Annotated in this window: 64 protein-coding genes; 50 read left to right on the top strand and 14 right to left on the bottom strand. The window is 67.6% G+C overall.

Annotated elements, in window-relative coordinates:
- Positions 1–231: 231 nt before the first annotated feature.
- The 4 genes from OG241_RS08430 (at position 232) to OG241_RS08415 (ending at position 1,780) form a co-directional block, all read left to right on the top strand.
- Positions 232–414 carry a hypothetical protein gene (locus OG241_RS08430; protein ID WP_405775931.1) on the top strand — a complete coding sequence of 61 codons (183 nt, stop codon included), beginning with the start codon at positions 232–234 and terminating at the stop codon, positions 412–414.
- A gap of 170 nt (positions 415–584) precedes the next feature.
- Positions 585–893 carry a hypothetical protein gene (locus tag OG241_RS08425; RefSeq protein ID WP_405775933.1) on the top strand — a complete coding sequence of 103 codons (309 nt, stop codon included), beginning with the start codon at positions 585–587 and terminating at the stop codon, positions 891–893.
- 138 nt (positions 894–1,031) lie between these two features.
- On the top strand, positions 1,032–1,592 hold the full coding sequence (locus tag OG241_RS08420; protein ID WP_405775935.1) for a hypothetical protein: 561 nt from the start codon (positions 1,032–1,034) through the stop codon (positions 1,590–1,592).
- Positions 1,589–1,780 (top strand): hypothetical protein, encoded by a 192-nt coding sequence (locus OG241_RS08415; RefSeq protein ID WP_405814603.1) that lies wholly within the window; start codon positions 1,589–1,591, stop codon positions 1,778–1,780. Before OG241_RS08420 ends, OG241_RS08415 begins: the two co-directional genes overlap by 4 nt.
- 105 nt (positions 1,781–1,885) lie before the next feature.
- On the opposite strand, the gene OG241_RS08410 is transcribed toward OG241_RS08415, so the two are convergent.
- Together OG241_RS08410 and OG241_RS08405 are read right to left on the bottom strand one after the other, a co-directional pair.
- Positions 1,886–2,281 (bottom strand): hypothetical protein, encoded by a 396-nt coding sequence (locus tag OG241_RS08410; protein WP_405775939.1) that lies wholly within the window; start codon positions 2,279–2,281, stop codon positions 1,886–1,888.
- 125 nt (positions 2,282–2,406) lie between these two features.
- Positions 2,407–2,868, bottom strand: coding sequence for a hypothetical protein (locus OG241_RS08405; protein ID WP_405814601.1), 462 nt, complete (start codon positions 2,866–2,868; stop codon positions 2,407–2,409).
- A 41-nt stretch (positions 2,869–2,909) separates the two neighbouring features.
- Here OG241_RS08405 and OG241_RS08400 point away from each other — a divergent pair, with 41 nt between their 5' ends.
- From OG241_RS08400 to OG241_RS08305, 20 genes are all read left to right on the top strand, one after another.
- The gene (locus OG241_RS08400) at positions 2,910–4,187 is read left to right on the top strand and encodes a transposase (protein WP_405777771.1); all 1,278 of its coding nucleotides are present in this window, start codon (positions 2,910–2,912) and stop codon (positions 4,185–4,187) included.
- Positions 4,188–4,469: 282 nt separating this feature from the next.
- Positions 4,470–4,787 carry a hypothetical protein gene (locus tag OG241_RS08395; protein WP_006378976.1) on the top strand — a complete coding sequence of 106 codons (318 nt, stop codon included), beginning with the start codon at positions 4,470–4,472 and terminating at the stop codon, positions 4,785–4,787.
- Between the two features lie 474 nt (positions 4,788–5,261).
- Positions 5,262–5,762, top strand: coding sequence for a single-stranded DNA-binding protein (locus tag OG241_RS08390; protein WP_006379105.1), 501 nt, complete (start codon positions 5,262–5,264; stop codon positions 5,760–5,762).
- A gap of 200 nt (positions 5,763–5,962) precedes the next feature.
- On the top strand, positions 5,963–6,421 hold the full coding sequence (locus tag OG241_RS08385) for a hypothetical protein (RefSeq protein WP_405814600.1): 459 nt from the start codon (positions 5,963–5,965) through the stop codon (positions 6,419–6,421).
- Positions 6,422–6,726: 305 nt separating this feature from the next.
- Positions 6,727–7,137 (top strand): SsgA family sporulation/cell division regulator, encoded by a 411-nt coding sequence (locus tag OG241_RS08380; RefSeq protein ID WP_405814599.1) that lies wholly within the window; start codon positions 6,727–6,729, stop codon positions 7,135–7,137.
- 797 nt (positions 7,138–7,934) lie between these two features.
- Positions 7,935–8,393 carry a hypothetical protein gene (locus tag OG241_RS08375; protein ID WP_405814598.1) on the top strand — a complete coding sequence of 153 codons (459 nt, stop codon included), beginning with the start codon at positions 7,935–7,937 and terminating at the stop codon, positions 8,391–8,393.
- 319 nt (positions 8,394–8,712) lie between these two features.
- A complete protein-coding gene (locus OG241_RS08370; protein ID WP_328689859.1) occupies positions 8,713–8,919 on the top strand; it encodes a hypothetical protein in 207 nt (68 codons plus the stop codon).
- A 5-nt stretch (positions 8,920–8,924) separates the two neighbouring features.
- Positions 8,925–9,455: a hypothetical protein gene (locus OG241_RS08365; RefSeq protein WP_405814597.1), complete on the top strand. Its 531-nt coding sequence runs from the start codon at positions 8,925–8,927 to the stop codon at positions 9,453–9,455.
- Between the two features lie 304 nt (positions 9,456–9,759).
- A complete protein-coding gene (locus OG241_RS08360; protein ID WP_405814596.1) occupies positions 9,760–10,023 on the top strand; it encodes a hypothetical protein in 264 nt (87 codons plus the stop codon).
- Positions 10,024–10,078: 55 nt separating this feature from the next.
- Positions 10,079–10,603, top strand: a complete 525-nt coding sequence (locus OG241_RS08355; RefSeq protein ID WP_405814595.1) for a hypothetical protein — start codon at positions 10,079–10,081, stop codon at positions 10,601–10,603.
- Positions 10,604–10,712: 109 nt separating this feature from the next.
- Complete coding sequence (locus OG241_RS08350) at positions 10,713–10,925, top strand: Panacea domain-containing protein (RefSeq protein ID WP_405814594.1); 213 nt, start codon at positions 10,713–10,715, stop codon at positions 10,923–10,925.
- Positions 10,926–10,954: 29 nt separating this feature from the next.
- Positions 10,955–11,575, top strand: a complete 621-nt coding sequence (locus OG241_RS08345; RefSeq protein ID WP_405814593.1) for a hypothetical protein — start codon at positions 10,955–10,957, stop codon at positions 11,573–11,575.
- Positions 11,576–11,720: 145 nt separating this feature from the next.
- Positions 11,721–11,984, top strand: coding sequence for a hypothetical protein (locus OG241_RS08340; protein WP_328689853.1), 264 nt, complete (start codon positions 11,721–11,723; stop codon positions 11,982–11,984).
- A gap of 171 nt (positions 11,985–12,155) precedes the next feature.
- Positions 12,156–12,746, top strand: coding sequence for a hypothetical protein (locus OG241_RS08335; protein ID WP_405814592.1), 591 nt, complete (start codon positions 12,156–12,158; stop codon positions 12,744–12,746).
- Between the two features lie 69 nt (positions 12,747–12,815).
- On the top strand, positions 12,816–13,346 hold the full coding sequence (locus tag OG241_RS08330; protein WP_405814591.1) for a hypothetical protein: 531 nt from the start codon (positions 12,816–12,818) through the stop codon (positions 13,344–13,346).
- Between the two features lie 122 nt (positions 13,347–13,468).
- Complete coding sequence (locus tag OG241_RS08325) at positions 13,469–14,611, top strand: hypothetical protein (protein ID WP_405814590.1); 1,143 nt, start codon at positions 13,469–13,471, stop codon at positions 14,609–14,611.
- A 190-nt stretch (positions 14,612–14,801) separates the two neighbouring features.
- Positions 14,802–15,353, top strand: coding sequence for a hypothetical protein (locus OG241_RS08320; protein ID WP_405814589.1), 552 nt, complete (start codon positions 14,802–14,804; stop codon positions 15,351–15,353).
- A 314-nt stretch (positions 15,354–15,667) separates the two neighbouring features.
- Positions 15,668–16,012 carry a hypothetical protein gene (locus OG241_RS08315; RefSeq protein WP_405814588.1) on the top strand — a complete coding sequence of 115 codons (345 nt, stop codon included), beginning with the start codon at positions 15,668–15,670 and terminating at the stop codon, positions 16,010–16,012.
- Positions 16,013–16,470: 458 nt separating this feature from the next.
- The gene (locus OG241_RS08310) at positions 16,471–16,653 is read left to right on the top strand and encodes a hypothetical protein (protein ID WP_006378617.1); all 183 of its coding nucleotides are present in this window, start codon (positions 16,471–16,473) and stop codon (positions 16,651–16,653) included.
- Positions 16,654–16,765: 112 nt separating this feature from the next.
- Positions 16,766–17,194 (top strand): hypothetical protein, encoded by a 429-nt coding sequence (locus OG241_RS08305; RefSeq protein ID WP_405814586.1) that lies wholly within the window; start codon positions 16,766–16,768, stop codon positions 17,192–17,194.
- Between the two features lie 34 nt (positions 17,195–17,228).
- Here the strand turns inward: OG241_RS08305 and OG241_RS08300 are convergent, their stop codons facing one another.
- Both OG241_RS08300 and OG241_RS08295 read right to left on the bottom strand, forming a co-directional pair.
- The gene (locus tag OG241_RS08300; protein WP_100247666.1) at positions 17,229–17,420 is read right to left on the bottom strand and encodes a hypothetical protein; all 192 of its coding nucleotides are present in this window, start codon (positions 17,418–17,420) and stop codon (positions 17,229–17,231) included.
- 58 nt (positions 17,421–17,478) lie between these two features.
- Positions 17,479–17,625: a GntR family transcriptional regulator gene (locus OG241_RS08295; RefSeq protein ID WP_078507307.1), complete on the bottom strand. Its 147-nt coding sequence runs from the start codon at positions 17,623–17,625 to the stop codon at positions 17,479–17,481.
- 61 nt (positions 17,626–17,686) lie between these two features.
- Here OG241_RS08295 and OG241_RS08290 point away from each other — a divergent pair, with 61 nt between their 5' ends.
- From OG241_RS08290 to OG241_RS08230, 13 genes are all read left to right on the top strand, one after another.
- Positions 17,687–18,589, top strand: coding sequence for a hypothetical protein (locus tag OG241_RS08290; RefSeq protein WP_405814583.1), 903 nt, complete (start codon positions 17,687–17,689; stop codon positions 18,587–18,589).
- A gap of 183 nt (positions 18,590–18,772) precedes the next feature.
- Positions 18,773–19,051: a hypothetical protein gene (locus OG241_RS08285; protein ID WP_405814581.1), complete on the top strand. Its 279-nt coding sequence runs from the start codon at positions 18,773–18,775 to the stop codon at positions 19,049–19,051.
- Between the two features lie 234 nt (positions 19,052–19,285).
- The gene (locus OG241_RS08280) at positions 19,286–19,840 is read left to right on the top strand and encodes a hypothetical protein (RefSeq protein WP_405814579.1); all 555 of its coding nucleotides are present in this window, start codon (positions 19,286–19,288) and stop codon (positions 19,838–19,840) included.
- Complete coding sequence (locus OG241_RS08275) at positions 19,837–20,106, top strand: hypothetical protein (RefSeq protein ID WP_405814578.1); 270 nt, start codon at positions 19,837–19,839, stop codon at positions 20,104–20,106. The genes OG241_RS08280 and OG241_RS08275 overlap by 4 nt, the downstream gene beginning before the upstream one ends.
- 55 nt (positions 20,107–20,161) lie before the next feature.
- Positions 20,162–20,299, top strand: coding sequence for a hypothetical protein (locus OG241_RS08270; RefSeq protein ID WP_405814577.1), 138 nt, complete (start codon positions 20,162–20,164; stop codon positions 20,297–20,299).
- Positions 20,296–20,478 (top strand): hypothetical protein, encoded by a 183-nt coding sequence (locus OG241_RS08265; RefSeq protein ID WP_405814576.1) that lies wholly within the window; start codon positions 20,296–20,298, stop codon positions 20,476–20,478. The genes OG241_RS08270 and OG241_RS08265 overlap by 4 nt, the downstream gene beginning before the upstream one ends.
- Positions 20,479–20,499: 21 nt before the next feature.
- Complete coding sequence (locus OG241_RS08260; protein WP_405814575.1) at positions 20,500–20,724, top strand: hypothetical protein; 225 nt, start codon at positions 20,500–20,502, stop codon at positions 20,722–20,724.
- A gap of 177 nt (positions 20,725–20,901) precedes the next feature.
- Complete coding sequence (locus tag OG241_RS08255; protein ID WP_405814574.1) at positions 20,902–21,621, top strand: hypothetical protein; 720 nt, start codon at positions 20,902–20,904, stop codon at positions 21,619–21,621.
- Positions 21,622–21,759: 138 nt separating this feature from the next.
- Positions 21,760–21,891 (top strand): hypothetical protein, encoded by a 132-nt coding sequence (locus tag OG241_RS08250; protein WP_405814572.1) that lies wholly within the window; start codon positions 21,760–21,762, stop codon positions 21,889–21,891.
- A 209-nt stretch (positions 21,892–22,100) separates the two neighbouring features.
- Complete coding sequence (locus OG241_RS08245; protein ID WP_405814571.1) at positions 22,101–22,514, top strand: hypothetical protein; 414 nt, start codon at positions 22,101–22,103, stop codon at positions 22,512–22,514.
- Between the two features lie 305 nt (positions 22,515–22,819).
- The gene (locus OG241_RS08240) at positions 22,820–22,993 is read left to right on the top strand and encodes a hypothetical protein (RefSeq protein WP_405814570.1); all 174 of its coding nucleotides are present in this window, start codon (positions 22,820–22,822) and stop codon (positions 22,991–22,993) included.
- A gap of 867 nt (positions 22,994–23,860) precedes the next feature.
- Positions 23,861–24,052 carry a hypothetical protein gene (locus tag OG241_RS08235; RefSeq protein ID WP_405814569.1) on the top strand — a complete coding sequence of 64 codons (192 nt, stop codon included), beginning with the start codon at positions 23,861–23,863 and terminating at the stop codon, positions 24,050–24,052.
- Between the two features lie 274 nt (positions 24,053–24,326).
- A complete protein-coding gene (locus OG241_RS08230) occupies positions 24,327–26,006 on the top strand; it encodes a hypothetical protein (RefSeq protein WP_405814567.1) in 1,680 nt (559 codons plus the stop codon).
- A gap of 297 nt (positions 26,007–26,303) precedes the next feature.
- Here the strand turns inward: OG241_RS08230 and OG241_RS08225 are convergent, their stop codons facing one another.
- Positions 26,304–27,179 (bottom strand): hypothetical protein, encoded by an 876-nt coding sequence (locus tag OG241_RS08225; protein WP_405814566.1) that lies wholly within the window; start codon positions 27,177–27,179, stop codon positions 26,304–26,306.
- Positions 27,180–27,453: 274 nt separating this feature from the next.
- Between OG241_RS08225 and OG241_RS08220 the strand changes: the two genes are divergently transcribed.
- Complete coding sequence (locus OG241_RS08220) at positions 27,454–27,657, top strand: hypothetical protein (protein ID WP_405814565.1); 204 nt, start codon at positions 27,454–27,456, stop codon at positions 27,655–27,657.
- A 159-nt stretch (positions 27,658–27,816) separates the two neighbouring features.
- On the opposite strand, the gene OG241_RS08215 is transcribed toward OG241_RS08220, so the two are convergent.
- From OG241_RS08215 to OG241_RS08180, 8 genes are all read right to left on the bottom strand, one after another.
- Positions 27,817–30,465, bottom strand: coding sequence for an MAP7 domain-containing protein (locus tag OG241_RS08215; RefSeq protein WP_405814564.1), 2,649 nt, complete (start codon positions 30,463–30,465; stop codon positions 27,817–27,819).
- Positions 30,462–31,223, bottom strand: coding sequence for an N-6 DNA methylase (locus tag OG241_RS08210; RefSeq protein ID WP_405814563.1), 762 nt, complete (start codon positions 31,221–31,223; stop codon positions 30,462–30,464). Before OG241_RS08210 ends, OG241_RS08215 begins: the two co-directional genes overlap by 4 nt.
- 133 nt (positions 31,224–31,356) lie before the next feature.
- On the bottom strand, positions 31,357–31,749 hold the full coding sequence (locus OG241_RS08205; protein WP_405814562.1) for a hypothetical protein: 393 nt from the start codon (positions 31,747–31,749) through the stop codon (positions 31,357–31,359).
- Complete coding sequence (locus OG241_RS08200; protein ID WP_405814561.1) at positions 31,746–32,960, bottom strand: recombinase family protein; 1,215 nt, start codon at positions 32,958–32,960, stop codon at positions 31,746–31,748. Before OG241_RS08200 ends, OG241_RS08205 begins: the two co-directional genes overlap by 4 nt.
- Positions 32,961–33,025: 65 nt before the next feature.
- Positions 33,026–35,017, bottom strand: coding sequence for a DUF6884 domain-containing protein (locus tag OG241_RS08195; protein WP_405814560.1), 1,992 nt, complete (start codon positions 35,015–35,017; stop codon positions 33,026–33,028).
- Complete coding sequence (locus tag OG241_RS08190) at positions 35,017–36,315, bottom strand: hypothetical protein (RefSeq protein ID WP_405814558.1); 1,299 nt, start codon at positions 36,313–36,315, stop codon at positions 35,017–35,019. Before OG241_RS08190 ends, OG241_RS08195 begins: the two co-directional genes overlap by 1 nt.
- A gap of 58 nt (positions 36,316–36,373) precedes the next feature.
- A complete protein-coding gene (locus OG241_RS08185) occupies positions 36,374–36,844 on the bottom strand; it encodes a hypothetical protein (RefSeq protein WP_319098262.1) in 471 nt (156 codons plus the stop codon).
- Between the two features lie 867 nt (positions 36,845–37,711).
- Positions 37,712–38,077 (bottom strand): hypothetical protein, encoded by a 366-nt coding sequence (locus OG241_RS08180; protein WP_405814557.1) that lies wholly within the window; start codon positions 38,075–38,077, stop codon positions 37,712–37,714.
- Positions 38,078–39,126: 1,049 nt separating this feature from the next.
- Here OG241_RS08180 and OG241_RS08175 point away from each other — a divergent pair.
- Both OG241_RS08175 and OG241_RS08170 read left to right on the top strand, forming a co-directional pair.
- Positions 39,127–39,432 carry a hypothetical protein gene (locus tag OG241_RS08175; protein ID WP_405814555.1) on the top strand — a complete coding sequence of 102 codons (306 nt, stop codon included), beginning with the start codon at positions 39,127–39,129 and terminating at the stop codon, positions 39,430–39,432.
- Between the two features lie 123 nt (positions 39,433–39,555).
- Complete coding sequence (locus OG241_RS08170; protein WP_405814554.1) at positions 39,556–40,050, top strand: SLOG family protein; 495 nt, start codon at positions 39,556–39,558, stop codon at positions 40,048–40,050.
- A gap of 90 nt (positions 40,051–40,140) precedes the next feature.
- Here OG241_RS08170 and OG241_RS08165 read toward each other — a convergent pair whose 3' ends face one another.
- The gene (locus OG241_RS08165; RefSeq protein ID WP_405814553.1) at positions 40,141–40,479 is read right to left on the bottom strand and encodes an Lsr2 family protein; all 339 of its coding nucleotides are present in this window, start codon (positions 40,477–40,479) and stop codon (positions 40,141–40,143) included.
- 201 nt (positions 40,480–40,680) lie between these two features.
- Between OG241_RS08165 and OG241_RS08160 the strand changes: the two genes are divergently transcribed.
- The 10 genes from OG241_RS08160 to OG241_RS08115 all read left to right on the top strand — a co-directional run bounded on the left by OG241_RS08160 (position 40,681) and on the right by OG241_RS08115 (position 55,281).
- Positions 40,681–42,534 (top strand): DHH family phosphoesterase, encoded by a 1,854-nt coding sequence (locus OG241_RS08160; RefSeq protein ID WP_405814551.1) that lies wholly within the window; start codon positions 40,681–40,683, stop codon positions 42,532–42,534.
- Between the two features lie 23 nt (positions 42,535–42,557).
- Entirely contained in the window at positions 42,558–43,358 is an 801-nt protein-coding gene (locus tag OG241_RS08155; RefSeq protein WP_405814550.1) for a CPBP family intramembrane glutamic endopeptidase, read from the top strand.
- A 115-nt stretch (positions 43,359–43,473) separates the two neighbouring features.
- Positions 43,474–43,866 carry a hypothetical protein gene (locus tag OG241_RS08150; RefSeq protein WP_405814548.1) on the top strand — a complete coding sequence of 131 codons (393 nt, stop codon included), beginning with the start codon at positions 43,474–43,476 and terminating at the stop codon, positions 43,864–43,866.
- Positions 43,867–45,181: 1,315 nt separating this feature from the next.
- Entirely contained in the window at positions 45,182–47,023 is a 1,842-nt protein-coding gene (locus OG241_RS08145) for a phage/plasmid primase, P4 family (protein ID WP_405776069.1), read from the top strand.
- 7 nt (positions 47,024–47,030) lie between these two features.
- Entirely contained in the window at positions 47,031–47,204 is a 174-nt protein-coding gene (locus tag OG241_RS08140; protein ID WP_405776071.1) for a hypothetical protein, read from the top strand.
- Positions 47,205–47,329: 125 nt separating this feature from the next.
- Positions 47,330–50,503: a hypothetical protein gene (locus OG241_RS08135; protein ID WP_405814547.1), complete on the top strand. Its 3,174-nt coding sequence runs from the start codon at positions 47,330–47,332 to the stop codon at positions 50,501–50,503.
- Between the two features lie 307 nt (positions 50,504–50,810).
- Positions 50,811–51,125, top strand: a complete 315-nt coding sequence (locus OG241_RS08130; RefSeq protein ID WP_405814546.1) for a VRR-NUC domain-containing protein — start codon at positions 50,811–50,813, stop codon at positions 51,123–51,125.
- Positions 51,122–51,256, top strand: a complete 135-nt coding sequence (locus OG241_RS08125) for a hypothetical protein (RefSeq protein WP_319098245.1) — start codon at positions 51,122–51,124, stop codon at positions 51,254–51,256. The genes OG241_RS08130 and OG241_RS08125 overlap by 4 nt, the downstream gene beginning before the upstream one ends.
- A 774-nt stretch (positions 51,257–52,030) precedes the next feature.
- The gene (locus OG241_RS08120; RefSeq protein WP_405776077.1) at positions 52,031–53,239 is read left to right on the top strand and encodes a hypothetical protein; all 1,209 of its coding nucleotides are present in this window, start codon (positions 52,031–52,033) and stop codon (positions 53,237–53,239) included.
- A 173-nt stretch (positions 53,240–53,412) separates the two neighbouring features.
- Positions 53,413–55,281 carry an SNF2-related protein gene (locus tag OG241_RS08115; protein WP_405776079.1) on the top strand — a complete coding sequence of 623 codons (1,869 nt, stop codon included), beginning with the start codon at positions 53,413–53,415 and terminating at the stop codon, positions 55,279–55,281.
- Positions 55,282–55,583 lie beyond the last annotated feature (302 nt).

Below are 55,583 nucleotides of genomic sequence, written 5' to 3'. Positions count from 1 at the left end.
CGACCGCGGCCTGGAGTTCGCCGCCGGGGCGGTGAAGGAGGTCCTCCAGGCACGGGTCAGGGCTGCGCACGGCCGCATCCGTAGAAGTGCTGAACTTTAAGGAACAGACTGGTGCTCTTTTTGCCCCTACGACGAAACGCACGTCAAGAAGCAGCGGGCCGAGCTGACGCTGGCCGCGATCATCGAGCAGGAGGGGTACCGGTGAGTGACATGTAAGAGCACCTGGCGACGATGCTGCGGATCGTCGGCATGGAGAAGATCACCGTGCGGAACCTCGGGAAGGTGTGGGTCCGCATCCGGATGTGGGAGGACGCCGTACGCAGCTTCCGCTGGGACACTGACGCGACGAGCAGCGGTTCACCATGCCTGAGGAAGTCCGAGAGAACGTCGGCGTGGCCGCAGTCGACGGCATGAAAAGCTGGCGGACGTACAGTTCGACAGGCAGTTCGCCCATGACGTTCGGGTCGAGACCGAGAAGTCGTACGCGCCCCACACCCGCTTCAACCGAGTACGTGCTCAGGGAAGACGAGGCCTTCGTCCAGGGCAACGGGCGCGTCTTTATCTTCAAGAGGAACCTCTGACCAATGAAGATCGCCGTTGTCAGCTCGACCGCGCTGCTCACCACGCCGTGGGGCAGCCTCCACCACATGCCGCTTCCCGCACCGAGCGACTTGGCCCAGGATCTCGTGCGGTCCTACCGCCTGATCGGACGACTACAGCAGGCGCACCAGGCAGAAGGCAGCGCAGAAGAGTGGCAGTCCGCAATGAGGATCATCACGGACGCAGCCGCAGGGCGGGCCAGGACCAGCTCCAGCTATATCGAGAAGACCCGGCAGCTGGCTGCCGACAAGACGTACCTGATCGACAACGGGCTCTGCCACGAAGGACAGTAGGCCCAAGGACGCCACAACAACTCAGCGGCTCACCATTCCGGTGGGCCGCTTTTGTTATGTCGGGAAGTGCCGGGTTGACAGACGCCGTCTCGATATTCCGACCACCACCTCCGACACCGCGATCAAGGAGAGCTGACCGTGCAGGAGCCGAAGTTCAACCCGCCCTACGGTGGCGCCATCAGCCACGTCACCGATCCTGCCGAGCATCACGGCTACCTGCACATGGTCGCCTGGGCCGTAGAGATCGGGTCCCACGCCGAGTACATCAAGGATCGGTGCGCGAAGGCGAAGGCCGCAGGTGCCCCGCGGGACGCCCTGTACGAGCGTTCGGGTCCCTGCGGGGTCGGTACCGGAGAGTGGGTGCGGTTCAGCGGCAGCGACACCACCGGCCACGACGCGGCCCGCGGGTTCGTACGCATCGAGCAGTACGTGCGGGAGCTGGTGCGCTACCAGCATGCCGTTGCTCAGTACCGTAAGTGGCGCAGGACGGCGCCGCCGCTCAAGACGTTCACGGTCACGATCATGGCTCCGATCACCACCACCGTCCGTGCGCTGGACGAGGAGGACGCGCGTCGCACGGCGATGGCCGGCTGGGCGCCGAGCCCGGACGGCACCACAACGGCCCGCCTGACCGGACCGCCCGGAGCGTGGGTCGCGAAGTTCAACGGCACCCCGAGCGTCAAGGAGGTCCGGCGATGAGCCCGATCGAGCTGCGCACGCTGATCCATACCGCGCTGAACAAGAAAGCCGGCCCACAGTACGGCGACATCCACACCGGCGAACCGATCCCGCCCGTGCCCAGCGAGCCGGTGCGCCTGCGGGTGCAGGCGCCAGACCCGATGGGCGCGATCCGCACCCACCTGATCGAGATCAGCGAGGAGACCTGACGCCGCCTGCTTCCGTCGCCCCCTGCCGGGGGAACACGTCGACGTGCTCGTCGGCGATGCCGAGCCGGTCGGCCGCCTGTTCCGGTGTCAGCCGGGACACGCCGGTCAGTCCCCCTTGCGCGACGTGTAGTTCTCGACGAACGCGCCCTCGCCGACCGGTTCGTCTGTCCGCTCGCGGGTGCTCATGACGTACACACCCGCCTCGTCGCCTGCCCGCTCGACGGTGCCCCGCAGCCGCTCGTACGTAGCGGCGTCGAGGGTGCCCTCGACACGCAGCGCGTCGAGCACGCCGAGGGCGTTGTCTTCCAAGGTGCGGCCGGCGTCGTCAGACGCTTTGAGAACCTTCGCGATCCCTTCGAGGTCGACGTCGCCGTCGACGTACATGGCGGTCAGCTCGCCGAGCACGCGCCCCGCGGGGTTGGGCACGAGGTACGGCCGATGGCCGAAGGGGTGCCGTACGCGCGTCTCGCGGTCGTCCTGGTGGCTGGTCTGCTCGGTCACGGTGTCTCTCCGGTGTTCATCGGCGCGGGCCGTTCTGCGAGCGAAAGCCTGCCAGAAACCACGGTTGTTCGGGATGTGCCGCGGCGCCCTGCGGGGTGCCGAGCGGGTCCCGCTGGGGCGGCCGGTCAGTCTTCCCAGTGCATCTCAGGTACTGCGGGCAGCCCGGCGTCTTCCCGGCGCTGCATCTCACGTCGTACGGCGTCGGCCGACTCCTCATTGAGCCCGCCGAAGTGTTGTCCAAGCAGCGTGTCGCGGTGCGCGTCCGGCTCGGCGTCCATGTCGTCGATCGTGGCTGCCTCTGCTGCTACTTCCGCCCAGAGCTTCCCGTTCACGTCCTCGATCACTCGGACATGCATCGCGGCATCGCCGGAACTGCCCAGGGATCCGTACCACTCGCCGTGTTCACGCGTAGCGGCCTTGACGTCTCCGGAGGCGAACGCCCGCTTCACGAACCTCGCATCGCGCACGAATGTGCTTGTCGCCTCATCGAGGCGACTGTCAATCGCCGCGATGGCTGCCTCGCCGGCCTTTTCGATCGTCGCGTGCCGCGTGAATGCCCCGTTGATCGACAGCAGATAAGCAGTCATGGCCGTATTGTCGCGTTCCACGGTCATCCGCGCGGCCCACTCTGCGACTTCCAACCTGCCAGGAACCCGCGGTTGTTCGTGAGGTATGTCGTCGACGCGCCCTCACCTCGGCCGGGGACAAACCCGAACACATGCGGTCCGAGAGGGTGTTCACGCACCTCGCCGGGGTCGGGCTGATCCCGGCTTCCTCCGGCCGCACCCACCGTCACCGCCTCAACCGCGACGGTGCCCGGGCCGCGAACAACGCGCTGCACACCATCGTGCTGGTCGGGATGCGCTTCGACGAACGCACCCGCGCCTATGTCGAACGTCGCACGCCAGGCACATCACTCAAAACGACCTCGCTCCAGCTGCCTGACAGCTATACGGGCGTCCCGAGAACGGAAAATCCGATGAGCACCAAGCTGTACGACGGGCTGCGGCTGACCGCGCACGCGCCCGACCTCTTCGAACTCACCCGCATGATCTCCAAGCGCATGCGCGAGGTCTTCCGCGAGCTGGCTGTACCCATCATCGCCAGGAACGTCGCCCGCGTCGTCGACAACGACGAGGTACGCGAACGTGACATGGGCGGCCCTCTGCACAACTACCTCGTCTACCGTGCCCGGAAGCTCTGGCTCGACGAGCAGGCCGGACTTGATGACCGCATGACGTTCCACGATCCGCTGCGCTTCAGCATCGTCTTCGGCCAGGTCGACGACGACTACGGCACGCGCCGGCTGGCGTACTCCTTCCCAGGGAGCCGCGCGTACACCGACGCGCTCCTGGCCCTCGAAGCCGATGGCCACCCGATCTTTGTCGACTACCACTACCAGAACCAGGCTGACCGGCCGGCGGAGGTCTCGGACGACGAGTGGACGCATCGGCGCGACAACTGGAACCGTCTGCTCGACGCCGACGACCGCGAGACGGATGGCACCTTAGGGCATCTCCCCGGCTGGCATCTCCCGGACAGCATCGAAGGCGTCTTCGACGCGGTGCTGCTCGGCTACAAGGACACCACCATCGATCTGAACGCGCAGTGCACCATCGAGCACCGCATCCGCCGGGCACTCAACCGGGCGGTGACCCTCGACCTGGACCTCGACGAGGTCAGCGGCATCAACAGAGTGCTGATCCGTAACCAGTGCATCGAGCGCGCGATCTCTCAGTACCTCGGCACTGCCGAGGGCAAGGCCATGCCACGGCCCGCGCCACTGCCGGGTGCTCGGGAACTCGACGTCATGATCAGCGAGTTGCCGCCCGTCTATGAGCCTCCAGCTGGAGCCGTTGCCCGGATCGGCGAGCTGTATCGCGAGCAGGCGCTGGCTGGTGACTGATCTGGATCGACGCAGTCGATCCGGGAGCAGATCTGCAGAGGCATCGGCATCCCCCTCGCTCACGAGCACGGTTGCTTCGTGGGTTCAAATCTCACCGCTGCACTGGAACCCATGAGGCCGGTTGCGCGAAAGCGGAGGCATCTGCTTATTGCGCCCGTGGACGTCCGATGTCCCCGTGGCCACCCCGCCCAGGAGCATCGCGCGTCGCCAGAGACTTGGCCATGCCACGGCTGCCCGGGGGTCACCACAACGCATCCACTACGTGAGAAGAGCGAGATCACCATGGCTGAGTCCACGACCACCGCGAAGCACGACGTCACAGTCAAGTTCGGCTGCATCGAGCTGACCGGGTCGCTCGTGCACGACGACGAGGACCGCGTGCTGGAGCTCGAAAACGCCGAGGGCCCCGCCGAGCCCATCTCGATCAGCCTGCAGGGCTACGGCCTCACGCCCGAGCCCGGGAACGTCTTCATCAAGGACTGGTCCGAGCACTCGGGTCTGACGGCTCGCCTGGCTCAGGCGGGTCTGGTGAAGCCCGTGCACGCGCTCACCGTCGGGCCTTACCTCACGACGGCCTACGAAGTGCAGGTGACGCTGTAGGGACTCCCGCCCCTGAGTTCCTCGGGCCGTTCCTCGCAGGAACCCTCATGATCTTCGTGATGGTCCTGATGTTCTAGATCACCTTGGCGGTCGTCCACCGGGTCAAGATCGCGGATCTCGAACACTCCTACCGGCTCGCCCGCAAGGCCGGCGACACCGCACGAGCGGACCAACTGGAGGCCGAGTTGCGGGACATCCGGACATCAAGCCTGAGGTCTGGTCGGGGGAGTGTGTGGCCGGTCACTCAGCGAGGAGCGCGAGTCTGATCGGCGAAGCCGATTCGGGACTCGGAGTGACAAGGCATTCGATCAGCACAGCTGATTCGGAAGAAGCATTGAAAGAGAACAGCATCTGATCAGCGAAGCTGATCCGGATGGTGGCATGACAGACAACTGAACATCTCAACAACCCACCCAACTGCGCGCGGACGACGACATCGATCCGGGCGCTGTGCTGTATTCGAGGAGAAGAATCATGTCGAACCCCCGCAACAACGGACAGCTCATCGGCCGCCTCGCGAACGACCCCAAGGTCTTCGAGAACAAGGACGGTTCCAAGAAGGTCCTCTTCACGGTCTTCACCGACCGCGCCTACACCAACGCGCAGAATCAGCGCGACTCGGACGCCGTGCCGGTCGAGGCCTTCGTCCGGGCGCAGACCCAGGGTCTGGGCCCCTACGCCAACATTCACAGGGGTGACCTTGTGGCCGTCGGCTTCTCGCTCCGTATGGACCGCTACTCCAGGGGTGGCGAGCAGGTCTTCGACCTCAAGGTGATCTCCGAGGAAATCGCCTTCCTCGAGCCGCGATCCGTGACCCAGGCCCGCCTGGGCGAGCGCGTGCAGGCCGCCGAGGCGCAGAACCACGCCATCAAGCAGGAGCAGGTTGCGCCCGTCGTTGCTGCCGCGCCCGTCGCCGTCGCGCACGCCAGCGCCGTACAGGACGAGCAGCTGCCCTTTGGCCCCGGGTCGCGCTAGTCGCTCCGGGGCCACCTGCACCTGCCCGGCCCCGTATCCGTACGGGGCCGGCGCTGGCCTGCCTCAAGACCAGACCCGCCACGTAACGTCAACTGCACTCATGGCAGGTCCTGTTGCGTGTAATGCACCGCCGGTGGCCAGGTCTGCACCCGCCATCCCAGACGGTCAGCCCGGTACCCCGTCAACTCAACAGGAGTGTCATGAACTCTCCGGTTCCCCGTGCCCCGGCCATCACCGTTCCCTCTGCCCAGCGCGGCGACCCTCCGGCCGCCAGAGTCGACGAAGTCTGGCGTAGCCAAGGCTCCGACGATCCGGACCTCCTCATCGTGTGGCACGAGCCGACACAGCACGACCAGGACCGCGGAATGACCACCGCAGATGTCGTCGCACGCTACCCCGAGGCTGAATTCGTCATCGCCGACCTCGCGTGGTTCCCCAGCGAGGCTGAACAGCACAGGTTCTACCTCACCGGGCACGGCGCATCCGAACCGGTCGCCTTCCCCGAAGACACAACCGCCGTCGCGATGTGGGCACACGGCTACCTCAGCGCCGCGAACGTGATGGGCGGATGGAGTGTGTTCGCGGCGGGAATCGAGGGCCGTGAGGACCACGAGGCCGCCGACTGGGCCGACGAGGCCGCCCGTAACCCCCACCTGTAACCGCGCCCCCCGCAAGAGGAAGCGTCCCGGCAGCCACCTTCCGGGGGCGCGCGCCGCGGTTCGCCGCGACTTCGTTCCGGCGCCGCATCCGTGCCCCTTCACAGCTCTCCCCCTTACACAGGCCCACCCCGCCGCCCTCCCAGGCCGCGTGGGCCTGCACGTACCCACCTGGCCCGCCCGGTCCCAGACCCCCGCCCGCCCGCTTCCCCGGCTGGCTTGGCGCTGCAGAGCGCCGCGCCGGAGGCTCTGAGGGCCTCTGCGGCAACGCACCGGCCCGCCTGGGTCAACATTCCAATGGAGCCCGAATGGAAACGCAGTTTTACGTGCGCCTCGACTTCCCGGCAGCCGCGTGGGTCCTGGCCCGCCTGTCATACTCGCCGGACACCCCCTACTGCGTCGAGGTCACCTTCTACCTGGGCGGTGACCATGCCCCGGTGATGTGGACCCTAGGGCGGGAGCTGCTCCGGGACGGACTGAGCGGGCCCGCGGGAATGGGCGATGTGCAGATCCACCCCGCCGATCTGCCTTCGCACACATTGTGCCTTCGCCTGGATTCCCGGCACGGGACCGCCGAGTTGAGCCTGCCTGGTCAGGCGCTCGGCGACTTTCTCCAACGGACCGCGAAGGCCGTCCCCTACGGTCGCGAAGCGGAAACGCCCGGGTTCCTCGCGAACCTGGACCGCGCGCTGGCCACCATGCTCGCCGAGCCCTGCTGAACGGACCACCCTCAGCTCCCGCGCCCGCCACCCCTCTTCCCCGAGCAGTTCCCCACCAGGTACGTCCCGGTATTGGGGCACTACGTGCCCCACGACGGCGTCCACCCCTGCCTGGGTGCGAGATCGCCATCGTCTGCGAGGAGGGCGCGAACACCGTGAGATCCTTGTACGGCGCGTGCGAAGACAGCACCGTCAATATCCCCATCGGTTTCCTGCGAGTGCCGTGATGCGCGAGAAGCGAACCCCGGCCCTCCGAGATCAGAGCAGCTGATCCGTGCGGTCTACGACACACCACCACGACTTCTGCACGGAGCGGTTCGAACCCGCAGTGCGCCGACTGATTCCCGGCGTACGCCAGTTGGCACACCGTGCAGACCGACCACGCGGAACAGGTTCAATTCCTGAGCACTGCAGCTGATACCTGCGGTGCTCCCCTGGAGATCTCCGCGGCTCCGGCTTCCCCAGCACCCCGGTGCGCGCTCTGCCTTCGGGCAGCAGCTGCGCCGGGGTGCTGTGTTTTTTCTTCTTCGTGGCTCGTCTTATTCGTCCCGTGGAGGCAGTGAGCATGTGATCAGCGGAGCTGATCCGGATCTGGCGTTGAAGAACATCCTCGTCGCGTCAGGAGCCGAGCCATGGACTGCCCGAACTGCGCCATCGACATGGAGTCGAACGCCCAAGGCGTCCGCGTCGGCACGAAGGCCGAAAAGGTCACGCACACGTGTTCCGAGTGCGGCTACAGCGAGACGCGCTGAGCGACTCCTCCTTCATTCCGCCTGCAAAGAGACAGGAACAGCATCGTGTACGAGAAGCCCGACCTGGACACCCCGCTCGCCGGCCTGCGCAGCGCCTTCGCCACCGAGATCGCCGACCTCGCCAGGAAGCACAAGAACTCCGTCCGGGCAGAGACCGTCACGAGGACCGGCCACACCGTCCTGTTCACCGGCATGTGGGGTGACCACGTCGGGGCCATCGAGATCACCGCCCCGGACGGCCAGAGAATCCGCCGCGCCGACGGCTGGAAGATCGGCAAGACCGCGAAGGTCGCCGTGTCCCTCTGGGACGAGATGGAGCAGGACAGGGCCAGGGCGGCCGAGCGCGAGCGCCTCGTGGGCCTCAAGTGCGTGAGCATCACCTCCGCGGACGTCACCGGCCAGACGCACGGCAGGGAAACCGGCACATATCACCTCACGACCGAGCAGCTCGCGCAGGTGCTCGCGCTGGCCGAACGCCTTGCTGCCGCGAACGCGACCGAGTGAAAGCGGGAAGCGCACCGTGCGCAGAGCCGTGGCCACCTCCGGTCACCGCTTGCGGGGCTTACCGACCGCCGCTGCACGGCGCCTCACCCACCACGGGCCGCACCGGCCCGTCCCCGCCGGACACCGCACGCCGAAGCCGCAGGTCTCGGCAGGCAGGCCGCATTCAGGCCCGTTCTGGACCAACCTGGCCCGACTGCATGCCGCCGACCTTCCCCACCCCACCGCTGCCGGCGTGGGGAAGTGCACTCAATCGCTCTTCCGTATCGGCCGCGTACTCCTTGACCCGGCCGGGGGCCCGGCACCTGAGGGAGGAGGAGTTGTGCCCCCACCTCTTCCCCGGAACGGCATCGACACCGGGGTGTTCGGCCACTGGCTGACGAGGCCGGACGACCCCGTGCACCAGGACCTCGCCGCCCTGGAGGCCGCACGCATCTACGGCGTGCGCTGCGAGCTCGACGAGCTCGCCTTCTTCGAACCCATGCCGGCGGCCCGGGCCCAGCACAAGCCACTGACCAAGGAGCACTGACCACCATGAGTTTCCTCAGCCACATCGGCTTCATCGAGACCGAAGAACAGGAGCGGGCCCGGCTGGCCCAGGCCCCCGAAGGCTCGATCAACCACTACCTGTCCACCCTGCCCGTGACCATCGAAGAGTGGCCCAAGGACCTGCTCGTCGAACTGCCGTGGGAGCCACCGCGCACTGACCGGCCATACCGCATCGTGGCGGTGCCGATCGAGTTCCGGAAGGACGCTCTGCCTGAAGGCGTCGAGGAGGAGCCGCTGCCGCGCAAGCTCCACTCGGGCTCCTGGATGTGTGCCGTGGTGTTCTCCGACCACCCGAGCTACCCGGTCGGCGGCTTCCGCATCGACGTCCCAGCCGCCGAGATTGCCCGAGGCCGGAAGGTCGACCTCGCGGGGTACCGGGCGCCGTTGTCATCCGAAAGCTCCCGCCCTGAATTCCCGGGCAAGCAGCCCCCGTCCGAGTCGCGAGGTCACCCCTTCGCCGCCGGCAGCGCCCCCAAGACCGCGGCCGGCCGCAAGATCTCGGAGGCCCCGTCGTGACCGACGCCCAGATTCCCCAGGACGACGGCATCCAGGTCGAGAACGTTGCCGCAGTCCGCTGTGAGGACAGTGGCGAACTCCGGCAACTACTTCGGGCGCGGACCACCATCGGCAAATCCCGCCGCGAACCACCAGCGAAACCGAAACCCCCACCACCGCCCGGACACCAGCCCGGCGCCTGGCCGTCAGACAGCAGCCCACCCGGGCCAGCACCCGAACGCAGCCTCCCGCCCGAAGCCTGGGCCGATGCCGTCCGCCGATACCGCGCCGAACAACGGGGCCAAATCGATGAGGAGGATTCCCAATGACGTTGTCCACCGTCAGCGAAGAGCAGAAAATCGACGCTGTCCACCGGCTGAGCGTGATGTCCGAGCGACACCCCGAGCTGAAACGCCGCGTGGCGGACGCCCGGCTCGAACTCGCTGCCGTCATTCTCGCCATGGACGCCGTCGACGAACGCATCCAGGCGGGGGAGAAGATCCACTCCCTCCAGGAGCAGGCCGCCGTCGAACAAGCGAAGAACGCCCATGCTCAGGCCTTGGCGGACCTCCTGCGAGGCGAGCGCTGAGCCGCACTGGCTCGTCCCCGCAACCATTTCCGAACCGCGCAGAGGAGGCCCCGTCATGCCCGATGCACCCGAATACACGCCCCGCAGCGTCTACACGCTGGAACCGCATGCTGATCTTGTGACCGCCGAGAACGGATACATTCCGATCGAGGCCATCGCCGAGCGCGTCTACGGCAAGCCGTACAGCTCGCTGCGCGGATGCCAGCGGGACGACCAGCACATCGGCAATGACAGCGTGAAGCTCTACGAGCTCACCTCCGACGAGGACTACCTGCAGGCACTCGACGACCTCGACAACGCCGAGATCTACCTGGGCTGGGACTCCCGCACCGGCGAGAGAGCCTTCAAGACCGGCATGACGGAGCTGGACTACTGGCTGAGCATCCGCGTCGCCGACGAAAACACACCAGCCACCGTCGAGGCGAACCCGCCGGCGACGCAGGACCTCGAGAACGCCGTGTTCGAAAACCGGTTCTTCGCCGATCGCGCCTTCTCGGCGTCGCTGCGCCTGGTCCTCGCCGACTTCATCCGTCGCGGCGAAGTGCCGCGCGGCGACTACCTGTTCCGGCACTGGTGGTGATCGAAGCGGAACGAGGGTTGGAACCATCGCTCAGTCTCAGACATCCGTCTTCGACGTCGCCGAGTACTTCCTGCAGGGGCACGCCGCGGCCGAGTCCGATCGGCTGGCGATGACCGCGATGAAGCTCCAGAAGGTCGTCTACTACTGCCAGGCCTGGCATCTCGCCTGGGAGGGCAGAGCCTCCTTCCCGGAAGCGATCCGGGCTTGGGCCTCCGGGCCCGTCTGCCCTGCGCTCTACGAGCTGCACCGGGGCCACTTCGAGATCGAGGGCGGCTTCTTCGCCAAGCGGCTGTGCGTGCGCAGCGACCTCGCAACCGCCTGAGCATCAGCAGAAAGAGAGAGACCACCGCCATGTACAACATCCCCTTACGCAGGCGCTCGCTCCTTCGCGGCTGGGCGATCGCGATCACGGCCATCGCCGCCCTGGTCGCGAGCCTGGTCATCTGGGGCAACCAGATGAGAAGCCAGGAAGCTCAGGACCGCGCAGCCATGGCCAACACGAAGATCGTCTACGCCGCGGACCCTGTGCTGAGGCTCGCGCAGCGTGCCGACGGCAGCTACTACAGGGCCACGACTTCCTCGGAGTATTCGTCCGACATCAGCTTCGACTTCACGACGGTCCAGGACCAGGACGTCGTCGTGCCCGGCACGGTGGCCACCCAGGAGCAGAGGCCGACGGGCTTCCTCTGGTACCAGAAGACCTTGGCCAACGACATCACGGTCCGGATCATCGATCCGCACGAGGCGGACCGGACGCCGCGGCTGGAGCGGCTGCGCTGCACGGTCCAGCCCATCGACTCTTCGAAGCCGAGCTACACCGGAGACCCGCACGACAGGAGTCGGCTGAAGATCGGGCCCGACCAGGAAGGCACGGACGCAGGAATCCTGAGTGGTCTCTTCTCGAACGGCGGCCAGCAGCTGTGCCAGGACCGGATCACGATCCTCGTGCCGGACGGCAGCATTCAGCCGTAGCCGACTGAGGCTCACCTCTGGGCGTCGGCAGGTGAATTCAGCGAAGCCTCCGTCGGCTGAGCATGATGCTCGCCTGGCGGGGGTCTCTCTCTTTCTGCCGGATCAGCGGAGCTGATCCGGTTTGGCCTTCAGGGCATGAGGACACATGCACGGCGCGCGCCAAGGGCGGTCGCCGAGCTGCACGACGGCAACGTCCCCCGAGGCTCCGGCCCCGGCGGAGTACCGCAACGGCGCGGGCGGCACCCTCGGACAGACGGAGGCCGCGCCGGTCGAGGCGGAGGCCACCCAGGAGCAGGAGACGGCCGAAACCGCGCGCACGGAGGCCACAGCGGAGGCTACGGCCGGTCGGCCGCCCCCACCCCAGAAGCACGGCACCCGCGTGCCCGGCGTGCCCCTCAACGGCGGGTGAGCCCCGAGCGTCGTATGGCGATCAGCGCCGGTCTGGTCCCCGCCCCTCCGCACGGAGCAGGGCGCGCCGTTCCTTTGATCCACCCGCGCTGCCCGGTAGGCCGGTTGCCCGGTCGAGCCGGGCCGCACGCACTCAGCCCCACCCACACCCCATCGATGTGAGAGGTGCACCATGACTTCCTGGCCCCACGACCTGAGCAAGACCGCCCCCGCCACCGCCGAGCGCACCGGCACGATCCTCAAGGCCGCGCTGACCGCGCACGGCGTCACCTTCCGCGTGGTCAAGCCCTGGCACTCCCTGCCCGGCGCCTCCCTGGTGACCACCGCCCCGGGCCAGCCGGGCGTGTGGATCGACGCGCACTCCCACACCAACGGCCCCGCCGTGTCCGGCTACGACGTGCCACTGGTCGGACTGTTCGGCATCAGTGCTGTGATCACCGACGATTTCAACACCCGTCACGTGCACTGCGACTTCACCGAGGCGCCCGCCGACATCACCGACCCGGCCGCCGCAGCGGACGCCATGGCTGCCGACGTGGCCGCCCACCTGCACACCTATCAGTCCCTGACCGGCGCGCAGTGGGTCACCATCGCCTCTCACCCGGCCAGCCGCACCGAGTACCGGGAAGCCGTCACCGTGCACGGCGCATGGGCGCACGTCTCCTCAACCACCGGCTACACCGCCGGCCCCAGTCTGGACACCGACCGCGTGTGGGGGGCCTACCAGCGACGTCTGGCGGACCTCACGGCCGAACCCCGCTGACCCCGCGACCGGTCACCCCTGCCGTGTGACCGACCAGCGCGCGGTCCAACCTCCGGAAGAAGCACTTGAATGAGCACCACGACCGAGACCCGCACTTGTCTGCACTGCGCCCGCGACATCGAGTGGATCGAGGCCGACGGGCAAGGCGCCTGGTATGACGTGTCAAACCAGGCCGGATGCCCCGACGGCGAAACCCTGCACGCCCCCGAGTCCTTCTGCGGGTGGTGCGACGACACCGGCCTGATCGAGATCCGCCACGCGTCCACGGACGGCCTGATCGGGCACCGGCCGTGCGACAACCCGGCGTGTGTGGCACGCGGTGAGGAGCGTGCCGCGCGGGCGGCCGAGCGGCACACCGGCGAAATGGTGATCGGGGATGAGGAGTTCGTCCCCCAGGTGTGCGCAGAGTGCGGCTTTGGCGGCTACACCCCTGTACCCGGCCTGTTCAGCCACGGTCAGCCGGTCTACGTGTGCACGGTGCGCGGCTGCGGCTACAAGGCCGGACGCGGCGCTTTCACGCTGGAGGACGGCGAGCGCCTGGCCGTGCACGACGACGGCCGCTTGTACGTCGTTCGTCCCTACGACGGCCCCCCGTTCTAAGACGCACAGCCCCCAACCGGATCACAACCGGCGCCCCGAGCAAGACGGAGCGGGGACACCGGACCCGCGCTGACCGGCGCAGGGTCCCCGACAACGGAGCAATCCCGGAAGGAACCCCCAGCATGACCACGCAGGCTCGCAGCATCGTTCGGGAGATCGCCACCCGCTCGTACCGTCGGTACACCCCGACCAACGGCCGTGCGCCGCAGGGCACCGAGTACGGCGTAGACGGCTGGCTGTTCGACCTGCCCGGCGAGAACCTCAACGGCCGCCGGTTCCCACAGGCCACGTATGCCGCCTACCAGGTGTCGGAACACGGGATGTCGTTCTGGCAGGTGCGTGAAGTCGGCGGAGAGCGGCGGCAGTGCGGCAGCCACAGCACCACCCGTAAGGGCGCGCTCGCGCTCGTGGTCGGGCACGTGGCCACCCAGCGGGAGAAGGCCGCCGCCGCGCCCGAGTCGGCCGCGCCGGCGACTCGCGGTCAGAGCGCTCGTGCGCGCGGCACCGCGTGGCGCCTGGCCTCCGAGGACGGCGAGCGTTCCCAGGTGTCGGCCGACATGACCGAGCGGATGCGTGCGGGCCAGCTCGCCGCCCTGCCGACCGTCGCGGAAATCCGGATGGCGTACCCGCTCGCCGGTGGGGGCGGCACGCTGCGGCTTGTGACCGCCGAGGGCGGGACGGCGGAACGCCACATGATCCCGCTCACGGAGCGCGGCGCGGCAGGTCGGGAGAACGACCCGGCCGGGATCTACCTGGACGCCATCACCGACGGCGCGAACACGGAAGGGCTGAAGACCGCCGCCGGCTGGCACCTGATGCGGCTCGGCTTCAACTACGCGCGCGGCGCGGCCTGGGCGCCGTACATCGGTAGCGCGAGCAGCGAGGCGCAGTGGAAGGAGTGGGCGCCGATGCTGCCTGAGGGGCACCGTTGGCCGCACACGGTGCGCGTCGCCATCACGGCGACGGCCGAACACCTCGCCTACATAGACCGTGCGTACGGTCCAGCGCCGGAACTGCCGGACCTGCCGGACGGTGTGAGCGCGCACCCGTCCGGCCCGCGTTCCTGGCAGATCAGCTACGCCAACCGCCGGTTCTGGCAGCTCTCCTACTGGCCCCGGATGGGCGGCGACGTGTGGACCCTGTACGCCGACCCGACCCGTACCAAGTGCCTCGCCACGGCCGACAACCCTGGCGAACTCCTCGCCACCATCCCCGATCGTGACGCCGAAGCACAGTCCCGCGCGGCGGCCCGCAAGGGCTACTGAGACAAGGGCCTCGACCGCTGGTACGAGGCCGCGGCTGTGTATGTCGGCCCGGACTCGGTCACCCCTGTGGAGACCGCAGCCGCCTGACCCACCACCACCCTCTCCCCGGCCCCGAATGGGCCCGGGGGAACGACTTCCGCGATCCGCGGGAGCCTGAACCACACGCCCCTACGCCCCGGGAGGCGCCTCCGTGACCACCGACCCGCGCGCCCTCCAGCTCGCCAAGAACATGCACCGCCTCGCCCGAGAGAAGGCGACGAAGCTTCCCGAGTGGAAGGACCTGCCGCTCTCGGAGCGCGAGAAGGCCACCACGGAAGCCCGGCTCTGGCTGCGCGCCGCCGTTGAGGCCGGGATCGCCCCGCTTGCCGACCGGCCGGCCGACTGCTCGCAGCCCGCTGTGCCGCGTCCGGTGGCTGGGGAAGAGCGGCCCACCACCGCCGAGGCCGCCGCGGAACTCGGCATAACGCCGACCGCCTACCGTGTCGCCTCCCACCGTGCAGCCGTGGACCGCATCCGGGCCGCCGCGAAAGGTCTGTACGCCGGTGCCGGGGTCCGAGTCCTGGCCGCGCTGGATGCTGTCGAGGAGCAGCAGGCCGACGAGGAACCGATCACCGGCCCGCAGGACTGCGGTCACGACGACTACCACGACGGTCACCCGTGGCACGAGAAGCCGCACATCTGGTGCCCCGGCCACAGCTACAACGACGACACCGCCGTCGCCCAGCCCGGCAAGGAGGCCTGACCCATGGCCATGCACACCACCGAAACCGTCACCCGCACCATTCGCCGCTGGATCGTGCCCGCAGTCGAATGCTGGGGCGCAGCCTCCGACGACATCGGCAATGCGTGGGCCGCCGCTGAGTAGGGCTACCGGACAGCGCACGGCATCCCGGCCGATGGGTCGGTGCCCGGCAACGCGTTGTGGTTTCACGTTGGCGACGACGAGATCGTCGTCCAGTTCGAGATCGAGGAGCCGCGCCCGGGATCGCCGCCCTGCTCGCCCACCTCGCCCTCCACGGCCGCCGTACACGGAACTGGAGAGCTCAAGTGATTGCAATGACCGAGAACCAGACCCGCACCCCCTACGACGCCGAGCACATCGCCATCGTCGAACTGGGCCACACGGTGTGGGCGCTGTACATCCCCAACCCCGACCAGGCCAAGAACCCCCGCGCCGTCGCAGACAACATCACGGCCCCCGAGCACGCGGACGTCGAAGTAGTCGCGACGGCTACACGTTGCTACAAGACCGAGGGGGCCACGGCGTCCGGCTGGTTCATCAGCAGCGGATCCGACTACGGCAGCGAGGGCTACCCCAACAAGCGCGCCATGCGCGAAGCCCTGCGCCATACCATCCACGGCTACTTCACCACCACCGAGCAGGAGAGACCAGCACCGTGACCGAGACCGCCCCCTCGCTACACGGTCAACCAACTCGGCAACGGCTACTTCGCGGTCCGCGACACCGTCACCAGCCTCGACGTGGCCACCACGACCAGCTGCTACGGCGCGCGGCACACCATCGGCTGTCTGGCCGATGGCACGATGGTCCTTGACTCTCTCGGCAAGGCCGTCGCTCAACAGTCGCGGCGAAGAAGCCCGTCATCGAGACCAGCGCCGACACCGGGGAGTACGGAGTCTTCGAAGACGGCGAGTGCATCGAAACTGGCTTCCACGGCGGGTACGGGCGCGTCGCCGCCGGAGCATCCGTCAAGGCCTACGTGGAAGACACCGCGAACGAAGGCCTCTCCTACGAGGTCAAGGAACTCTGCCCCGACCACGAGGAGCAGCCCAGGAACGGCTGCGAGGACTGACACGCCGAGCTGGCCGACGACAACGACGACGAGGACTGATCACCCATGGCAGTGGAACCCGAACGCCGCGATCGCTGGATCCGCAGTCTCGCAGAGGGGGCACGGCAGGAAGTCAGTGCCGCCCTGGGGCTCTTGGAGGGCGCCGACGACCCGGGCGTGAAGGAAGCGTTCCGGTCAGTGGTGGCGCAACTGGATCAGATCCACCGAGAGTTGCGGGACCTCGCGTGACATCCCCACGCACCTGCAACTCCTGCAATTGGTACGCCGACCGCAAAGGTGCCCGCCGCATGGACTCGCCGCAGATCATCGGGCCTGAGCCCTACGCGAACGGCACGGCCCCGTGATCGCGATCCTCCACACCCTGTGGGACGTGTCGGCCGCCTCCTACGCGGAGGCCAACGGCATCGACGAGGCGGACGTACCCCGCGAACTCGGCGGATACGTCAGTGCCTGCATCAACGACATCCCAGCCCTCGCAGACTCCGACGGATGGGCCCGCTGTCTGCACACGCCGGACTTGCCGGACCAGCTCGACGGCCGCGTCCGCCAACGAATCGACTGGCGCGTCGCCGTCACAGCCACCTCCTGGCTCGCAGCCCGAGGACTGGACCAGCAGACAGCACGGACAGACCTATTGGCGCACCTTGCGTGGGACCTCTATCACCTGCCGTCGATCTGCGTCACCGACGCAGTCATGACCGCCACCTACGCCGTGGATGGCCGCGAGACCCGGCGAGAGTTTCGCCCAGACGACCGACGTACTGCCTGAACCAGGCCCCGCCACCGCGCGGGGCTTCGGCGTGTCACGCCGCTTCGACGACGTCCCCGCGCTCCACATCCCGCAGCGCGGCGAGGAGACAGTGGTACTCCGCCCGCTGCGCATCCGTCAGCCGCAGCGTGGGATGCCCGCGCCCGTCAATCCACAACGCGCGGATCCGCTCATTCAGCTCCGCAGCAGACAGCGCGACGCCATCCGGCGGGGGAGAGAGGAACATGCCGTCGATCGTAGCCGCGAACACTGACAGCTGACTATGACTCGGGCGACTGCCCCACCTACGTCCCGCGCCCCTGGACCTTCCACACGACCCGCTCCTCGACGAGGACGTCAAGCCCCCGCCGCACCGTCGACCGGGCAATCCCGTACTCCTGCACCAGCCTTGTCTCCGACGCGATCGGCCGCCCGTATGCCACACCCGGCATTCCTGGGTCTCCCGATCCTGCGAGTGGCCGGAATCAACCCGCCTACAAAGTAAGGACACCGATGGCCACCGTCGAATTCACCCCGAAGGACATCCCCGCCTTGCGCCGTGCCGCGAAGTTCCTGCGCCGCACGGAACTGAACCTGCCGGACACGGCCGACTCCAAGACCCACGACGCCATCCTCATCTCCGCTCTACGGCTGGACGACCAGGCCGACGAGCTGGGCGGGCAGGCACCGGATCCGACCGTGAACAGGACCCGGCACCCGATCTTCAACCAACTCGTCGCCCCCGAGGCCAGCCGGCCCATGTTCCACGAGGAGGCGAATGCGCTCCTCGACGTCCACGAGGACGCGGTCCGGGCCGCCGCCGCGGTGGGCGCGCTCTTGCTCCAGGGCGCGATGCTCGCCCTGCACCCGAAGACCGCGAACCCCCGGCACGGGTGCTGCGCGACGCCGAAGGTCTGCAAGGGGAAGCACTGGCCGGAGTGCCGGAGCAGTGAGCACACGATCGGCGGCGGGGATCCGTGGCCGTGCAAGTCGCTGCGCGCCGTCGGGATCAGCAGCGACACCGATGCCGACGCCGTACGCCAGGCCCTGGCCAAGCTGGAGCGGGATGCCGGGCGCGACGGCTACCCGAGCCGGAAGAAGGCGAACCGCGGCCGCGCCGTGCACGCCACCAGGCAGATGGACGACGGCATCGGCGACACCGGCGCGTGCGGCATGTACTTCCCGAGGGACACGGAGAGCAGCCTCGAGGACCCCGACACCGACGTGTCGTGCCAGGCATGCGTGAAGGCGCTCGCCCGGAAGGGGCGCGAGGAAGCCGAGGCCGCGTCCGCCGACGAGCCCGCGCACCGCTGCACGCTGCCGCCGAACCGCTTCCTGCCGTGCGGCTGCTGCCCGCACCAGGTCTGCGAGGACTGCGGCGACTGTGCCCACACGTGCGAGTGCGGCACCGGCTGAACCCCCGCCCAACCCGCCGGGGCCGCAGGCGAGTTGTGCCCCAACGGCCAGCCCCGCCCGGAGTGCTCCGAGAGCGACCCATGCGAGCCCTGCTGGCAGGACCAGCAGGCGGACGGCGACGCGATCGAGGCCAGCATGGACCTGCGCTGAACCCCGACCCCACGATGAACAGGAGCGTCGACCGTGTCCACATCATCCCAGAACCCGATCGGCATCCCCACGATCGTTGCCCGACGAGCCGTGGTCACCGACACCTTGCAGCTCACGGTGTCGACGATCCGCATCGCCCGCGACAATAACGCCACCGTCATCTTCGACGACAGCCCGGACAAGCGGCACAGCGGCATGGTGGTCGGCGGCTACGTCGTCGACTCCTCGTCGAAGCGCGCCCTCGACCGTGAGTCGGCCATGGATCAGCACCGCGAGGCTCTGATCGCGATCCGCGAGCCGGTGGCGTCATGAGCGCCCACCCCGGATCCGCCACCCCGGATGACACCAACCCCACCGCCGCCCTGACGCCGGCCACGGCCTGCGCCGACCCGAACGGCCGGCCGCCCGCCGGTTGCTTGAACTCCGCAGAACCCCCGCCTGCTGAGCATGATGCTCGCCGGGCGGGGTCCTCTCTTTTTCTGCTTGATCAGCGGAGCTGATCCGGTCTGGTCTTCGAAAGATCACGTTCACGCCAGGAGTACAGCCATGAGCCAGCCCCTCGAACTCACTGCTTCCCCACAGACGGAGCACATGCGCAGCCACTGCGTTTCGGACCTGGGGGCTGCGCACTGCCACCTGTGCTCCGAGACGACGGGGCGAGACGAGGTCTACCCGGGACCGCACTGTCCGACGCGCGCCGTCGAGGCCGCCAAGGTCGCCTTCGAGGTGGCGGCGGGCTACGAGCACGCTGCGCCGGTGGTCCTGCACGCCAGCGAGTTCGCTGATGTTCATGGCGCAGTGAGCGCCGCGTTGCACGCACGCGCAGAGCAGATGCCGGAGCTGCCGCGGCACACGGTGCCCATTGCGGCGAACTACAGCATCCGTGGCGCACACGCGGAGCTCGACGATGTGACGTTCCCGTCTGCTGCCGGCCTCACCACCGCCGTGATCACCATCCGCACGGCCTACCCGATCGACCGGCTGACGCTGATCCCCGTGATCAGCCAGATCTCCCATGAAGTCGAGAGCGCAGCCGAGGAGCTGGACGACGCCTACGTCGCCGAGAAGATCTTCATCATCGAGGAAGGATCCAGCGCATGAACGCCACCACCAGCACCGCGGGTTCGACGTGGCGCGACGGCGCCGCCAAGACGATCGGCCGGGTCCTGCTCACCCTGATGATCGCGACGAACGTGATCGTCCTCGCGCCGGCTGCGGTCTTCTGCGTCATAACCGGCCAGTACACGCCGATCATCGTCAGCATCGCCTTCAGCGGCGTGTGCTGGTGGTTCCTCCTGCGTAGCCTTCAGGCTCTTGCCGAGAAGCGCCGCACGAAGAAGGCGCTCATGAGCGCGACCCAGAACTGAGACCGCAGTCCAGATTCGATCCGCAAGAAGCACAGCGCCATGAGCGTCCTGCGCCGTGCCAAGGACGTCGCGGAGGCCGTCCCCGCCCACGTGCCACCACTACGAGGGCACGGTCGTCCAGGACCACAGCAGCGTCACCGCGACCACGCGCGGCATGATCGCCCGCACCAACAACGACCTCCGCCGCCGGTGACGGCCGCTCCCCTGGACGACGCCACCCTCGCCCGGGCCACGATCACCGTGGGCCTGGACCGGCTGCGCGAACTCGCCCTCGGCGACACCGCCGACCCCGAGGACACGGCCGGCGCCCTGCAGGCCCTGCACCACGGCGGCGACTCCCGTGACGGCGCGCTGGACGTCCTCGCCGCCTAGACGCCGAAACGACCACCGCCCTTGCCGAGATTCCACACGGACGGCAAGTCCGGCGTCCTGCTCACCTCGTTCAGTCTGCCGCTCGCGGTGCTGGTCACGGCCGTGCCCGGGCACGGCCTGCCGCGTGCGTCCGCCGTGCTGGTCGGCGCCGGAGTCGTCGGCCTGGTCGCCGCGATGCTCGTGGTGCCCGCGCGGCGCGCGGCAGTTTCCTCTACTGGGCCGAGTGCACCCCCGAGGTCCTGCTGAAGGACCTGCAGAACCCCGGCGACCACACCGCCCGCGCCGCGCAGTTTCATCCACCTCCCGCAGTTGGCCCGCCGCAAATACCGGGGCCTGCGGCTCGCCGGGGACGTCACCGCCGCTTCGCTCGTCGCTCTCGCGGCAGCCCTGCTCGCCGCCCTCATCTGACCGAAGGAGACCGCCGTGCTCGTCGGCGCACGCATCGAACTCACCGCCCGGATCGACGCCCTGGGTTCCACCGCCCACCCGGGCGAGCAGGGCGTCATTCAGGAGCTCCACATCGGCGGCCACTACACCGTCCGCATGGACAACGGCCGCACCCAGTTCCCCCGCCGCAACGAGATGACCTCGCCCGGCAGCCGTGACTCCCAGCTCCTGGGCCGGGCCCGCGCCGCGCTCGCGCAGCTCGGCGAAGGCCCGACCGCCCCCGGCCGCCCCGACGGCAGCGACCTCAACGGCTGGTCCACCGGCACCTCCGAGATCGACCGCACCACCCTGGCGTGGGCCGCCGCCTTCACCCTGCTCGCCGACCACCAGCCCGGCGCTTGGCTGTTTGCTTACGTCGCCGGCGCCGACGCGGTGCTGCGCGAGGAGGGCGTGCGCGGCATCGCCACCCTGCAGAGCAACCTCGCCGGCGGCGCCCCGGTCGACCACCGGTTCACACGCTGCGCGTACTGCGGCGGCCACGGAGAAGACCCCACATTCCCGACCTGCGAAGAGCGCAGCTGCCTTCCCAAGTACGAGTTCGTCGGGCACGACCACGGCTGCCCGGTCTGCGGCGGCGAGATGTGGGAGCCCGCCTGGTACGGCGAGCAGCAGATCCGCTACTGCGAGGGACTGCTCGCCGACGCGCTGGCGCCCGCCCCACCCGGCCGCCTCGCCCGGCTCCTGCGCCGGGCCTGACCGCCACCGAGAACGCCCTGACCAACACCTGTCAGGGCCGGTGAACCCAACATGCCCAACCCGACCCGACGAGGAACAACACATGACCGTCCACATCGTCTCCTTCGGCTACGGCCACGGCCTGCCCCCACGGTCGACATGGTCTTCGACCTGCGGGCCCTGCTCTTCCGAAACCCGTCCCACAACCCGGAGCTGAAGCCCCGCACCGGGCTGGACCAGGAGGTCAACGACCACGTTCGGGACACCCCGGGTGCCGAGCGGCTCGCCTGAACCCCGCCCTACGGCGGGGCTTGAACGAAGGTCTGTTCCAGCAGTCCGCACGGGTAGCGGGGCTGCCTTCGAAGCGTCTCTTCCCTTTCTTTGGGAACGCCTTCTGCAGTAATGGACAAGCATGCGGCTGATGAAGACGAGTTTGGCCGCTAGTGGTCATCCTGATCTTGCTGGCTCCCATTCACCCCGAATAAGACAGGATGAACTCCATGACCGAGCGCCACGCCACCATCGCAGACCTTCCCGGCTGGGACATCGTCGACACCGTACTCAGCCTGCACGAGCGCCCCGGGGCGCACGGTTGGCTACGGCTGGACGACCCCACCCGGCTGCAAAGGAAGCTCCAGCCGCTCGGCCGCGACCTCGAGGGCAGGCTCTTCGTAGACAGTTCCAGCACCTTCGCTGAGCAAATCTCCAAGACTGCCGTGCAGCTGGGTTATTTTGCTCTCCTGACCGGGGTCGAGGACGGCGTAGCCCTCTGGCTGCCGGTAAAGACGTATGACCACATCAAACCCATCGACCCAAATGCTGGCGGCGAGCAGCCTGAGGTGCCGCGCTGGCTGCCGATCCGAGAGGTCCTGGCGGAGGCACCTGCCCAGAGCATGCAGAACCTAGACTCTTGACCCTGCGGCATGCGACGGTCCCGATCCCCCGCCTGCTGGGACCAGAGCCAAGGCCCGGGGGCGCATGGCTGGCCCCGGGGCGCACCGAGCCGCAACGACGGCGCCGTAACGCCCCCCCCCAGTGCACGTCGACCCGTATTCGGACCGTGCCCGCGGTGCAAGGGGTCCGAGTGGATCCGGAGAACTACGGTGATGCCGTGCGCGAGCTGGAGACGCCGTGCGCCCACTGCCGGCTCGTCGCGATCCGACCCGTCTTGGCCCCGCCTTCCGATGGGGCCGCTCTCTTGACCACGGAAGGACCGACCATGACCAGCGAACCGCAGCAGGAGATCATCGCGTACCTTCTGGGCAGCTTCTGGCTCTGCGTTCCGTGCGCACGGGGTCGCGACGATTTCAAGGACCTGAGGCCAGCCCGGCGCGCCGACCTGATGCCCGTCTACACGTATCGCTGTGACCAGTGCCGTAAGTCCATCGCCTGATCGTCCGCCAACAGAAAGCCTTAGGCCCGGGGTTGCGCTTCACCGCCTGGTCCTCGACCCGGGCGGTGAGGCGCGTCCATCTCGTTCAGGGTGGGTACGGCAGTGGTCTCGGTCATGGCTTCCTCGTTCCCTGGCGGGTTAAAGGCTGAGCTGCCTCACCGGGAGCACGGACGCCGTGACGGTCGTGCTCCCGAGCGGTGCTCAGACCCGCTCGGCCAGCAGCGCCGACGTGTACGTGCAGGCGCTGGAGCGGATGGCGGGCGTGCTGCTCCACCAGCTCAAGACCCCAGGGCGTACGGTCCACCGCAGTGTGCGACCGTACGCCGGCGACGTTCGGAAACAACGAGTGGCCCACCGACGCCGAAGCCGCGATGATCTCCAGCCTCATCCGGGAGTACCTCCAGCACTGGTTCCGCGACGGGTACATCAGCCGCCCGGCCAAGCGCAGCCGTTCTCGTTCAGGGGCGGATCGTCACCGGCTGGCCGATGGTCGCCTGGCCGGGGCCACGGGTTGTAGGTGACGAACGGGTGCCCCCGCTCTTCGCACTACTGCCGGGACCGCGCCGCCAAGACGATCTGCCGGGTGCTCCTCACCCTCATGATCGCGACGAACGTGATCGTCCTCGCACCGGCAACAGTCTTCTGCGTCATGACCGGTCGGTACACGCCGATCATCATCAGCATTGCCTTCAGCAGAGTGTGCTGGTGGATCCTCCTGCGTGCCTTCGGGCTCTTGTCAAGAAGCGCCGCACGAAGAAGGCGCTCATGAGCGCGACCCAGAACTGAAACCGAAGTCCAGATTCGATCCGAAAGAAGCACAGCGCCATCAGCACGAATGACCTTGCGAGCCTTCAGGCCGGCGACAAGGTGGTCGTCAAGAGCGGCCTCGGTAAGAGCGCCGAACAGGCCATCTGCACAACCATGGCTCTGGACCGACGTAACGCGCCGCCCATTTCCGGTTGGGGCGGTCGCGAGGCGACGACCTTGGTCCGGCTGGGCAGCGGTTCCTGGTACGACCTGGCCACCGGGCTCCAGGCCGGCTCCGAGCGCGTCGCCTGATGAACAGCGCAGCCAAGACCCCCGCAGGGACCGGCGGGGGTCTTCCTTTTTTGCACGCTCAGCCCCGGCTTCTCACTCCGAGTCAGTCGGGCTGCGAAATCCTTGCCGAAAGGTCTTTCGGATGACGTGGCCTCGAATCGACAGGCAACCCCGAATGTCCTGACAGGGGCGAGTTGGGGGGGAGCGGGAATCGGATGAGACACGGGCATTGCGCTGCAAGGCAGCGCCGGGGTCTCACTGCCGAATCCATCACACCTTCCCGGGGGAGACCGCCATGCCCGAGCGCACCGAGCACGCCCTGCTTTACATCAAGTATGTCGACGACGCCCTCGCCGAGCAGGGTGTCGCCGCAGTCGAAGGCGCGATCTCCGGCATCAGCTTGAGGATCCTGGCGCGGGCTCTACCTGACGGCCGGACGTCCGTCGCCGTCTCGCTCTACCGGCGCGTGCACCGCATGCGCGCCTCGGGCAAGGCATTCCACTACTGGACCCACGAGAAGCTCACGGCCATGGCCCGCACGAAGAAGGACCTCGTCGTCCTGCGCGAGATCGACCGCCGCACCGGCAAATCCACCACCCGACATGTCTTCTCCGAGACCATGGTCGACTCCTGGATCCACGGACTGTCCGGGACACTGCAGCAGTGGATGTGCAGCAACCCGCAGGCCCGCCGGCTCGAAGGACCGGAGCCAGGGGGAGTCGACAACGCCGTGGACCAGGCGATCGCCGCGATCCGCGAACACATCGGCGAGCTGCCGAACTGGAACGACCGCTTCCCCCTGCTCAAGGACGGCCGGCAGGATCGTCCGGCCTCCGCCTACCTGCCCTATCTCGATGCCCACGATCATGCGCAGGTCGCGAAGAACCTCTTCGGCGTGCGCGCCTACCGTCGGCCGCTTGCCCGCGAGGTGGAGCGTCTGGACACCAATACCCTGGGCTGGTTCGCCATGTTCCGCGGACTGGTGCCCGTGGACTGGCTCATCGACGCAATGCGCACCACGAACACAGCCGGCGGCCGCGGCCTGATGCCCGAGCGATCGCTCACATCCCTGCAGCGGCGAGGCATCCGCTCGATCCTGCGCCGGACTCCGCAGTCCGTGCTGCGGCGGATCCTCAAGGAACCCGTCCACCAGGCGCGGCGCACGCTGGCCGATGCAGCCGACTGCACGGCTCACCGTCTGGCCGTCACCCGTGACCTCGACCTCCTCCCCGAGATCATCGCTGCCCGAGGGCAGCGCCGGGTCCGCGGCTCCCGTGACGTCGAGCACCTGGTCCGGGGCCTGCCCGCAATCGAGCGCTGGCACGCCCCCCGGGGCCGCACGGCCCAGCGCGTCATACAGGAGGAGATCCACGCCCTTCGCGAGATGGAGCATTACAACCGCGAGATCCGGCTGCTTCCCGAGGGCACGGCCCAGGTCGCTGACTGGGACCTCTGGAAGGACGAGGCGTTCCGCGTGCAGGCGTTGGGTCTGATCGAGGACCGTCGGCGCGAGCTGATGGCCGCCCGCGATCGTGAACGCTACGAACGCGAGCAGGCCCGCCGCATCGAGCGGATCGCGAAGCAGGCCCACCGCCACCAATGGGCACTGCAGACGGCCGCACTGCTGGATGGTCGGGAAGCAGCCCCCGGTCTGAGCCTCGTCGTCGCCCGTGATGCCGAGACGCTCTCCCGCTGGGGTGCGATGCTCAACAACTGTATCGGCTGGTACGCCGGCGAGCTGGAGCTGGATGTGCTCGCCGCGATCTGCGAAGCGGACGGCCGCGTACGTCTGAACCTGCACATCACGCAGTCGCATGGCGTAGAGCAGATCCTTGGGAAGAACAACCGTGACGCAGTGCGCGAGCTCGGCGAAGCGGCCCAGCAGGTCGTCGACGGGCTGGTCGCCATGGAAGTCAGTTTCCACTCGGATGCTCTGGGCATGGCGGGGCTGCGACTGCCCCAGAGGACTCACTGACGGCAAATCTCCACAAGGACCCCGACCTGAGCAATGCTCAAGACCTAATAGCAGTGCACGGTGACGGGTGAGCCTTACTCAAGACCTGGAGCCGGACTCCTCTCTACAGGCAGAGGGGCCCGTCACCGTGCAGCTGCCGGAGTACGTCGCACATCTTCACGATGACGTCATGATCGTGACCTGAGCCGTCCGCACGGCCACCTCTCCCTCACCACGCGAGCCGCCGAGCTCCTTCCAGAGACCGGGGGCCGTGCGGGGCTGGTACGTCGGCGTGCTCTGGGGCCTTGCCCAACGGGTTCAGGGCAGGCAGTCCGGGCGACTCTGGAACAGACGCGTGGCTGGCACGTGGTGGTCCAGGCCGCGCTGGCTGTCCAGCCACGACAAGTTCATCCCCTGCCGGACGGCCCAGGTGCGAGGGCTCAGCATGTACGCGTTGGCGATGGTGGCGTCGGCGGCTTGGTGGGCCTGACCGACCCGTTCCCGGGGCAGGTGCTCGATGTGGACGGGACGTAGCCGGCAGGCGGTCATTGCGGCCAGGGTGATGCGCTGGGTGAGATCGTCGCCGTGGCGATACACCCACGGCGGGAATTGGCCCTCCCGCAGCAGCAGGCCCGCACGCACGGCTTCCGTCTCATCGGCGTACACCGTCAGAGGGCCGCGCTCGCGCACTCCGGTCAGCAGAGCGAGGCACAGGGTGAGGAACTCGGCGTTGGAGCTTCTGTCGCACCCGGTGCCGCTCAGGTCCACGGTGGTTACAGTGTCGCCGGTGGCGATGCCTGCGCGGACGTTCCGGGCGTCGACGAAGGAGGCGTCGCAGACCACGGTGAGAGGCTGTCCGGGCAGGCTGGTGGCGGGGTGCCATTCGTCGGCAGGCGTGAACCTGAGAACCAGCTGGAATCGGTTATGGCTGATCATCTTGGCGTGCAGACCCGCAGATGAGGGCCGGCAACGCACGGCGGCGATCAGGCTGGAGGCGACACGTCGCGCCTTGAGGGCACAGTCGCCCCGCAGATGTACAGCAGTCCACCGGCGCCAGTCCAGATACACGGTGAACCGCTCGCGGAGGTTCAGACGCTCGGTCACCATGTCAGCCAGCAGTGCCAGCGTGGTCGGCCCCAGACCGGCCATGCGGGGACTGATGGAAATGACCGCGCTGGCGTAGAGGTAGGGCACGGTTTCCTTTCAGTTCGACGAAAGCATACGCACGGGTCACAGCCCCGGGATGGCGTCTTGCTCGGTAGGGCCCGTTCGTCGTCGTCTCCGACATGACGGTCTCCGGATTCTTCCTCTCGAACTTCGATGAGACGCCCGTCTTCGTCCCGCCGCTGGGACGCGAAGCTGTCTCCGGGGAATACGCATTCAACGCGCTGAAGACCCTCGATCCCGCTGAGTAGATCCACGTCTCGGTGCTCCGACTCCTGGCGAAAACAAGGGGCGGGGCGGCCGGGTGACGCTGCGCCCCGGCTGGAACACCGGAATGCGCATCTGGGCCATGCGACGTGTGCTCATGGCCAAGTTCGCTGTCCCCGGCCTGAGCCAGCGGCTCGTCGCCACCGGTGACCTGATGCTCGTCGAGAAGTTGTCACAGCCCTCCCCAGCAGAGCATCATGCTCTGCTGCGGGAGGGCTTCTTTTTTCACTTCCCTCTCTGATGCTGCAGACAATGCAGCGAAGACCTCACCGCTCGGAGCACTTGCTCCGATGGTGGGGACTTTTTTCCGCGGCCCTGCCCGTACCTACGGCCTGAGTCCCACGAAACGCGGGAAAACGATCTACCCCATGAGCCGTGCCCCGAGCAGAACGGACAGCACCTAGACACCCATGACACCGACATCTCCGGGCCCGTCAATGTCTTCCTCGCTCCGGCCAGTGGGCGGTGCGGGCTGGGCGAGCAGTGCGAGTGCCGCCGCGCCGGCCTCGATGGCGGCGGCCAGGTCGAGCCAGTACACCCCGTACCGCTCAACCACCGACGTGCACAGCGCGTGCCACGTCTCGGCCGTGGCATCGGTGAGGTTCACGGAGATCGCCGACAGGGCGACGCGAGCCTCCGGCGTGATCGGCTTCGCAACGCCGTTGACGTTGTAGGTACGCGTCACGCGCCGTTCGTCCTTGCCCGCGCCCTCATCGAGGCGCACCGAGGTAGCGCCGGGCCGGTACCGGGTAATGACGTGCCCGATGTACGCAGCCGACAGCACCGCCGCCGCTCCCGCGTCCAGGCCCTCAGCGCTCAGCGCCTCCAGCACGGTCAGCTCGTCAGCCGTGGGGGTGGCGGCCCGCTCGGCCGCCGCCTTCTCCTCGGTGGCCCGCAGCGCGGCGGCCTGCTCCTTGGCGGCCTGCTCCGCGTCCACTACGGCCTGCGCCTTCTCCTGCTCCCCGGGCCACGTCTCCCCGGCGGAGAGCCACCGATAGGAGCCGTCCTTCACGGCCACGTGCCGGGTGTCCTTCTGAGGCTCCGTGACGGCGTTGATGCGCATCGCGTTGGACCACATCCGCAACGCCCGCTCTCCCTCGTCGGTGACACCGAACTCGCGCACCCCAGGGGCGATGGCGAACACCTTCACGAACCCGGCCCGCCACAGGCCCGGCACCCGCCGCTTGTTGATCTTCGCGGACACGTCGGCCTTGTCGGGTGAGATGTCGAAGGCGGTGAACCCGCCGGCGGTCTCGCGCACCTTGCCTTCACTCATCCACCCCAGCGCCCGCCACTGGTCGCGGGAGAAGTTCAGCGCCTGGGCTGCGTCGATGTCCTCCGGCGTCATCACGTCGGCGTCTTCCCTCGCGTGCGCGTCCAGGTGGGTGCGGACAGCGTGGGCCGCGTCCTGCTCGTTGTCGTAGACGTAGGCGGCGGCGACGTCGGCGACCGCGTCACCGAACTTGTTCAGCCCCATGGAGACGGGGCCGTGGCGGTCGCACTCGGCCACCCACTTGGAGCCGATCAGGTCGAGGGCGACCGCCCGCGCGCGGGCGGGGGTGCTGTACGCCTCCCCGGCCTTGGGCACGTCGACGGCCGCCGGAAGGTCGGCGACGGCGACGCGTCCCCCCTTCGCGGCGTGGTCCGCGCACAGCAGCGACACCGGCAGACAGGCGACCTTCCAGCGCGGCCCCGTCGCGGTGCAGCCGTAGCCGCCGCATGCGCCCGGCTCGGCGGCGGTGACTGTGCGGTCGGCGTCCTCGGGTACAGCGCCGAACGGCTCCGGCCCCTGCTCGGCCTGTCCGTCGGCGTCACTGCCATCGTGGGTGGCGGCCGGCTGGCCCTGGCCGGTCTCCTCGGGCGTAGCGACGGCGGCAGGCGGCGTCCACTCGGGGAACGCCTCGCCGCGCTCCACGGCGTCGGCGTGGTCGCGGACGATGTTCCGGACGCTGGCCGCGTACGGCACGTCATTGATCACCGAACAGACACCGATGCGCGTGTTGTCCGGCGCAACGACCAGCCACGGCCAATCGTCGCCGCCCTCCTTCGACACCACATAGACGGCTCCGCGCGTCGTCGCGTGCCAGATGTTCGGGTTGATCCGCTTCACCGTGACGCGGCGCTTGCCCGATCCCATGATGATTTCCTCCGGTCCGTGCTGTGACATGACCAGTCCGTCGTCGCGGCGGTCCTCCTCCGACGCCTGCCGTTCCTCGGCCTCCTGCTGGATCCGCGCCCACTCGGCCGCCCGCTCCTGCTCGGCCCGCGCGTCCCGCTCCGCCTGCTCCGACTCAAGCCGCTCCCGCGTGGCCTGCACCTCCTTGGCCCACTGCTCGACCTGCCTCATCTGCGCGGCGCGGCGGCGTTTCTCCTCCGCCCCGAACGGCAGCGGGGTAAGGCGCCTGGCGCGGTCCCGCGCCGTCTGCTTGCTGGTGCGGCCGGTGTGGTGAAGCCGCACCCGCGCCCGGTAGGCGGCCCGCTCGTCCGCGTGCAGCAGATCGGGCGCGGCGACGCACCAACGGTGCGCGGTGACGCCGTCGGGGGTGACCGTGACAGGGCCGCGCCGGCCGGCGCGGGGTACCGCGATGTAGCCGCCGGACGCCAGCAGTTCGACCAGGGCGGCCCGCACCCGGCGGCCCAGACCCTCACGGCGGCGGACGATCCCGGACGTGTCCGCGTGCAGGTCTCCCGCATACGCGGCGGCCAGCACATCGGCCAGCCCCACGCACCAGCCCATACGCGGCAGCTCGGCTCGGGCGTTGTTCTCATCGAGCCACCGGTCCGCGCCGCCGCCCTCCACCCCTGAGCCGGCTGCCAGGGCCTCGGCAGCGACGGAGGTGGCGGGAGCCGTCGCCGCCGAGGGGGCGACCGTCTCCTGCTCGGCGAACAGGGCGGCCACTTCGCGCGCATGGTGCCGCATGAGCTTCCGGCCGTCGGCCATGCCGTGGGCGTGCCCCACGATCGGCGCGGAGACCGCCGACCCGCGCCAGGCCGGAGCGTCGTCGCTCTCGACGTCAGAGAGATCGGTTCGTTCCCGCGTAATCGTCATCGCTGCACCTCCAGAGCATCAGCGGAATCTTCGGTGGTCTCCTGCGGCGTGGTGATGATCAGTCGCCGTGATCCATTGATCGCCTGGGCCCATCTGAGCTTCCGGCCCCAACCGCCCAGGACATGAGCGGGGGTGGGCCACGACTCGAAGGTCTCCAGCGTGAGGACGTCGCGACGGCGTACCACTGCGGGGATGTGCAGCAGCGTCAGATGGACGTAGACCATGTGCAGGGCCTGCGGTGCTATGTCCTCTGCCGTCACATGCAGCTGCGTCTGTGGGTTCAGGCCGTGCTCGAGCATCGCCTGCGACAGAGCAACCACGAACGCGCCCGCGCCGCAGCTGGGTTCATACACATCGGCGAAGCCGTCCCTCTGCACCTGCTCGACCACCGAGTCGATCTGCTGCATCTCGGCCATCAGCTGAGCGATGTCGTAGGGCGTGTAGAACTGGCCGAGCCGCTCGTTGCCGAGCTCCAACTCCATGTAGAGGTGGCCAAGCACGTCGCAGGGCTCGCGCTCCATCTCCATGGTCACCAGCGCCAGGGCCTCAGCGAAGCGGTCCAGCTCTGTTCTGCTGTAGCGGCCGGCGATCCGAAGGTACTGCCCTTCGCGCGTTTCCCAGGCCTCGCTCCCGCGGACGTCCACGGCGTTGCGCGAAGCAAGCGCAGTCATCTCGACGAAGTTGTCGAAGACTTCGCTCATCCGCTTCGCGCCGGTGTTCGCCGCCAACAGCTTCACGATCTCCCGGTAGCCGCTCATGCGCGTGGCACCACAACAGCCGGAGCCTCGGAGGTCCGGACGACACGGTGGACCTCCGGATCGAAAGGAAAGACGTGCAGGTTCCAGGAACCGTGAGCGGCGGGCCGCGGGAACCCGTACGGGCGTACGTGAGTCATACGGTGTCCTCGGCTGCCGTGTCTGATTCCGCAGGAGGCTGTGAGCCGTCCTTCTTCGCCTGCTCGGCGAGGATCTGTTTCACCTGCCAGGCCGGTGCCCGTGTTGCCAGGGCGATGTCACGCCGCGTGGTACGCCGCAGAGCCAGGGCGTGCACCGCGGCGCGCAGGGCTTGTTCGCGTGCGTCGTCGGCGGCCCGGAGCGTCTCCAGCTCCGGTGTCACCGGGATGAGCGTGACCTCGGCGCTGACGCCGACGAGGTCGAGCGCCTGCGCGGCGTTCGCCTCGGTCGCCCTCAGCGTCCGCCCGTGTGCGTACACCCCGTGCTCGGCAAGGTGCGTCATCCAGGTCCGGCCGCGCCGGTGGGCCTGGCCCTCGATGGTCTCGCTCACGCCGGGCTCCCCAGGTCCTCGATGACCTGCTGGACGAGCGTGTCCGGCACCGGGGAGGGCAGGACGATTTGCCGGTTCCCGATCCGGTACAGCGTGTGCGTGGCGCCGCTGCTGACCGCGGTGACAGTGAACCCGAGCCGGGAGGCCGCGGCCCGGATCCGCAGCAGCGGGCCGCCTTCGACGCCCGCGCGCAGTCCCGCGGTGACTTCCTGGGCCCGCGTCCACTCCTCCAGGCTCACCACCGGCTTGTGCACGACCTTCGGCGACCACACCCACTGGGAAATGGGGTTGCGCCGCGAGAACCCGGCGCGGCCGGTGCGGTTCGCCCGCCGGTTGTACACCTGATATCCCGTCAACTTCGGGTTCGAGACCAGACCCTCGACCCTGTTGTAGGTCCACTCGCCCTCGATCGGGTACCGGTCGGGCTCCGCCTTGAGGATTGCGACGATGTCCGGGCCCTTCAGGTGCTCCTCGCGCCGGAGGCGGCACAACTCCCGGGCGGCGTCGAACCGGCGTGAGTCGGGGTGCGGAGCGAGTTTCTTCTTCGGCCGATCCGCGCCGAAGCGTCCCTTCTCCCGTACCGGGGCGTTCTCGTCGATCAGCGTGACGTACGGATACGGCGCATAGCCGTGGTTCCAGCCGTTGATGGCGTGCTGGATCTGCCCACCCATGGACATCTCGTTCAGGACGGTGCGGTAGACCTCCGCCTCGACCTGGCCGTAGCGGCGGCTGCGTAGCTGGCCGGACTTGGTGCCGCCGACCGGCTCGTTGGCGTACACCACCTCTGCCCCGAGGCGCTCCAGCTCGTGCTCCACGGTGAGGCTGGTCAGCATGGCGCGTGCCATGCGGTCGGAGCGCTCGGCCAGGACGTGGGTGACACCCAGCTGCTCGGCACGGTCCACGAGGTCCTGGAGTCCGCCGTCCCGGGGGGTCGGTACGGCGAGCGCGTCGTACATCTCCTGCGGGCCGAGGCCCCGCTGGTCCGGGGGCAGCATGCCGGACTCGACGTCCCAGAAGTACGCGACGAACTTCTCGCCCTCCTTGAGGCGTTCGGAGGCGAGGACCACCTGCCGCGGGATGGACGAGGCCGGGTTCTGGTTGTCCTTGGTGGAGACACGGCCGAGGAACACCGCGCGGCGAGGACGCGCGTCGGCCTGCCGGTAGTTCGGCAGGTGACGGAGGTCGATGGGCGGGGCGAACGGGTTGGTCATGACGTTCCTACGGACTCGGAGCGGACAGTGGTGCTCTGCTGGGGCCCCGGTGGCCCCCGGGGCGTTCACCGTGCGGCGTACTCGTTGTGGAGGGTGGCGGCCTTTTTCCACCAGGCCTCGCGTACGTCGGCTTCATCGCGGGCTCGCGCGCACTGGCCGCGCTGGTCGCCCATGCCGCCGGCCAACGGCGCGTGCAGGTGCGGGACGGACGGCAGAAGCAGGGCGGTGTAGTCCTGGCCGCCGAGGAAGATGACGTCTGCGTCGTCCAGGCCGAGCCGCGCCGTGTGCCAGCGGATCGTCTCTGGCGTGACGGCCCGCTCGTCCTTGAGGGTGACGTCGTAGGGATACAGGCGCCGGTCGAGCGGGACGAGGCCGTGGAGCGCGGAGGCAATGAAAATCAGCGCGGGGTCGGTCAGGGCGTCCGAAGCGGCGCGCAGGGACCGGTGGTAGTCGTCGATGTAGAGCTCCCCAGCCGGGTGGCCCGGAAGCGGGTTGCCGTACTCGTTGACGCCCGGGTCCGGCAACTTCTTCTCACCGCAGGCGATGACCACGACGCGCCGTCGGCGGACGTCGACGTTCCCGTGCTGCCGGGCGTAGAGCCGCCCGGCCTCCGTGAGGTAGAGAGGGCGGCCCGTCTTCTCCCACGTCACCGGACCGTTGTCGTACGGCTCGGGCCGGATGGCGGCATAGCCGCTCGCGGCGATCTTCCGCAGGGTGGAGCCGCGGAACCATGTCTCGCCGGCGCGGCAGGCCCGGTTGTCCCGGCCGGGGATGTTCTGGTCCGGGCGTCGCGCGGCCGTGAGCACCGCCTCGTGCTGCCGGCCGGGCAACTTCCGCAGGATGCCCGGGGCTTCCGCGAGCGCACTGGGGCCCCGGTTCTCTTTCCACCAGGCGTCGAGGGCCGTCCAGCCGTCCTCGGTCATCCAGTGGGTACCACCGTCGGCGGTGTGCGGGACGACCAGGCCGTCGGACGTCAGCTTGGCGAGCGCTGCGGGGTGCCCGGCGACAAGGCCGTCGTCGTTGGCGTTGAGGATCTTCGCGCCGGTAGGGCTGAGGCCGTGACTCATCTGATGGCTTCTTCGTTTCTCCGGGGTAAACGGTGAGGGTGAAGGGGGCCTGTGCCGCGGAGCCGGAAGAGCGGGCACAGCTAACAGGAGCCGCGTGCGATGCGGGCCGATGGTTCGCGCGTACTTGTGGCAGCCGCCGTGGTACATCGCCGCTGCCCCGACCTCCTCGAGCGCCCGAGCGAGCCAGCGCGTGCCGTCTTCCTCGGTTCGGCGGGCGGTGGCTCCGAGTGCGATGAGGCGCCGTTCGACCGCCGCGTGGCCGGTCTCGTCTCGGCGGACCTTGGCTGCTGCGCGGTCGTTCAGCACAGTGGCGTCAGGCAGCACGACCAGACGCCGGGCGCGGGTACGGCCGAGATAGGCGAAGCCCTGGCCGTGGCCGTAGACGTGGCCGATGTGTCCCGGCATCACGTACGACGGGCCGTCGGTCGTGATCCTGACCCGCGGGACGGGATCGGCGTGCGCAACGATCCCTCGGATTCCCTTGGTGGCGGCGTCCCGGAATGCCCTCGCGCAGGCCCAGGATTCGCCGTTCGAAGCCACGGAGTCCAAAAGACACATACGCGAGAGCTCAAGCGATTCCTTCAGCGGGACCAGGTCCGGGAACACATTGAGGACGGCGGTGTTCATCGGGACCCCGAGGGCGAGGACCCCGACCAGACGGCCGCCTTCGGGCTCGCCGGGCCCAGGGGGCTGGTCGATGCGCTGGAGACCGTAGGCGAGCCGCACGACCGGCCAGCTCGCGCTGTAATGATGGGCGACAGTGAAGCGCTTCGCCGGAGCCTCTGGGATCCGGACGACACGGTGGGCCTCCGGGTCGAAGCCGCCGTCCCTGGTCCGTCTCCACGTCGACAGCCGGTGGTTCCAGCGCTGACACAAGGCATCGGCCCCTGGCTGCTGCAGTTCGAGTTGCTCGGCGAGGATGAAGTCGCCCCACTCCCCGTACGGGCTTCCCGGCCGCGTCCTTCCAGAAGTCTCCAGTGCCTCACGCATCAGGCCACCGCGTTACTGCGCTTGCCCGCGGGCTTCGCAGCGAGGACTTGCTGCTCGACGTGGCGCGCCGCGATGTAGAGGCCCTCGCGGTTCAGGTGCCGCGAGTAGCTCGAGTCGAGGTAGAGCACGGGCACATCGCCTGCGGCCTTCAACAGCGCCGGGTGCAGCAGGTGCTTGATCGGGCCCGAGCCGCCGCCGTAGACGTAGACGACCTCGGTCGTCGCGCCGGCCTGGGAGAGGACGTCACCGAAGGAGGAGGCGATCTCGGCGACCAGGTAGCTGGCCTCGTCCTCGACGAAGCCGGTGGCGCGCTGGTGACGGTTCTTCACCAGCACGGACGGCTCCGCGTGGAGGAAGTCGGCCAGCTGCTTGCGCGAGGAGAACAGCAGCGTGGTATCCGACTCGCTCATGCGCTCCATGGCGTTCATCAGCGCGGTGCCGTAGCCCTCGTCGAGGGTGTCGGCCGCCTCGGGGTTGAACCGGCCGTCGGTGAAGACCGGGAAGTTCACGGTGCCCTCGCCGACGTCGACGCCGATGGTGTTCTGCACCGCCACCAGATCGGAGGCCGAGACACCTTCCACGATGGACGAGTCACGGGCGCGCAGATCATCGAGCAGGGCCTGTGCGAGCGGCTCGCCCTTGTCGGTGATGGCGAACTGCGCGGAGGCACCCTCGGCCATCACCTGGACGTCGACGAACTGCAGACGCACCGAGACGGGAGTGCTGAAGTTCTTGATCGTCACCAGGTGCACCGTCGGATCCGCGCTGCCCAGCAGACCGATGAACTCGGCGGCGTAGGAGTGGCGACGCGCGACGAACTCAGAGATCGGCAGCGCCAGGCCGGCGCGCACCCGCACACGCAGCTCGTGATCGGGCAGCGCACCGTTCTCGCGGACGTAGTCGCGCAGGGCCTTCGCGGCGAAGACACCCAGGACCAGAACCTTGCTCAGCTCCTGATCGGCCTTGGAGTGCTTGCCCAGCACCTCGAATTCGGTGAACTTCGAGCCACGCACAGACAGCGCTGCGCGGCCGAAGATCCGGCGGTCCGACGCCGCCACCAGGGGAGTGGTGAGCGAGCAGTCGATCTGGTTGTAGAAGTCGCCGGCCAGCACGGAGGCCGCATCCGTGTCGGGGAGCGGCACCTTCGGCGAGGTGCGGGAAGTCGAGACGACCGCGCTGGGCAGATCGATCTCGTCGAAAATCCCCTGCTTCGTGTTCTGAATGACGCCCTTGACGTAGCCGTTTCCGACGTCGATGCCGCCGGTAAGAGCGATGGTGTCGTTGCTGTTGGCGCTCATGAATTCGGTCCCTCGGTGTCCGTGTTGTCTGCCTGGAAAATGAAATTGACCGCGTCACTCAGCGCCGAGTACTCGCCATGATTTCGTCGATGGATGCCTGCTTCGGCGGCGCCGGCGGTGCGCTGGGGGCGCGTGCCGCGGGCTCCTCCGCAGTCTCAACCGGTGCGGGAACCGGCTCGGGCTGGGCTACCGGCGCTGGTGCTGTCTTCTCGACGACGGCGTCGGCCTGGTCGGTGACCACGGGCTGCGGCTGCGGCTGGAGCGGTCTGGCGGCCGGACGGCGATCGGTTGTGGCCTCGTCGTCCTCGTGCTGGTCGGTGATCTCCAGCGGTGGCCGGCCGCGACGCGGCAGCTGATCGACGGGCTTGTAGAAGACATCGATGTACCCGTCGCGCTGAATGGACTCCCGGATGAGCAGCCGCAGCGACTGCGAGATGTCCGCCTGCCCATTGAGCCACTCGATCACCGAGGTATCGGCAGCGGGAACGGTCCAGCGGACCTTGCGAGGTTCACCCGACTGATTCGCCATTGAACTCACCTCGCCCTGCCACTCGTTCCTTCACTTCATCCGGTCGTTCGCCGGATGTCTCTTGCTCTGTCACATGGACTCACTTCCCTTCGCGTTTCCTCTCGGGTGTGAATCAACGCGAGTCCACTCTAGTGTCCCTGTCGAGTCCTATGCAAGTCCCATTCGATACGTCGGGGAGGCGTCATTTGAGTCCCTATCGAGTACCGGCAGGGACACCTGCGAGACGCCGCAGTGCTCCCGCCTGGGACAACCGCGGGCAAGCCGCTGGCATCATGCGTTTGTGAGTCCCACCTGCGACGCGGCAAGTGCTCACCCGGGACACCTGCGAGACACCAGCGGTCACAGCGCTGATCCCGAGGGGCCGCATTGGAGTACGGATGAGGCCCCATTGGCGTGCCGATCATGTCTCCCGGGAGACGCTACCCGGCATCCCTGCACGGAGGAGTCCTCGGAAGGTTCTGCGTGCGACGCCAGTGCGGCACTGTCGGGGCGCGCGCGAGACACCGTGAGGACGTGCGCAGAACTCCAAGAGGTACACCGACATCAGTCGGTGTCTTATGCGTGGCCCAGTCGAGTCCCCTGCGTGTCTCTGTAAGTCACCTCAGAGGCACGAGAAAGACGCTGTTTTATCGCTGTTCCACGGAGCCGAAGTGCCTGCGCGTTCCCCCTTGTAGAAGCCTGTTGGCTGACGCGGTGAGACCACCGTGAACCGCCGACGGGGCGAGCCGGAACGGCCGTCGGCGATCCATTGCACCGCGCTGTTGCGGCGGCCAGTACAGGGGCGCCATGGGCTCGTTCGATGGGTAACAGGGGTAGGGGCCATGGCCGCCAGCTTGGAGCTGCTGCATCCTTGATGCCGGCGATTTCTCACCCAGTTGCAGCGTCCGGGCGCCGCAACTCTGCTGCCAGCTCCTCGCGAGTGAAGCCGATCGACTGGTCGCAGGCGCCGGGATGGTCTTCGACGAGCAGACACGCCTCAGAGACGACGACCTTCTGGCACCCCGGCGCGACCTGCAGCTCCCGTCGGCCCTCGTCGTCCCAGAACAGCCACCACAGAACGAGCCCGGAGGACTCGTACTGCATCTGTGCACACACTGTGTGCTGCGCCTCGGGTCCGTGCGCACCGAAGTCACAGCCGAGAGGCTCGGCATCGACCTCGAAGTCCGCGCCGGGCAGTGCGTTCAGGGCATGCACCTCGTCGTCCGTCAGCGCCACTTCCGCTGGGCAAGGCATGGGCATGGGGTCCTCCGACTCCAAATCGAGTGACAGCGTCACTCTTCAGGCCCGGCAGACATCGAAAGCGTCAATAGATCTTGGAAGTGCCATGGTGATCTGCGTCACGGTGACTTGTGAGGTTTCCGGGAGAGCCGCCTTAGTCGGAGCAGCCAGCACAACGCGATGGTGCAAGGCCAGCTGTACCGGCCGCGGTGAACAACGGAGCACAGCGTTATCCACAGCCGAATCGACGGCGTCGCGAGAGGCCGGATCCGCTGCGCGGCGAAGGCTGTGCCGCCTCCGGCAGCGGAGCGATGAACCGGGGCTGCGCCCCGTCAGGAGCAGACCCGTACCCCCGCCTCGCTCGTGCCTCACGAGGACGGATCAGCATGGGGGTACGGCCGTATCACGGACGTCGAAACAGCAGTACAGCCAGAAGGTGCGATGACCAGGTGAAACGGCCAGACCCGTACCCCGCTGCGCGGAGAAGGGGGAGGGGGTACGGGCCAAGAGGGTACGGACCGTTTCCCCTGATGTTCCAGGCTTCCGCTAACGCTCCAGCCGTGGAACAGCGATGACGACGACAAGGAAGCAAAAGGGCATAAGGGAACCTGATAACACGTGTCCTGCGGACCCTCGCTCCGCTCGGCCTCTCCGCTGCGCTGCGAGGACGTGTTAGTCGGCATAGCCGACGGGTTCCACCGCTCGCTTCGCTCGCCGGTCCGTCGGTCGCTGGCGCTCCCTCCGGCTATGCCCAGCGCTGCGCTTGAGAGGAGAAACACCACCACGGCCCAGCTGTAGTTGTCCGCAGATGTGGACAGCAGCAAATGGGTGCAGCCGTGGTGGATCGCCTGGCGCCGCGCGCCTGACTCAGCAGGAAGTGACGCCCCGTGCGACGGCTCACCGCACGATCCATCCGGGAGCAGGACCAGCTGGCGAGATCTTCCGGATCGCCAGCCAGCAGAGCTGGCACGGGAGCGGGGTCGAACATCGAGATCACACGGACCCCGGCGGGGTCCGCACTCGGTGGTCGGCACCCGCACCCGAGTCCATAAAGAGGCATCACCATGACGCAGTCCCAGCCTGAACTCTCGCCCTACGACACCGGAGCCCGGTGCGAGCCGAAGTTGTGGCAGCCGTACAGGGAAGCTGTCGCTGCAGCGATGCGCTCCGGCAACGCAGATGACATCGGCAACGTCGACTTCACCGATGACGCGGGCCGCACTGTCGTCACCGTGCACGTCTCCCGCAGCGATGACGGAATGTTTACGGTCCACCTCCTGTCGGCGTGCGGGGACGATCGGATCCGTGTCGAGCTCCACGCCGAGAAGGGCACGGTCACCATCGAAGTCGACACCGGACGACAGGCGTGAAGCGGCGGCACTCGCAGGACCATGAACGTCCGGCGAGTGGCCTGGGTGCCGGACCTCTGGCTCTCGACTCCAGCTGTGGAGGCCACCGAGTCACGAGGAGAGGAGACTCGAATGATTGCTGAAATGATTCCAGAATCCTTCTCGCACGTCGTCCTCGTCACCGGTTCCCGCAGCTGGAACGACGAGCAGAGCATGCGCTCGGCGTTCAACGACGCCTGGCGCGACTGGGGAGCGGAGAACGTCACCCGGCCGGTACTCATCTCGGGGCACTGCCCCGAGGGTGCCGACGCCATGGCCGAGCGCCTGTGGCGGGCCGCCGGCTTCGAGATCCGCACCTTCCCCGCCGCCTGGTCGGCTCAAGGGAAGCGGGCCGGCTTCCAGCGCAACCAGCGGATGGTCGACGCCGCCCAGGTCTTCCGTGAGACCGGGGCTCAGGTGTTGTGCACGGCCTTCCTCGACCTCTGCCGGAAGCCCGGATGCCCGCAGCGAGACCAGGAGCAGCTCATGCCGCATACGCCGGGGCACTTCTCGCACGGCACCATCCACTGCAGGTCTCGCGCGATAGCCGCGGGGATCGAGACGGCCACCGTGATCCATCCGTCGCTGCCGCCGTTCTGATGACGCACGAAGGGCCCCGCAGTGTGCTGCAGGGCCCTGCAAGGGACGGATAGGAGGAGTCGGCCAGGAGGCGAACACCAGGCTCAGCCGCTACTTGCTCCGATCGATGCCGTGTGCCTCGTCATAGGCCTTCATGACCGTCTTCGGGATGCGTCCCCGTTCCGCGAACTCCAAGCCCTCCTTCTTGGCCCACTCGCGGATCTTGTCGCGCTCCTCGGTAGTCGTCTCGGGTACGACTCGCTTCTTGACCGGCGTTGTCTTCCCGGCTTTCCGGCTGACCTTCAGGTATGGCTTCAGCGCTTCCTCAAGCTTCTTCTGCTCCTCAGGGGTGAGGTCGATTTCGTACCAGGTGTCACCCAAGCCGAACGTCTGTGTAGCCGCATCCGGCTTACCACTCAGGTCTGACTCGACAATGCTTCGAATGGCCATATCGGCGAGAGTAGCCGATGTGCAAGGACCTTGAAAAGTCTGTCGCGACCATTCGAGATAAGTGTGTCCTTTGGAACCCCAATGAGACCCAGAGGTACTGCTAAAAGAGCAGAAAGAGTTAATGGCACTGCTAAAATCACAGCATCAATAAGGGGGGCTCGTACCCCGTTCCCCAGCGACCCGGATCGAGAGGCCTCCACCATGTCCACACTCCATATCGTCGACGACCGTTCGCTCACCGCCGAGGACACTGACCTCTTCGAGCTGCTGTGCCAGCGCCGGGGGTGGTCGGATCAGTACCTGACCGAGATCGAGTCCACCGAGCACGACGAACTCCTGGATCTGGCCGAGATGGTCGAGGCCCTTGCGGACGCTCGGGCAACGGGCAAGAAGATCACCATTGCCCCCGACTTCGACATGGACGGCATCTCCTCCGGGGTCCTCGGCTACGCCGGTCTGTCCGAGCTCGGCTTCGACGTCGAGCTGCACCTGCCCGACTACCGCCGCGGTCACGAGCTCGCGCGCGAGGACATCGCCGAGATCCACGCGAAGTGGCCCGACACACGGGTCCTGCTCACCTGCGACGGGGGAGTGAACTCCCACCGCGGAATCGCCGCCGCGCGTGCCCTGGGCTGGATGACGCTGGTGACCGATCACCACGAGGAGCTCGCGCCGGGCTCGACCGCGGACGTCACCGTCGACCCATGCCGGATCGATGAGACCTACGCCCACACCGGGATCTGCGGTGCGCACGTGCTCTACCAGGTGATCGAGGCCTACGCCCGCGTGCACCGGCCCGAGAAGCTCTGGGAGATCCACCTGCTGCGTCTGTTCGCCGGCGTCGGCACTGTCTCCGACGTCATGCCCGTGCTGTACGAGAACCGCCAGCTGGTGCGCGATGCGATCTCGATCGCCCGCCTGTTGCGCGTCGCCGCGCCGAAGACGATCCCCAATCCCTGGGGTGGGTTCGACGCTGATTCCGATGCCATCGACGTCGAGCAGTCGATCCTGATGCAGCTGCTGCGCACCGAGTCGCACCACCCGGTCTTCCTCCGGGCTTTCGAGGGCTTCGCGATCGTGCTCAAGGCCTTCGCGCAGGTCGGCAAGATCCGAGATGTCGACGACCTCGACGAAGGTTTCTTCGGCTTCTACCTCGCCCCGGCCATGAACAGCCCGCGCCGCACGGGGGCCTCGCTTGAGCCGTGCTTCGCGGCGTTCACGGCCGCCGGCGCTGACGTCAAGCTCAAGGCCGCCCGCCAGGTGATCGAGAACAACGAGCTGCGCAAGCACCTGGTCATCGAGCACATGGAAGAACTCGCCGCCGGGGATCAGCCGTTGGCCCCGTGGGTGTACTTCTCGGACGCCTACCCGGGCATGTACGGGCTGCTGGCCAACCGGATGATGGAGCTCAACGGCCACCCGGTCGTCGTCGTCAACCGGCCCGTCGGCTCCGACGATTTCGTCAGCGGCTCCGGTCGCGCGCCGGGGTGGTTCGACATCATCACCAGCCTGGAGCCGCACGACGGACTCAGCGCCATCGGGCACCAGCAGGCATGCGGCGTCCGCGTCGCGAAAGCCGAGAAGCTGGGCGACCTCGTCGCCGTGCTGCAGGAGGCCACCCAGGTCGCCCTGCTCGCCGTCAGCACCCATGGCCCGAGCGGTGATCTGGTACTCGGTCCGGACGCCGACTGCGACGCCGGCCTCGAGGACCTGCAGCCGTTGTTCGAGCTGGTGCGCCGGACCGAGGGACTCAAGCCCTTCGGGCACGGCTTCACCGCTCCGGTCGTCGAGATCGCGATCGAGCCCCTGGGCCTGCGCGTGGACCGGATCGGATCCGAATCACAGCACCTGCGTCTGGTCACCCGGTCCGGCCTGTCCTGCCTGTGGTGGAACGTCGCCGAGGAGAAGTTCGACATGCTCCGGGGCCTCGTGCAGCGCGCCAGCCGCACCGAGCTCGGGACGCTGCGCTTCACGGCGACGCTGCAGATGAACACCTTCCGAGGCGACACCCGCGTCCAGGCCGTCATCAACGAACAGATCACCACGGCTGCTTGAGCCCCGTAGAGGAGGAGACCTTGATGACTTCACCGATCACTTCGCGTCTGCTCCGCATCGGGTGGTGCGTCCTTGTACCCTTCGCCGCCGTCGCGGCCTACCTCGGCCTCGGCACCGTCGCAGTCCGCCTCATCGGAGAGCCGATCGCTGCGACCGCCGTCCTGGACATGCTTGTTGTCGTCCTGGTCGGTTCGGTGAGGATCCAGCAGCCCCGTTGGCTCGCGCATGCGCCGGCCCCGCGGCCGAGGCCGAAGATCCCACGCTCCGGGTGGACCGTCCTTGGCTGCGCGGTCCTGGCCTTCCTCGCCGGCCAGTCGCTGGCCTTGTCGATCTACGTCACGGTCGGGTCCGCCGGCTTCGACGCGTCGAACCAGACGAGGCACGTGGCCGGGTCCACGGCGACCTTGCTGCTCACCCTGGTTGCGGCTCCCGCGGGGGAGGAGACCCTGTTCCGAGGGCTGATCTACCCGTTGCTGCGTAAGCGGGTCGGCATCCTTGCCTCGATGCTGGTCACCGCCATGGTGTTCGGTCTGTTGCACGGCAACGCCGTGCAGTTCGCCTCGACCCTGCCACTGGCGGTGCTCCTGGCCCTGGTCTACGAACGCACGCGCGTGCTGTGGCCCTGCGTGCTCCTGCACCTGGGCTTCAATCTCGCTGCCGCCCTCGTCCCGGCACAGGCGCTCGGTGCTCTGGCGAACCCCGTTTCCGCGGTGTTCCTGTGCCTGGCCTTCGCTGGTTGTGCCGTGGGGCTCTACCGGCGGGTCGCCGGCGGGACTGCGACAGGCGCAGTCCCGGGCCTGGAAGGCGAGTCCGCGATGCAGTGAGCGAGTGACGCAACCTCTTCTGAAAAACGATGGTGACCGAGGTGATCCGGTCACCGGGGGTGTGACTGAAAGTTGTTGTTCAGCCATACTCGTCAGGAGAGGAGAGGATCTCATCATGGCTGTCGTCAGCACTTGCACGTACGACTCGCGAGGAAAGCTCGTCCGTCCCGACACGCTCGACATCAGCCGTGCGAAGATCCGTCTGGACCTCGACACTGGTGAGAAGCCGACCTTCGATCGCGGTCGCCTGCACGTCTTCGTCGTCTCCGACATGGGCGTCACGGCTGAAGCGGCCCGTGAGCGGGTGAACTCGAGGCTGCGCCGGTTCTTCGATCGCGCCGAGGCCGTCTACGGCTTCCGCAAGATCACGATGAAGAAGAGCCAGAGCAGGAACCGGCTCAACCTCAACACCACGATTTCTTACGAGATCCTCTATGTCGTCGAAGCGGACGGGCGATCCTGTAACCGCGGTCCCGAGTCTCCCTATGCGGGATACCAGCGAGGCTGAAGCAGGGTCGCTCCTGGGTGATTCGCGCCATCCATGCCTCGCACTCATCGGCACATGCAGAGAGGCCGGAGAGCTCCCTTCCCACGGGGATGCTCTCCGGCCTCTCTGTTTCACGTTCCAGTGCAACGTCGATCACCTGGCGTCAACGATAGCAGCTGTCGGGCATCACTCGCAATGAGGGGCGAATGTCAGTCAAATGCCCTCTTGCATCGAGTAGAGCCTCATGGGTGAACGACTCGGACAGGGTTCTGGCTCGAGCCCGGAGGGTGCGTCAGGGGCCTTCTGTGAGCCTCGGGACGCCGAGGATGTTCCATGCGGCTTCCGGTTCCGCTGAGGCTCGGTCGTGCCGCCTGGGAGCTGCATGGCAGCTTGGTGCGGAAGTCCGCCTCGGCTTGGTCGCCAGGGAGTGCATCGAGCTGCCAGCTGTACCACGAGGCGTGGTACACCCCTGAAAACCACGTCTGACCTGGGTGAATACCGGTACCGCGAGGCTCTTTCCCGCATCGGGTGTACCACGTGGGAGCGCCGACGTGGTACGGCGTTTTGCCTGGTCAGCCAGCGTTTCCCGTCGATGGACCACAAGTACCACGTTTTTTTGACCGGTTGTATAGGGGACGCGTTCGAGAGCGATCCAGGCGGCTCCAGCCCCAGCTCGCCAGTCTGCTCTCCTATCCCTCCTGCGCGTGAATCTAGTCTCTATTTCCTGGTACAGGTGGTACAGGGGGTATATAAACCCTTCCTGAACTGGGAAAACACCTGTACCACGTAGAAAAGGGCACGTGGTACAGCCTGCTCTTGAACTCCCGAAATTCCTGCTCTGACCTGGGAAAACGGATGTACCACGTCACGTGGTACACGCTCAGATGCCCCTAGAGGGTATATGTATCCGGGTCCCACTGGGGAGCGTCCGGTCGATGCTCTGGAGGCAGCTGGCTCGGCCGGTCGGAAGAACTCCTCCGGACCTTGACCGCAGGCCGGGCGGCTCACGCCGCCCGCGGGTGCGTGGTCGAGCACGAGAAGTCGGCGGCTCCGTCGGGCACATGCTCGACGGAGCCGCCGACTTTCACGTCCCGCCCAGGACCGCGACGCGCGTGGCATGGCCGTGACAGTCGCATGCGCCCTCTCCAGCCCTTTCGATCTTCCATTGATTGCCATTCGGCGCTTCAGTCGACTCGCTTGTCGGCTGATGGTTCAATCGTTGCGAAAGGGCATTCGGATGACGTAGGGTCAAGATCGCGTTCCATTCGATTACGAGTCCAATCGGCTTCCCACGCATCGCCGGCAGGAACTCGATCATGATCGAGAAAGCAGCAACATGACGCCTCCTGATGCCCTCACACCCGCGCCTGCCGCCGGTTCCAGCGCCGGACCGCGCACCAACCCCGTCGCCGACATCCTGACCAGCGTCATGGGGTACTTCTCGAACCGCGACGACATGGCTCCGCAGAACGAGATCGTCACCTACGTCACCGCCGCCTACCTCGACCAGATCGACCCGACCGATCCTCCGACGCCTCGCGTGCTGGAGAAGGAGCTGCTGGCGATCATGGGCGGCGTCATCAAGGCCGAGAACTCCAAAGCGGCCATGGCCGCCGAGAAATACCCCCTGCCCAGATATCTGACGTACTGGCAGGTCGCGCAGATCCTGCTGCGTCTGCACCATGTCATCCGTATCGCACCCAACGCCAAGGGCACCGACCGCGAGTACGACCTGCTGGCGATGTACCAGCCCACGGGGCACGCGCGCGGGACGTACACCACCAGCGAGGACGACATCCGCACCACGGCACGCATGTACAACACCCAGCTGACCCTCAAGGAGTTCGCCGAGGTTCAGGCCGTCCTGCGCGAGGACAGCCCGCGCCGGCACCAGAGCACGAACCGTGACTTCATCGCCGCGCGCAACGGCATCGTCTTCTACGGCGCCGAGCCGCTGGACCTCACGATCTTCGGCAAGGACTTCCACTTCGAGCCCAAGCAGCTCCACCCCTTCGACCCCGCCATTGTGCTGCTGACCAAGAACGACGTCGACTACGTGGACGACGCCCCACAGCAGGTCATCACACACCCCGAGGACGGAGACTGGGAAGTCGCCGCCTGGATCGAGGACCTCTTCGACCAGCCCGGTGACGAAGGCCTCGCCGACCTGATCTGGGAGATCATCGGCGCGATCATCCGGCCGCACGTGGGCTGGCGCAAGACCGCCTGGTTCTACTCAGCAGAGGGCAACAACGGTAAGGGCACGCTCTGCGCGCTCATGCGCAACCTCGTCGGCAGCGGCGCGCACACCTCGATCCCGCTCTCCGACTTCGGCAAGGACTTCGCGCTCGAACCGCTGGTGCGCGCCAACGCAATCATCGTCGACGAGAACGACGTCGGCACCTTCATCGACAAGGCGGCCAACCTGAAGTCGATCGTGACCAACGACGTCATCATGATCAACCGCAAGCACCGGACGCAGGTCGCCTTCCAGTTCTTCGGCTTCATGGTCCAGTGCCTGAACGAGTTCCCGCGCGTGAAGGACAAGTCCAACTCGTTCTACCGCCGGCAGCTTTTCGTGCCCTTCACCAAAAGCTTCACCGGAGCCGAGAAGATGTACATCAGGGACGACTACCTCCAGCGCCGTGAGGTTTTGGAGTACGTCTTCTGGTACGCGATCAACCGCGCCGGCGCGTCCTCCCCGGGTGACTACTACGTGCTCTCCGAGCCGGTGGCCACCAAGGCGGTACTGGCCGAGTACAAGGAGGCCAACGACCCCGTGCGCGCCTTCTGGGTGGAGTTCCGCGGGCGGCTGGTCTGGGACCTGGCACCGTTCACGTTCCTCTACGACCTGTACAAGGCATGGTTCGCAGACGTCTCGCCGTCGGGCTCGCCGGTGAGCAACAAGCAGTTCATCACTGACCTGGTGGCGATCGTCCGGCCGGATGCCCTGTGGCACTGCCCGGACAAGAACCGCAAGATCCGGCCAGGCCAGCAGATGAGTGACCCCGAGGTGCTCATCGCCGAGTACGAGCTGAAGAAGTGGATGCACCCGGGCTACACCGGCAGCGACCCGAAGAAGAAGTCCCAGCCGACGCTGCAGGTCAGCTACCGCGGACTGCTCCGGCAGACAGGCGCATCCGCCCCGCCCGGCGACACCACTGACGAACAGGACTGATGCGTCCATGGCCAAAACTGCCGGCGCACTCGGCGAACTCACCCAGGCCGTACTCGAACTCGCCCGCGGCCAGGGCCGCCTGATCACGGCGATGTCCGACGTCGCGTACGGGCAGCGGATCACCAACCTCGTCGTCCGCTCTCAGATCCGGCAGACCTTGTGGGGAAGGTCCGGTTCTTGAGTGAGGCGTCCCGGCGCATGGACACCCCGCGCTGGCGCGCTCCTTACGACTCCCTCTGAGGCGACGCGCGCTTCCTCCCCAGACACCGGCCGTGATGGTCGGACCGACGAAAGGAGATCCCCGTCATGACCGCGCAGCGAACACCCGTCACGGCCTCGAAGGCGCGCTTCACCTTCTACGACATCGAGTCGTTGTCGGACGTCTTCACCCTGTGCGCCTACACCCCGCGGCCCGGCAGAGCCGTCGACGACCTGGAGGTCTTCTTCCTCGCCGACGACCAGCAGCTCTCCGACGCCGTGGACCCGCAGGTGCTCTATGAAGCCGTGGTGCGCTCCAATCCGGGCCTGCCCGCGGTGAGCGTCCAGCTGTGGAACCTGCGCGGCGAGCGGGGCAACCTCCGCCTCGCCGAGCTGATGGGCCTCTCGAACGCCGACCAGGTCAACGACCGCAGCGAGGGCTCGTCCTATCCGGCGAGCCTGCGCCCGGTCTGCGACACGGATCCCGAGTACGACCCGCTGAAGCACCCGTTCCTGGCCGGGTACAACTCGTGGAACTACGACACGACCATGCTCGCGCTGTACCTGATGGAGGCCTTCCCGGCTCCGCACTCCGGCCGTCTTGTCCAGCCGACCACCGCGCGCGAGATGCGTGAGCACAACGACAAGCTGTTCAACGAGCACACCGGATACATGCCCGGCTACCTCGGCTGGGACGGCCCGGCCGCCAGGATCCGCCGCGCCATGATGCACTCGGGCCGGCACCTGGACGTCGCCCGTCTCAACGAGCTGCAGACCAAGGTGAGCCTCAAGCGCCTGCTCGGGATGCTCGGCCGCCAGATCAAGGAATCCGAAAAGCTCAGCCACGACACCTCGATCGCCGCGATCGAGGATCTCTACGAGCTGCTGGCCTACAACGTCTCCGACTGCCTGGGCCTGGCCCAGCTCTTCCAGCACCCGGCCTACGCCAGCAACTTCGACCTCAAGGCCGGCCTGCTGACGCAGTACTCCGAGACCGTCTACGCCAACAACGGCTCGGTGCGCCGGGACCGCCTGACCATCGACTCGTCCTCGGCGAAGTTCGTCAGCCGCATCCTCGCGCCGTACACCTCGCTGAACGACATCGAGGCGGTTTCGTTCCTCTATCCGGCCAAGGAGGTGGCCGAGGAGCAGGGCATCTCCCAGGTCAACGTGCTCGACGAGTGCGTGCGCTTCTTCGAGGAGAACGTGGCCCCCGACCCTGCCAAGGACCCAGCCGCGACGCCGGCACAGGCGAAGGCACACCGCCAGTTCATGCAGGTCGTCAACTACTACCGCTCGATCGAGGGGCAGAACTTCAACGACTCCGAGGAGTACCGCGGCCTGTTCGACCTCCCTGCCAAGTCCTTGCGCGAGCTGCCGAAGACGCCGAACAACGTGCCCTACTTCCACCGTGACGCTTCCCCGTCGTCGTGCTTCGCCACGTTCAGCACCGGCGGCATCCACGGCGCGGAAGCGGACATGACAGTCTTCGCCGCCGACTCCTTCGAGCACCGGGAACAGGCAGCCATGATCGGCCTCGCCAAGCTCTTCTACCCGGACGCGAAGGACTTCGTCGCCGAGGCCAAGCGCCAGCACAACCTGCTCGCGCTGCCCGACGGTACGGCCGTCGACAAGCGGCTCGTGCTGCTGGGCTCGGACCCGAAAAAGGTGAAGTACCGCAAACCGAAGAAGGACGACCCGGACCAGGCCGAGCAGCTCGCGCGTGCGCAGGCCCAAGTGCCGGATCCGGTCCAGCTGCTGGACACTCAGCGCCCGGACACCGAGGCGATGCACGTGCGCCTGGCCGACGGGACCGTGCTCGACGGCAAGGTCGTCCTGGCCCTCACCTCGGCGGCCAGAGCCGTCTATCGCGATGAGCCCGCGAGGAAGGCACCCGAGCTGTTCACTGCGAAGGCCGACAAGTCCACCAAGCTGCACCCGAAATTCGCACGGACCTCGGCAGGCCTCGTCATCCACGAGGACTTCACGAGCTACTACCCGAACCTGCTGCGCAACATGAGGGCGTTCTACAATCCCGAGCTGGGCGAGGACCGCTACACGACGATCTTCTTCGAGAAGGAGCGCCTGGGCTTCGAGATGAAGAAGCCGGGGATCTCCGCCGAGGAGAAGGCCCGGCTCACGACCTTGCGCAACGGCACGAAGCTGATCCTCAACTCGGCCTCTGGAGCTGCTGACGCCGGGCACCGGACCCCGATCAGGATGAACAACCGCACCATCTCGATGCGGATCATCGGCCAGCTGTTCAGCTGGCGGATCGGGCAGGCCCAAACGCTGGCCGGCGCGCGGATCATCTCGACGAACACCGACGGCCTCTACTCCGTCGTCAGCGGCGAGAACGGCTTCGACGAGACGACCAACAACCAGGTGCTCGCCGAGCAGCAGACCGCCATCGGCATCGACATCGAACCGGAGCTGATGTTCCTCATCAGCAAGGACTCGAACAACCGGCTCGAGCTGGAGCCGCCCAGTCAGGACCGGAGCGTCGCCGACAGTCCGATCATCACCGCCTCCGGCGGGACGCTGGCCTGCCACGCGGGTCCCACCCCGACGAAGTCGCTGGCCCACCCCGCCGCGATCGACTTCGCCCTGGCCCGCTACCTGCAGGCCGTCGCCAGCAGGGGAGAGGAGGCTCTCGCCGAGCCGTTCGATCCCGTCCTGGGCCGGAAGATGATCGAGGAGGCGATCGACCAGGCCGACGCCGTACGGACGCTGCTGCTGTTCCAGAACGTTCTCGCCGCCTCGCGTGGATCAATCACCTACCCGTTCGCCGCCGACCCGGTCAGCGCCGGGTCCGACCGTGACGACAACGAGGACACCGATGCGCAGCTGGTGAACCCGCGGGTCCTGCAGATGGTCAACCGGGTCTTCATCGTCCACGACGGCACCGATGGTGCCGTGAGCCTGCACAACGCCGGCGCATGGAAGGTGAACCCGGCCAGCCAGAGCAAGCGGCGCGAGTCCGGCAGCGCCGGGGTGCGACGTGACCCGATCGCACTGGAGATCCTGCGCCACCACGGCTGGGCGAAGAACCGCAGAGAGGCCAGTACCTCCGACGGCCTCACGCTGCTGCCCGATGACCAGGACGTCGTGATCCGCCGGATCAACGGTATCGACCCGTGCTGGTCGGTGGTCGTCGTCAACGACGACCTTCGTACGCTGCCAGCCTCCCGGGTTGAGCAGCTCATCGGGGCGCTCGACCTCGACATCTATACCCGGATGCTCGACGAGACGTTCACCAACAACTGGAAGAACGCCGCCTGATCAGCACCTTCCCCGCGTCACCATCGGACCGCAGGGTGCCGGGCTGTGCCGACATGACGCTGCCCGGTGCCCGAGTCGAATGTGAGATGAAGGCGAGCCTGGCTCGCCATGGCAAGAGAATCGAGAGACGCCATGTTCGAGTCCGTTGCGGGCGGGGAGGCCCAAGTCCGGGATCACTACGGCACGAAACACTCCACCCTCAGCGTCTCCCGAATGCACAGGCACTCCACGGGCTTCCGGCTCGTCGAGCCCGGTGAGCTGAAGGACGGTGCGCCGGCGGCTTCTTCGGACGAGAGGGCGAGAGCTGATGACGTCCCCGAGTGAGCGTGACATCGAGGGTTACCTCCTTGCCCAGTGCCGGGAACACGGTTTCCTGTGTCTGAAGTTCGTCTCGCCGGGCCGCGGGGGAGTGCCCGACCGGATCGTCGTTGCCCTGGGCCGCATTGTGTTCGTCGAGGTCAAGCGCCCTGGCGGCCGGCTGCAGAAGCGGCAACAGCTCATGCACGACAAGCTGCGTCGGCACGGGGCCGAGGTCCACGTCGTTGACGACAAGCCGGGCGTCGACGCGTTCGTCGCGCACCTTCTCAAGCCCTCATCCGACCAACAGGGAGCAGCACCATGACCCATACATACCTAGCCGCGGCCCGGCAACCGCAGTATGAGACCAAAGACTCCGGCCAGCGCGACCAGTTCTCCTCCGGGATACCGCCCGAGCCCGACACCGGCCGGCCGCGGTTCGACGTGCTCGTCTAGGAGACCGTCCCTTTCGACGAGCATCTGCTCACCCGCTGCGCTGCCCCCATGGAGGGAGGGGCGCAGAAATGCGGCTCCCGTAACTAGCAGAAGGCCGACCCCGTCGCTGAGCTGGAGCGCTTGAAGGCCAGCGTATTCGGCCATTTCATGCAGCGGCTCACCGCGAGACCGACGAGGATCGCGCTGCCGCCCTTGGGCTCAATCTCCTGGCTGTCGAGACGCCCGCGTACCGGATCGAGCAGAGGGGCAAGAACGGCGAGCCGGGGTTCTGATGCGGAACCGCAGCACGAAGGTGAACGGGCCCATGGCCCCGGCGTTCCGCCGACTCATACGGGCCGACCTGCCCACCTTCGACCAGGCGGCCAAGAGCCTCATTCTCGGGGCCGTGGACATCGGCTGCATGGGGCGGATTTCCTCCAAAGGCCACTGCACGACGCCCTTCAGTACTGCGGTCGCTCTGGACTCGCCTCGGCGAGTCCAGAGCGACCGTGCCGCGTCGGTCCCCGCAACCAGAACCGTCTCCGACACCACACCCGAGACTCCGCGGAAAGCGAAGCACGACATACCAGCACCCGCGCACCAGACAGCACCGGTTGGCGCAGCCAAGCAGCCTGACGACCCGGTGGCAGTGCTGCAACGCGTGCGAGAAGCGCTCGGGCCCGACCCGCGCGTCCACAACTTCTCCTCCCTGAGCACTCCGAACTGACCCGTCCGCTCGTCCCGGGCCAGCACTCCCGCCCGCGCCGGCCCGGCTTCCACCACCCGAGGAGACCCATGAACAGCCCGGTCCTTCAGGCGTTTCCGGCATTCCGGCTGCGCCCGCCCGCCGACTGCTCCGCATCGGCCGAAGTCGTCGACGCCAACGACATCGTCGTGGGCCAGGTCGACGCCGCCGGCGGCGCCTACCGCGGCCACGCCGGAACGGATGCCGGCCCCCAGCGCACGGACGCACTGCGAGCAGCCGAGGACGTCGCGATGTTCCGCATCGCCCTGCACGGCCCGGCCGGTGCGGAACACCTGCCGTACACCGGCGTCGCCCAGGCCCAGGCCGCGGTCGCCCTCATTCCCCTTCAGCGCCAGGAGATCGTCGACTCTTCCGCCCGCGCCTACTTCTTCTACGCCCTGCGCCAGCCGCACGTGGCCGAGATCCTCGACGGCCTGGACGCCATTGTGCGGGAGTACTTCGCCGTCGGTACTCGCGGCGGATGCCTGCGCGTGATCCGCCTCCTGGAGCAGCTCCGTGAACCCGCCCGGGCCCTGCTCGCCCAGGTCACCGGCGACGAGCGTGAATGGATGGCCTACCCCCTCGCCCGCCTACTGGCCTTCACCGAACTCGCCCTCGCCCGCCTCGGCGCCACGACGACGAAGCCCTCCGCCGACCTCGACGGCCCCTTCCCCGACCCTCACACCGCCGACCAGGCACTCGCCACCGCCTTCCGCACGTACCGCGACGTCCAGGCCGGCGTCCGCGCTCTCCCCTCCCTGCCGGCCAGCGCCGTCCGCACGCTCGGAGCTCTCGACGCAGCAGCGGCCCAGCTGCCCAGCGGTCCCTGCGCGAGGAACCGGGCCGACTGCCGCACAGCCGCCTCGGCCCTGGACGAGCTGGCCGCCGCGGCCCGCACCGTCGAAGACTCCGCCACCGCGGCCGAGGTCCGCGCCCTGGCCCAGGAGCTGTCTGCCATCGCTACCGACACCAGCGCCCGGCTGGAGTCCACGGCCCTGCTGCTCGGGGACGCCAGCCGCCACGGCAGCGTCCGCACGATCCTCACCACCCTCCACGACGCCGAGCTGGGCCCCGAGACCGACGCCGGCACCCGTTCCCTCCTCGTCGACGACAGCGAGGCCGGCCCGATCCGGCGTACGGACAGCGGCCGCTGGACCGGCCCCGGGATCACCGACCCCTATCACTCCCCCGAGGGTGCCGCGGCAGCACTCGTCAGCACCTTCCGCGACCGGCAGGCCATCGACCGCAACCGCGCCTGACGATGTCTCCGACCGCCACCTGGAGCCAACGCGCGTCACGCAGCTCGAAGCGAGGGTCGGCACGAGCTGGAGACCGAGGGCGCGCAGCAAAACAGAGAGCCGACGGGGCCCATGCCCGGCTCGCCTTCATTCAAGAGGCATTCGATGCCTGACCACTCACTCGAAGAGAAGGGATGACCAGCGACATGACTACGGCTACTGCTCCGTCCCCGATCTCGCTGATGCCGCATCAGCAGCAGATCCACGACTTCCTCGTTGACCATCCCTTCGCCGGTGCATGGCTCGACATCGGGGCCGGTAAGACGCTCACGATCCTCAGTGTCCTGCAGACGATCCGCCCGATGGGGCACATCCTCGTCATCGCGCCCGTGGCGATCGCCCGCTCCACCTGGATCGACGAGATCGAGAAGTGGGGCTTCCCCATCCGGATGAAGTCGCTCATCGTCGACGAGAACGACAGCAAGCTCTCCAAGGCCAAGCGCCTGAAGCGCTTCCAGGAGGTCGCCACCGATCCACCGACGATGTACTTCATCAACCAGGAGCTGCTGACTCAGCCGTCCCAGGAGACGAAGCTGATCACGCCGGTGCCAGGCGCAGTGCCTGCCCCGACCGTCTCACCGGAGGCGACGGCGATCCTGGGTTTTCTCCAGGCGCGGGGGCCACTGGGCAGAGACGAGCTGATCGACGACTACCGTGCTCTGGTCGCCGGCAACGCCAACAAGCGGGTCCCCGCCAAGGCCAAGATCCGCGCCTGGATTCAGGAGTTGCTCAAGTCGGCCCTGGTGACGTGGGAAGCCTATGACTGCCGAACCTGTTCCGGCGCAGGCTGCGCTCAGTGCCGCTTCGGTCTGGTCGACCAGCTGCCGGTCCAGAACATCAACGGCCAGAACACCATCATCTGGCCCTTCCAGACGGTCATCATCGATGAGTCCCAGGGTTTCAAGTCGCACGACTCGCAGCGCTTCGTGGCGCTGGCGACGGTGCGGCCGGCCATGAACCGACTCATCGAGCTGACGGGAACGCCCAGCCCTGAGGGTCTCCACGACTTGTGGAGCCAGGCCTACCTGCTCGACCTGGGCCAGGCGCTGGGCCAGAACATCACCGCGTTCCGCAACCGCTGGTTCACGCCGAAGATGGTTCCCGGCACCACGACGCCGGCAAAGTGGATCCCCACGGCGAACGCCGAGGCTGAGATCCATCAGGCCATCTCGCACTTGGTGATGAGTGCGCAGAACACGAACCTGCAGCTCCCGGCGCTCACCATCCAGGACGTCAACGTCACACTCCCGCCGGACCTGCTCCAGGCCTACAAGGACTTCAAGCGTGACCTGGTCCTGGACATCGTGCAGACCTACATCGACGACGACGGGAAGCTGACGCAGAGCGTCGAATCGATCGTCGCCGCGAACCAGGCGGTGCTCACGAGCAAGCTGATGCAGTTCGCCTCGGGCACGCTCTACACCGCGGATCCTGACGACCCGGCCACGAAAGGCCGGTACGAGGTCATCCACGAGAAGAAGATCGAGATGACCGAGTACCTGGTGCGGAACAACGGCCGCGAGCCCGTACTCATCGCCTATCACTTCAAGTCCGACAAGGAGCAGCTGCTCACGCGGCTCCGGAAGGCCGCCATCGACGCACAGGCCTTCGACGGCTCACGCGACATGGTCCGCCGGTGGAATGCCCAGCAGATCCCCGTGATGCTGCTCCACCCCGCCGCCGCCGGGCACGGCCTGAACCTGCAGCACGGCGGCTCGACACTGATCTGGTACACGCTGCCCTTCTCGCTCGAGCACTACCTGCAGACCAACGGCCGGCTCTTCCGCACGGGCCAGACGAAGCCGGTGACAATCCATCGGCTCATCGCCAAGGGCACGCAGGACGAGCGGATGCCCTCGGTGCTCGCCAGCAAGCAGCAGGTCCAGGACGACCTCATCCGGGCCGTGTCCGGGGACTTCAACGCCGAGCAGGCACTCCTCGCTGCCCTGGAAGAAGAGATCCGCGAGGATCTCAACGACCTTTGGGCCTCCGAGCGGGTCTGACCCGCACCCATCCGACGACAGCCCGGTTGTGATCCCACAGCTGGGCTGTCGCTGCGGCGACCGCTCACCGACACGCATGATCAAGAAGAGGACTCCTTCATGGAGAAGATCACCGCCCTCCGGTAGAGCAAGAACTTCGCGTCACGTTTCGAGGGTGACAGCGTGATCCCCTCGGCTTCGCGTCCTACGGGTGCTGGGCTCGGCGGTCCGGGTCGGCATAGCCGACCCGGGTGTGGGATCGATACCGGAACATGCCGGGTGCACGAACACCCGGCCTGTTCCCTTCTTGCCCATCGACGTCT

Origin of the sequence: Streptomyces sp. NBC_01390 (genome assembly GCF_045040105.1) — a bacterium.
GTDB lineage: Bacteria > Actinomycetota > Actinomycetes > Streptomycetales > Streptomycetaceae > Streptomyces.
This window is presented reverse-complemented; position numbering and strand designations above follow the sequence as displayed.

Excerpts from the sequence above, each read along its gene's own strand:
- OG241_RS08430 (WP_405775931.1), top strand. The coding sequence starts at position 232 with ATGCTGCGGATCGTCGGCATGGAGAAGATCACCGTGCGGAACCTCGGG.
- OG241_RS08425 (WP_405775933.1), top strand. The coding sequence starts at position 585 with ATGAAGATCGCCGTTGTCAGCTCGACCGCGCTGCTCACCACGCCGTGG.
- OG241_RS08415 (WP_405814603.1), top strand. The coding sequence starts at position 1,589 with ATGAGCCCGATCGAGCTGCGCACGCTGATCCATACCGCGCTGAACAAG.
- OG241_RS08405 (WP_405814601.1), bottom strand. The coding sequence starts at position 2,868 with ATGACTGCTTATCTGCTGTCGATCAACGGGGCATTCACGCGGCACGCG.
- OG241_RS08395 (WP_006378976.1), top strand. The coding sequence starts at position 4,470 with ATGGCTGAGTCCACGACCACCGCGAAGCACGACGTCACAGTCAAGTTC.
- OG241_RS08390 (WP_006379105.1), top strand. The coding sequence starts at position 5,262 with ATGTCGAACCCCCGCAACAACGGACAGCTCATCGGCCGCCTCGCGAAC.
- OG241_RS08385 (WP_405814600.1), top strand. The coding sequence starts at position 5,963 with ATGAACTCTCCGGTTCCCCGTGCCCCGGCCATCACCGTTCCCTCTGCC.
- OG241_RS08380 (WP_405814599.1), top strand. The coding sequence starts at position 6,727 with ATGGAAACGCAGTTTTACGTGCGCCTCGACTTCCCGGCAGCCGCGTGG.
- OG241_RS08365 (WP_405814597.1), top strand. The coding sequence starts at position 8,925 with ATGAGTTTCCTCAGCCACATCGGCTTCATCGAGACCGAAGAACAGGAG.
- OG241_RS08360 (WP_405814596.1), top strand. The coding sequence starts at position 9,760 with ATGACGTTGTCCACCGTCAGCGAAGAGCAGAAAATCGACGCTGTCCAC.
- OG241_RS08355 (WP_405814595.1), top strand. The coding sequence starts at position 10,079 with ATGCCCGATGCACCCGAATACACGCCCCGCAGCGTCTACACGCTGGAA.
- OG241_RS08350 (WP_405814594.1), top strand. The coding sequence starts at position 10,713 with ATGACCGCGATGAAGCTCCAGAAGGTCGTCTACTACTGCCAGGCCTGG.
- OG241_RS08345 (WP_405814593.1), top strand. The coding sequence starts at position 10,955 with ATGTACAACATCCCCTTACGCAGGCGCTCGCTCCTTCGCGGCTGGGCG.
- OG241_RS08340 (WP_328689853.1), top strand. The coding sequence starts at position 11,721 with ATGCACGGCGCGCGCCAAGGGCGGTCGCCGAGCTGCACGACGGCAACG.
- OG241_RS08335 (WP_405814592.1), top strand. The coding sequence starts at position 12,156 with ATGACTTCCTGGCCCCACGACCTGAGCAAGACCGCCCCCGCCACCGCC.
- OG241_RS08330 (WP_405814591.1), top strand. The coding sequence starts at position 12,816 with ATGAGCACCACGACCGAGACCCGCACTTGTCTGCACTGCGCCCGCGAC.
- OG241_RS08325 (WP_405814590.1), top strand. The coding sequence starts at position 13,469 with ATGACCACGCAGGCTCGCAGCATCGTTCGGGAGATCGCCACCCGCTCG.
- OG241_RS08315 (WP_405814588.1), top strand. The coding sequence starts at position 15,668 with ATGACCGAGAACCAGACCCGCACCCCCTACGACGCCGAGCACATCGCC.
- OG241_RS08310 (WP_006378617.1), top strand. The coding sequence starts at position 16,471 with ATGGCAGTGGAACCCGAACGCCGCGATCGCTGGATCCGCAGTCTCGCA.
- OG241_RS08300 (WP_100247666.1), bottom strand. The coding sequence starts at position 17,420 with ATGTTCCTCTCTCCCCCGCCGGATGGCGTCGCGCTGTCTGCTGCGGAG.
- OG241_RS08295 (WP_078507307.1), bottom strand. The coding sequence starts at position 17,625 with ATGCCGGGTGTGGCATACGGGCGGCCGATCGCGTCGGAGACAAGGCTG.
- OG241_RS08290 (WP_405814583.1), top strand. The coding sequence starts at position 17,687 with ATGGCCACCGTCGAATTCACCCCGAAGGACATCCCCGCCTTGCGCCGT.
- OG241_RS08280 (WP_405814579.1), top strand. The coding sequence starts at position 19,286 with ATGAGCCAGCCCCTCGAACTCACTGCTTCCCCACAGACGGAGCACATG.
- OG241_RS08275 (WP_405814578.1), top strand. The coding sequence starts at position 19,837 with ATGAACGCCACCACCAGCACCGCGGGTTCGACGTGGCGCGACGGCGCC.
- OG241_RS08250 (WP_405814572.1), top strand. The coding sequence starts at position 21,760 with ATGGTCTTCGACCTGCGGGCCCTGCTCTTCCGAAACCCGTCCCACAAC.
- OG241_RS08245 (WP_405814571.1), top strand. The coding sequence starts at position 22,101 with ATGACCGAGCGCCACGCCACCATCGCAGACCTTCCCGGCTGGGACATC.
- OG241_RS08240 (WP_405814570.1), top strand. The coding sequence starts at position 22,820 with ATGACCAGCGAACCGCAGCAGGAGATCATCGCGTACCTTCTGGGCAGC.
- OG241_RS08230 (WP_405814567.1), top strand. The coding sequence starts at position 24,327 with ATGCCCGAGCGCACCGAGCACGCCCTGCTTTACATCAAGTATGTCGAC.
- OG241_RS08215 (WP_405814564.1), bottom strand. The coding sequence starts at position 30,465 with ATGACGATTACGCGGGAACGAACCGATCTCTCTGACGTCGAGAGCGAC.
- OG241_RS08210 (WP_405814563.1), bottom strand. The coding sequence starts at position 31,223 with ATGAGCGGCTACCGGGAGATCGTGAAGCTGTTGGCGGCGAACACCGGC.
- OG241_RS08200 (WP_405814561.1), bottom strand. The coding sequence starts at position 32,960 with ATGACCAACCCGTTCGCCCCGCCCATCGACCTCCGTCACCTGCCGAAC.
- OG241_RS08195 (WP_405814560.1), bottom strand. The coding sequence starts at position 35,017 with ATGCGTGAGGCACTGGAGACTTCTGGAAGGACGCGGCCGGGAAGCCCG.
- OG241_RS08190 (WP_405814558.1), bottom strand. The coding sequence starts at position 36,315 with ATGAGCGCCAACAGCAACGACACCATCGCTCTTACCGGCGGCATCGAC.
- OG241_RS08185 (WP_319098262.1), bottom strand. The coding sequence starts at position 36,844 with ATGGCGAATCAGTCGGGTGAACCTCGCAAGGTCCGCTGGACCGTTCCC.
- OG241_RS08180 (WP_405814557.1), bottom strand. The coding sequence starts at position 38,077 with ATGCCTTGCCCAGCGGAAGTGGCGCTGACGGACGACGAGGTGCATGCC.
- OG241_RS08175 (WP_405814555.1), top strand. The coding sequence starts at position 39,127 with ATGACGCAGTCCCAGCCTGAACTCTCGCCCTACGACACCGGAGCCCGG.
- OG241_RS08170 (WP_405814554.1), top strand. The coding sequence starts at position 39,556 with ATGATTCCAGAATCCTTCTCGCACGTCGTCCTCGTCACCGGTTCCCGC.
- OG241_RS08165 (WP_405814553.1), bottom strand. The coding sequence starts at position 40,479 with ATGGCCATTCGAAGCATTGTCGAGTCAGACCTGAGTGGTAAGCCGGAT.
- OG241_RS08160 (WP_405814551.1), top strand. The coding sequence starts at position 40,681 with ATGTCCACACTCCATATCGTCGACGACCGTTCGCTCACCGCCGAGGAC.
- OG241_RS08155 (WP_405814550.1), top strand. The coding sequence starts at position 42,558 with ATGACTTCACCGATCACTTCGCGTCTGCTCCGCATCGGGTGGTGCGTC.
- OG241_RS08150 (WP_405814548.1), top strand. The coding sequence starts at position 43,474 with ATGGCTGTCGTCAGCACTTGCACGTACGACTCGCGAGGAAAGCTCGTC.
- OG241_RS08145 (WP_405776069.1), top strand. The coding sequence starts at position 45,182 with ATGACGCCTCCTGATGCCCTCACACCCGCGCCTGCCGCCGGTTCCAGC.
- OG241_RS08140 (WP_405776071.1), top strand. The coding sequence starts at position 47,031 with ATGGCCAAAACTGCCGGCGCACTCGGCGAACTCACCCAGGCCGTACTC.
- OG241_RS08135 (WP_405814547.1), top strand. The coding sequence starts at position 47,330 with ATGACCGCGCAGCGAACACCCGTCACGGCCTCGAAGGCGCGCTTCACC.
- OG241_RS08130 (WP_405814546.1), top strand. The coding sequence starts at position 50,811 with ATGACGTCCCCGAGTGAGCGTGACATCGAGGGTTACCTCCTTGCCCAG.
- OG241_RS08125 (WP_319098245.1), top strand. The coding sequence starts at position 51,122 with ATGACCCATACATACCTAGCCGCGGCCCGGCAACCGCAGTATGAGACC.
- OG241_RS08120 (WP_405776077.1), top strand. The coding sequence starts at position 52,031 with ATGAACAGCCCGGTCCTTCAGGCGTTTCCGGCATTCCGGCTGCGCCCG.
- OG241_RS08115 (WP_405776079.1), top strand. The coding sequence starts at position 53,413 with ATGACCAGCGACATGACTACGGCTACTGCTCCGTCCCCGATCTCGCTG.